This is a genomic window from Pseudomonas sp. S49, assembly GCF_009866785.1.
Classification (GTDB): domain Bacteria; phylum Pseudomonadota; class Gammaproteobacteria; order Pseudomonadales; family Pseudomonadaceae; genus Aquipseudomonas.
Genome location: NZ_CP019432.1, coordinates 2599228 through 2656415 on the forward strand (window position 1 = coordinate 2599228; position 57188 = coordinate 2656415).

50 protein-coding genes (2 of these 50 only partly in view) are annotated in these 57188 nt (G+C 59.3%); 21 read left to right on the forward strand and 29 right to left on the reverse strand.

Annotation, left to right across the window (positions count from 1 at the left end):
* Positions 1-908, forward strand: partial view of a methyl-accepting chemotaxis protein gene (locus tag PspS49_RS11545; protein ID WP_160042496.1) — the 3' portion only. The gene continues 706 nt to the left of window position 1, outside the view; 908 of the gene's 1614 nt are visible here — the last part of the coding sequence; its start codon lies off the left edge, out of view; the stop codon is at positions 906-908.
* A 141-nt stretch (positions 909-1049) separates the two neighbouring features.
* Here the strand turns inward: PspS49_RS11545 and PspS49_RS11550 are convergent, their stop codons facing one another.
* Entirely contained in the window at positions 1050-1481 is a 432-nt protein-coding gene (locus PspS49_RS11550) for a nuclear transport factor 2 family protein (RefSeq protein WP_160039351.1), read from the reverse strand.
* A gap of 522 nt (positions 1482-2003) precedes the next feature.
* On the opposite strand from PspS49_RS11550, the gene mqo reads away from it, so the two are divergent.
* On the forward strand, positions 2004-3650 hold the full coding sequence (gene mqo, locus PspS49_RS11555) for a malate dehydrogenase (quinone) (protein WP_127926730.1): 1647 nt from the start codon (positions 2004-2006) through the stop codon (positions 3648-3650).
* A 164-nt stretch (positions 3651-3814) separates the two neighbouring features.
* On the opposite strand, the gene PspS49_RS11560 is transcribed toward mqo, so the two are convergent.
* Positions 3815-4246 carry a nuclear transport factor 2 family protein gene (locus PspS49_RS11560; protein WP_150774514.1) on the reverse strand — a complete coding sequence of 144 codons (432 nt, stop codon included), beginning with the start codon at positions 4244-4246 and terminating at the stop codon, positions 3815-3817.
* A gap of 438 nt (positions 4247-4684) precedes the next feature.
* Between PspS49_RS11560 and PspS49_RS11570 the strand changes: the two genes are divergently transcribed.
* The gene (locus PspS49_RS11570; RefSeq protein ID WP_160039353.1) at positions 4685-5131 is read left to right on the forward strand and encodes an NUDIX hydrolase; all 447 of its coding nucleotides are present in this window, start codon (positions 4685-4687) and stop codon (positions 5129-5131) included.
* Between the two features lie 6 nt (positions 5132-5137).
* Here PspS49_RS11570 and PspS49_RS11575 read toward each other — a convergent pair whose 3' ends face one another.
* The 4 genes from PspS49_RS11575 to PspS49_RS11590 are packed head-to-tail and all read right to left on the reverse strand — an operon-like array spanning position 5138 to position 11103.
* The gene (locus PspS49_RS11575; RefSeq protein WP_160039355.1) at positions 5138-6253 is read right to left on the reverse strand and encodes a DUF3396 domain-containing protein; all 1116 of its coding nucleotides are present in this window, start codon (positions 6251-6253) and stop codon (positions 5138-5140) included.
* A gap of 43 nt (positions 6254-6296) precedes the next feature.
* Positions 6297-7238, reverse strand: a complete 942-nt coding sequence (locus PspS49_RS11580) for a PoNe immunity protein domain-containing protein (RefSeq protein WP_174245055.1) — start codon at positions 7236-7238, stop codon at positions 6297-6299.
* A gap of 5 nt (positions 7239-7243) precedes the next feature.
* The gene (locus PspS49_RS11585; RefSeq protein WP_127926734.1) at positions 7244-8815 is read right to left on the reverse strand and encodes a hypothetical protein; all 1572 of its coding nucleotides are present in this window, start codon (positions 8813-8815) and stop codon (positions 7244-7246) included.
* The gene (locus PspS49_RS11590) at positions 8812-11103 is read right to left on the reverse strand and encodes a type VI secretion system tip protein VgrG (protein WP_127926735.1); all 2292 of its coding nucleotides are present in this window, start codon (positions 11101-11103) and stop codon (positions 8812-8814) included. The genes PspS49_RS11585 and PspS49_RS11590 overlap by 4 nt, the downstream gene beginning before the upstream one ends.
* Positions 11104-11233: 130 nt before the next feature.
* Here PspS49_RS11590 and PspS49_RS11595 point away from each other — a divergent pair, with 130 nt between their 5' ends.
* Both PspS49_RS11595 and PspS49_RS11600 read left to right on the forward strand, forming a co-directional pair.
* Positions 11234-12445 (forward strand): helix-turn-helix domain-containing protein, encoded by a 1212-nt coding sequence (locus PspS49_RS11595; RefSeq protein WP_160039357.1) that lies wholly within the window; start codon positions 11234-11236, stop codon positions 12443-12445.
* A gap of 31 nt (positions 12446-12476) precedes the next feature.
* Positions 12477-13109, forward strand: a complete 633-nt coding sequence (locus PspS49_RS11600) for a PQQ-binding-like beta-propeller repeat protein (protein ID WP_160039359.1) — start codon at positions 12477-12479, stop codon at positions 13107-13109.
* Positions 13110-13206: 97 nt separating this feature from the next.
* Here PspS49_RS11600 and PspS49_RS11605 read toward each other — a convergent pair whose 3' ends face one another.
* On the reverse strand, positions 13207-13398 hold the full coding sequence (locus PspS49_RS11605) for a hypothetical protein (protein WP_038366183.1): 192 nt from the start codon (positions 13396-13398) through the stop codon (positions 13207-13209).
* Between the two features lie 198 nt (positions 13399-13596).
* On the opposite strand from PspS49_RS11605, the gene PspS49_RS11610 reads away from it, so the two are divergent.
* The 3 genes from PspS49_RS11610 to PspS49_RS11620 all read left to right on the forward strand — a co-directional run bounded on the left by PspS49_RS11610 (position 13597) and on the right by PspS49_RS11620 (position 17543).
* Positions 13597-15093: a helix-turn-helix transcriptional regulator gene (locus PspS49_RS11610; protein ID WP_160039361.1), complete on the forward strand. Its 1497-nt coding sequence runs from the start codon at positions 13597-13599 to the stop codon at positions 15091-15093.
* A gap of 137 nt (positions 15094-15230) precedes the next feature.
* Positions 15231-15488, forward strand: a complete 258-nt coding sequence (locus PspS49_RS11615; RefSeq protein WP_127926739.1) for a DUF1652 domain-containing protein — start codon at positions 15231-15233, stop codon at positions 15486-15488.
* Positions 15489-16949: 1461 nt separating this feature from the next.
* On the forward strand, positions 16950-17543 hold the full coding sequence (locus PspS49_RS11620; RefSeq protein WP_238786340.1) for a trimeric intracellular cation channel family protein: 594 nt from the start codon (positions 16950-16952) through the stop codon (positions 17541-17543).
* Positions 17544-17667: 124 nt separating this feature from the next.
* Here the strand turns inward: PspS49_RS11620 and PspS49_RS11625 are convergent, their stop codons facing one another.
* Positions 17668-18435 carry an SDR family oxidoreductase gene (locus PspS49_RS11625; protein WP_034152479.1) on the reverse strand — a complete coding sequence of 256 codons (768 nt, stop codon included), beginning with the start codon at positions 18433-18435 and terminating at the stop codon, positions 17668-17670.
* A gap of 22 nt (positions 18436-18457) precedes the next feature.
* Positions 18458-19525: a phosphotransferase family protein gene (locus tag PspS49_RS11630; protein ID WP_150751799.1), complete on the reverse strand. Its 1068-nt coding sequence runs from the start codon at positions 19523-19525 to the stop codon at positions 18458-18460.
* A 190-nt stretch (positions 19526-19715) separates the two neighbouring features.
* Here PspS49_RS11630 and PspS49_RS11635 point away from each other — a divergent pair, with 190 nt between their 5' ends.
* Positions 19716-20111, forward strand: coding sequence for a DUF4280 domain-containing protein (locus PspS49_RS11635; protein ID WP_007911072.1), 396 nt, complete (start codon positions 19716-19718; stop codon positions 20109-20111).
* A 227-nt stretch (positions 20112-20338) separates the two neighbouring features.
* On the opposite strand, the gene PspS49_RS11640 is transcribed toward PspS49_RS11635, so the two are convergent.
* From PspS49_RS11640 to tssB, 11 genes are all read right to left on the reverse strand, one after another.
* Positions 20339-20881 carry a toxin-antitoxin system YwqK family antitoxin gene (locus PspS49_RS11640; protein WP_150751800.1) on the reverse strand — a complete coding sequence of 181 codons (543 nt, stop codon included), beginning with the start codon at positions 20879-20881 and terminating at the stop codon, positions 20339-20341.
* Between the two features lie 12 nt (positions 20882-20893).
* Positions 20894-22903: a type VI secretion system tip protein VgrG gene (tssI, locus tag PspS49_RS11645; RefSeq protein ID WP_160039363.1), complete on the reverse strand. Its 2010-nt coding sequence runs from the start codon at positions 22901-22903 to the stop codon at positions 20894-20896.
* Positions 22904-22967: 64 nt separating this feature from the next.
* Positions 22968-24038, reverse strand: coding sequence for an OTU domain-containing protein (locus tag PspS49_RS11650; protein ID WP_150751802.1), 1071 nt, complete (start codon positions 24036-24038; stop codon positions 22968-22970).
* Between the two features lie 68 nt (positions 24039-24106).
* A complete protein-coding gene (locus PspS49_RS11655; protein WP_174245056.1) occupies positions 24107-24790 on the reverse strand; it encodes a hypothetical protein in 684 nt (227 codons plus the stop codon).
* Positions 24791-24901: 111 nt separating this feature from the next.
* Entirely contained in the window at positions 24902-27442 is a 2541-nt protein-coding gene (tssH, locus tag PspS49_RS11660) for a type VI secretion system ATPase TssH (protein ID WP_127926745.1), read from the reverse strand.
* Positions 27443-27444: 2 nt separating this feature from the next.
* A complete protein-coding gene (tssG, locus tag PspS49_RS11665; RefSeq protein WP_150751804.1) occupies positions 27445-28470 on the reverse strand; it encodes a type VI secretion system baseplate subunit TssG in 1026 nt (341 codons plus the stop codon).
* Entirely contained in the window at positions 28434-30227 is a 1794-nt protein-coding gene (tssF, locus tag PspS49_RS11670; RefSeq protein ID WP_160039365.1) for a type VI secretion system baseplate subunit TssF, read from the reverse strand. The genes tssG and tssF overlap by 37 nt, the downstream gene beginning before the upstream one ends.
* On the reverse strand, positions 30211-30654 hold the full coding sequence (tssE, locus tag PspS49_RS11675) for a type VI secretion system baseplate subunit TssE (RefSeq protein ID WP_150751806.1): 444 nt from the start codon (positions 30652-30654) through the stop codon (positions 30211-30213). The genes tssF and tssE overlap by 17 nt, the downstream gene beginning before the upstream one ends.
* A gap of 15 nt (positions 30655-30669) precedes the next feature.
* The gene (locus PspS49_RS11680; protein ID WP_150650720.1) at positions 30670-31167 is read right to left on the reverse strand and encodes an Hcp family type VI secretion system effector; all 498 of its coding nucleotides are present in this window, start codon (positions 31165-31167) and stop codon (positions 30670-30672) included.
* 102 nt (positions 31168-31269) lie between these two features.
* Positions 31270-32751, reverse strand: coding sequence for a type VI secretion system contractile sheath large subunit (tssC, locus tag PspS49_RS11685; RefSeq protein WP_007911038.1), 1482 nt, complete (start codon positions 32749-32751; stop codon positions 31270-31272).
* Between the two features lie 30 nt (positions 32752-32781).
* Positions 32782-33324 (reverse strand): type VI secretion system contractile sheath small subunit, encoded by a 543-nt coding sequence (tssB, locus tag PspS49_RS11690; RefSeq protein ID WP_127926750.1) that lies wholly within the window; start codon positions 33322-33324, stop codon positions 32782-32784.
* Positions 33325-33551: 227 nt separating this feature from the next.
* Between tssB and PspS49_RS11695 the strand changes: the two genes are divergently transcribed.
* The 5 genes from PspS49_RS11695 to tssA are packed head-to-tail and all read left to right on the forward strand — an operon-like array spanning position 33552 to position 41059.
* Positions 33552-33998, forward strand: coding sequence for a type VI secretion protein (locus PspS49_RS11695; protein WP_127926751.1), 447 nt, complete (start codon positions 33552-33554; stop codon positions 33996-33998).
* Positions 33999-34044: 46 nt separating this feature from the next.
* On the forward strand, positions 34045-35376 hold the full coding sequence (tssK, locus tag PspS49_RS11700) for a type VI secretion system baseplate subunit TssK (RefSeq protein ID WP_160039367.1): 1332 nt from the start codon (positions 34045-34047) through the stop codon (positions 35374-35376).
* Positions 35377-35394: 18 nt separating this feature from the next.
* Entirely contained in the window at positions 35395-36159 is a 765-nt protein-coding gene (locus tag PspS49_RS11705) for a DotU/TssL family secretion system protein (protein ID WP_160039369.1), read from the forward strand.
* On the forward strand, positions 36156-39980 hold the full coding sequence (locus PspS49_RS11710; protein WP_160039371.1) for a type VI secretion protein IcmF/TssM N-terminal domain-containing protein: 3825 nt from the start codon (positions 36156-36158) through the stop codon (positions 39978-39980). The genes PspS49_RS11705 and PspS49_RS11710 overlap by 4 nt, the downstream gene beginning before the upstream one ends.
* Positions 39977-41059 (forward strand): type VI secretion system protein TssA, encoded by a 1083-nt coding sequence (gene tssA, locus PspS49_RS11715; protein ID WP_127926755.1) that lies wholly within the window; start codon positions 39977-39979, stop codon positions 41057-41059. The genes PspS49_RS11710 and tssA overlap by 4 nt, the downstream gene beginning before the upstream one ends.
* Here the strand turns inward: tssA and PspS49_RS11720 are convergent.
* From PspS49_RS11720 to PspS49_RS11740, 5 genes are all read right to left on the reverse strand, one after another.
* Positions 41056-42024 carry a 2-hydroxyacid dehydrogenase gene (locus PspS49_RS11720; protein ID WP_160039373.1) on the reverse strand — a complete coding sequence of 323 codons (969 nt, stop codon included), beginning with the start codon at positions 42022-42024 and terminating at the stop codon, positions 41056-41058. The two genes, tssA and PspS49_RS11720, sit on opposite strands and share 4 nt — an antisense overlap.
* A 170-nt stretch (positions 42025-42194) precedes the next feature.
* Complete coding sequence (locus PspS49_RS11725; RefSeq protein ID WP_127926757.1) at positions 42195-42623, reverse strand: hypothetical protein; 429 nt, start codon at positions 42621-42623, stop codon at positions 42195-42197.
* A 15-nt stretch (positions 42624-42638) separates the two neighbouring features.
* Positions 42639-43121, reverse strand: coding sequence for a DUF4822 domain-containing protein (locus PspS49_RS11730; RefSeq protein WP_160039375.1), 483 nt, complete (start codon positions 43119-43121; stop codon positions 42639-42641).
* Between the two features lie 345 nt (positions 43122-43466).
* Positions 43467-43991, reverse strand: a complete 525-nt coding sequence (locus PspS49_RS11735; protein ID WP_160039377.1) for a cysteine hydrolase family protein — start codon at positions 43989-43991, stop codon at positions 43467-43469.
* Between the two features lie 218 nt (positions 43992-44209).
* Positions 44210-44593, reverse strand: coding sequence for a tautomerase family protein (locus tag PspS49_RS11740; RefSeq protein ID WP_127926760.1), 384 nt, complete (start codon positions 44591-44593; stop codon positions 44210-44212).
* 250 nt (positions 44594-44843) lie between these two features.
* Between PspS49_RS11740 and PspS49_RS11745 the strand changes: the two genes are divergently transcribed.
* The 3 genes from PspS49_RS11745 to PspS49_RS11755 all read left to right on the forward strand — a co-directional run bounded on the left by PspS49_RS11745 (position 44844) and on the right by PspS49_RS11755 (position 46804).
* Positions 44844-45038 carry a hypothetical protein gene (locus tag PspS49_RS11745; protein WP_034152472.1) on the forward strand — a complete coding sequence of 65 codons (195 nt, stop codon included), beginning with the start codon at positions 44844-44846 and terminating at the stop codon, positions 45036-45038.
* A gap of 69 nt (positions 45039-45107) precedes the next feature.
* Positions 45108-45290: a hypothetical protein gene (locus tag PspS49_RS11750; RefSeq protein ID WP_150751816.1), complete on the forward strand. Its 183-nt coding sequence runs from the start codon at positions 45108-45110 to the stop codon at positions 45288-45290.
* 233 nt (positions 45291-45523) lie between these two features.
* Positions 45524-46804, forward strand: coding sequence for an HAAAP family serine/threonine permease (locus tag PspS49_RS11755; protein WP_127926762.1), 1281 nt, complete (start codon positions 45524-45526; stop codon positions 46802-46804).
* 214 nt (positions 46805-47018) lie between these two features.
* Here PspS49_RS11755 and acnB read toward each other — a convergent pair whose 3' ends face one another.
* The gene (gene acnB, locus PspS49_RS11760; RefSeq protein ID WP_042704862.1) at positions 47019-49628 is read right to left on the reverse strand and encodes a bifunctional aconitate hydratase 2/2-methylisocitrate dehydratase; all 2610 of its coding nucleotides are present in this window, start codon (positions 49626-49628) and stop codon (positions 47019-47021) included.
* Between the two features lie 469 nt (positions 49629-50097).
* On the opposite strand from acnB, the gene PspS49_RS11765 reads away from it, so the two are divergent.
* Positions 50098-50568, forward strand: a complete 471-nt coding sequence (locus PspS49_RS11765) for a DUF1289 domain-containing protein (protein ID WP_127926763.1) — start codon at positions 50098-50100, stop codon at positions 50566-50568.
* 161 nt (positions 50569-50729) lie between these two features.
* Here the strand turns inward: PspS49_RS11765 and PspS49_RS11770 are convergent, their stop codons facing one another.
* Positions 50730-51593, reverse strand: coding sequence for a universal stress protein (locus PspS49_RS11770; RefSeq protein WP_160039379.1), 864 nt, complete (start codon positions 51591-51593; stop codon positions 50730-50732).
* A gap of 159 nt (positions 51594-51752) precedes the next feature.
* Between PspS49_RS11770 and miaE the strand changes: the two genes are divergently transcribed.
* The 3 genes from miaE (at position 51753) to PspS49_RS11785 (ending at position 54491) form a co-directional block, all read left to right on the forward strand.
* Positions 51753-52355: a tRNA isopentenyl-2-thiomethyl-A-37 hydroxylase MiaE gene (gene miaE, locus PspS49_RS11775; protein ID WP_160039381.1), complete on the forward strand. Its 603-nt coding sequence runs from the start codon at positions 51753-51755 to the stop codon at positions 52353-52355.
* 141 nt (positions 52356-52496) lie between these two features.
* Positions 52497-53204 (forward strand): response regulator, encoded by a 708-nt coding sequence (locus PspS49_RS11780; RefSeq protein ID WP_160039383.1) that lies wholly within the window; start codon positions 52497-52499, stop codon positions 53202-53204.
* Entirely contained in the window at positions 53205-54491 is a 1287-nt protein-coding gene (locus PspS49_RS11785; RefSeq protein WP_160039385.1) for an ATP-binding protein, read from the forward strand. It abuts the gene before it with no gap.
* A 134-nt stretch (positions 54492-54625) separates the two neighbouring features.
* On the opposite strand, the gene PspS49_RS11790 is transcribed toward PspS49_RS11785, so the two are convergent.
* Both PspS49_RS11790 and PspS49_RS11795 read right to left on the reverse strand, forming a co-directional pair.
* On the reverse strand, positions 54626-56824 hold the full coding sequence (locus PspS49_RS11790) for a TonB-dependent siderophore receptor (protein WP_160039387.1): 2199 nt from the start codon (positions 56822-56824) through the stop codon (positions 54626-54628).
* Between the two features lie 228 nt (positions 56825-57052).
* Positions 57053-57188, reverse strand: the 3' portion of a protein-coding gene (locus tag PspS49_RS11795) for a GFA family protein (protein ID WP_160039389.1). It continues 353 nt past the right edge of the window; 136 of the gene's 489 nt are visible here — the last part of the coding sequence; the start codon falls outside the window, past its right edge — the gene reads right to left on this strand; it ends in the stop codon at positions 57053-57055.

The window sequence follows — 57188 nt, forward strand, 5'->3', positions numbered from 1 at the left end:
CCGGCAAGGATGAGGCCAGTGTCCTGATCCGCACATTGGCGACCATGCAGCGCGACTTGCGCAACATGATTGACGTGGTGCGGCGCAATGCTCATGGCGTCAGTGGCATGAGCGAACAACTCAGCCAGGGCTGCCATCAGGTCGCCGACAGCAGCCAGCAACAAAGCGTCGCCGCCGGCACCATGGCCGCCGCCGCGAGCCAGATGACCGCGAGCATCGAGGAAATCACCCGCCATGCCGAACGTGCCCTGAGCATGGCCAATCAAGCCGAAACGCTGGCGAAAGAGGGGGGTGGTGTGATTCATCAAGTGGTCAGCGACATGGACGATATCGCGCGCTCGGCGCAACAGTCGGCACAGGTGATCCGCACGCTGGATCAGGAATCCGAAGCCATTTTCAACATCATTCAGGTGATCAAGAGCATTGCCGACCAGACCAACCTGCTGGCGCTCAATGCCGCGATTGAAGCGGCCCGCGCCGGCGAGCAGGGCCGGGGCTTTGCCGTGGTGGCTGACGAAGTGCGCAGTCTGGCGGCACGCACCAGTGCCTCAACCCAGGAAATCGCCGCGATGGTCGCGCGCATTCAGCACAGTACCCGCGAGGCGGTCAGCAGCATGGAGGCGGGGGTAGCGCAGGTCGACAAGGGCATGGCGGTGACGGCGGACGTCGAGCGCGCTATTCGCGAAATCCTTGAGGCGACGTTGAGCACGACACAACTGGTCAACGACATCACCCGCACGATTGGCGAGCAGAGTCAGGCCAGTAACGAGATTGCCCATCAGGTGGAAATGATTGCCGGGATGTCCGAGGGCAACAGCCGGGTGATCGGGCAAACGGCGAATACTACCGATGAGCTGTCGAGCCTGGCGGGGCAGTTGGCGCAATCGGTGGATCGGTTTCGGTTGTAACCAGGAAGATTTGTACTGCCTGGGCTGCCGTCTTCGCGAGCAGGCTCGCTCCCACCTTTGGAATGCGTTCCCTTGTGGGAGCTAGCCTGCTCGCGAAGACGGCAGCCCAGTCAACATCTATTCAGAGTCGGTTAACCCCGATCAGAACTTGAACGCCTGCCGCCCCACCAGCAACCACTTGCCGTCCTGCTTCTGCCAGATCTGAAAGTTCTCGATCTCGGTCGGTATCACTTCAGTGCCCTTCAACGCCTGCGCGGAAAAGTGGTGGCGCACCAGCGCGGTATCGCCGGACAGGGTGATGGTCTGGTTCTGCATTTCCAGGGTCTTGAACGCGCTTTTGCCGGTTTCGATATCGGCGATGAATTCTTTCTTGTCCTGAATCTTGCCGCTGGAGTGGCCGTAGGTCAGGTTGGGCGCGGTGAGGGCGTTCAGTTCGGCGATGTCCTTGTGCAGCATCGCCTGGGTCAGATGATCGACCGCTTGGGCGACATCTTTTTCTGCCGGGGCCGAGGCGGCCATGGCGTAACCGTTTAAGGCACAGAGAAAACCGATCAGTAGTCGAGTCTTGGTCATTGCGGTTGTTTCCTTGTTGTTATGGGGTTGACGACTTATTTGTCAGTCGTCGTACAACTTAGCAGATAATTTCTGAGTAAGGCACTGCGCAAAAGCACTCAATCGCTGGGCAACTACACTTGAATGCTGGAGGGTTTGAGTCGCTGCACTGATCGGAGGGTCATGTTCAGCGTCTGGCGGCCGATAAGTCCCTGAGCGGAAAAAGACTCTCAAGTCGGGAACAGACGCGCGGGTTTGCCCTGACGTGATATTCTTCGCGCCAACTTGGTTTGACCTTATTCAGTTTGCTTGCCTCTGGGCGGGCCGACGGAATCCCTGTCGCTCAAGTAGCTGAGCCAATAATGATAAGAAGTCAGTTCAGAAGGGACATTAACTGAGGTCGATGCAGCATGTCGGCCTTGTGTGCCCACCCGTCAAAATTGAAGTGTGCCGGAATCTGCGACGCTAGCCTGAGCGTCATCAAAGCGGATCGCATGCAGATAACAGCGGCGGGCGGAAGGCGTTTTATCATAGGTGCAACAGATGTTTAAAAAAGTGAACACAGCCCTGCTGGGTCTGGCTTTGGCGATGGGGATGACATCCGCCAATGCTGACGAAGCAAAGAAAGTCGACGTTCTGCTGATCGGCGGCGGCATCATGAGCACCACCCTTGGTGTGTGGATCAATGAGCTGGAGCCAAGCTGGTCGATGGAAATGGTCGAGCGCCTCGACGGCGTCGCCCTGGAAAGCTCCAACGGCTGGAACAACGCCGGTACCGGTCACTCGGCGCTCGCCGAGCTGAACTACACCCCGGAAGACGACAAAGGCAACGTGACGATCCCGAAAGCCGTCGAGATCAACGAAGCGTTCCAGGTCTCCCGTCAGTTCTGGGCCTGGCAGGTTCAGCAAGGCGTTCTGAAGAACCCTCGCTCGTTCATCAACACCACTCCGCACATGAGCTTCGTGTGGGGCGATGACAACATCAAGTTCCTGAAAAAGCGTTACGAAGCCCTGCAAGCGAGCCCGCTGTTCGCCGGCATGCAGTACTCCGAAGACCCGGCTGTGATCAAGAAGTGGGTCCCGCTGATGATGGAAGGGCGTGACCCGAACCAGAAAATCGCGGCCACCTGGAGCCCGCTGGGTACCGACATGAACTTCGGCGAAATCACCCGCCAGTTCGCTGCCCACCTGCAGACCAAGCCTAACTTCGATCTGAAACTGTCGAGCGAAGTGCAGGACATCACCAAGAATGCCGATGGCACTTGGCGCGTCAGCTACAAAAACCTGAAAGACGGCACTAAAACCGAAACCGACGCCAAGTTCGTGTTCATCGGCGCTGGCGGCGGCGCACTGCACCTGCTGCAGAAGTCGGGCATTCCTGAAGCCAAGGAATACGCTGGCTTCCCGGTAGGCGGCTCGTTCCTGGTGACCGATAACCCGGCCATCGCTGAACAGCACCTGGCCAAGGCCTACGGTAAAGCGTCGGTTGGCGCGCCACCGATGTCCGTTCCGCACCTGGACACCCGTGTTCTGGACGGCAAGCGCGTCATCCTGTTTGGCCCATTCGCGACCTTCAGCACCAAGTTCCTGAAAGAAGGCTCGTACCTGGACCTGCTGACCAGCACCACCACCCACAACATCTGGCCTATGACCAAGGTCGGCATCAAGGAATACCCGCTGGTCGAGTACCTTGCTGGCCAACTGATGCTGTCGGATGAAGACCGTCTGAACGCGCTGAAGGAATACTTCCCGAACGCCAAAGCCGAAGACTGGCGCCTGTGGCAAGCCGGCCAACGCGTGCAAATCATCAAGCGTGATGAAGCCGCTGGCGGCGTGCTGAAACTGGGCACCGAAATCGTTGCTGCACAAGACGGCTCCATCGCCGGCCTGCTGGGCGCATCGCCAGGCGCGTCGACCGCTGCACCGATCATGCTGAGCGTGCTGCAGAAAGTCTTCAAAGACAAAGTCGCAACGCCAGAGTGGCAAACCAAGCTGCACCAGATCGTTCCAAGCTACGGTACTCAGCTGAACAGCGATCCAGCCAAAGTGGCTGCAGAGTGGGCTTACACCGCCAAAATCCTCGAACTGCCGACGCCTCCAGTGATCGGTCAGGTGGCTGCTCCGGCCGCACCTGCAGCTGAAAAAGCTGAAGCTCCGAAGGAAAACGCTGCACGTGACATGGCGCTGTAACTAGCCGCCAGTTGCACAAAGCCCACTGAACCGGCGACGGTCAGTGGGCTTTTTTATGGCAAATAGTTTTGTAGGAGCTGTCGAGTGAAACGAGGCTGCGATCTTTTGATCTTGATCTTGCTTTTGAAAGATCAAGATCAAAAGATCGCGGCCTGCGGCAGCTCCTACAGGGCTTTTGCGGACGCCAGATAAGCGCCGAGGCGCCGACCCATCTCTTCGCCCAACGCCTGCAGTCCACTCAACGGGCGAACCATCACCTCGAACTCGACAATCTTGCCGTGCTCATCAAAGCGAATCATGTCGATGCCTTTCAGCTCTTTCGCCCCGACCCTGGCGCTGAACTCCAGAATCACATTCAAGCCATCGGCAGTCGCCAGTTCGCGGTGGTATTTGAAGTCTTCAAACACCTCAAACACGGTATTAAGGATCATCGACACTACCGGCGCGCCCGGGTATGGCGTGTGCGCCATCGGCGAGCGGAACACGGCTTGCGGGTCGAGCAGACCGGGCAGGGCACTTAGGTTGCCGGTGTGGATCATTTCGTGCCATTTGCCTAGCGATGCAGCGACGTTGGGTTGCAGGTTCAGATCGGTCATGTTCACTCCAGGATTTTTCTTGTTGTTGTCGCGACGGCAATGACTCTAGATCAACCACGCCGAAATTGAACCCTTGTGCCGCGATCTGAATATCGGCCCATGGCCCATGCGGATCAGATGCGCATCTGATCCGTATTTTTTCACTGGATCTGCCTCTGTTACCAGCTCAGTCATCCGCTCAAAATAGCCCCACGGTTCGGCACTCGCGGCAGTCCTTCATCCCGAAGCGCCCAGTGCACCGCAAGCTCAGCATTGAGGAGAGCAACATGAACAAGATGGCGATTTTTCTGGGTGGCTTTCTGACACTGACCATTCTGATCGGCCTGCTCGCAACGATTTCTCCGGTCTGAGGCGAGCCTTTTCCAGTGACGTCCACGGGTGTGTCGCGCAAAGCATGTTTAAATGCCGCGCCCCCACACCTGTAAATGGACTTCAGTCATGGCCGAACACCGCATTCGCGCGCTCGCACTTTGCGTTTTTCATCACAACGGCAAAATTCTGGTTAACGAATTTCGCGACCCGGTCAGCCAGCAAACCTGCTTTCGGCCCATCGGCGGCGGTATCGAGTTCGGCGAGACGAGCGCCGAAACCATCGTGCGTGAAGTGCAGGAGGAGTTGGGGCTGACCATGACGGACATGCGTCTGCTCGGCACACTCGAAAGTCTTTTCGTTTACAACGGCAAACCGGGACACGAAATTGTCCAGGTATACGACGCGACGTTTGTCGATCAGGGCGTCTACGACCACGCACAGATCGATGGCCATGAAAGCGACGGCGCGCCCTTCACCGCGCGCTGGCATGACAGCTCAAGCTTCAGCGAGCAGGTGCCCTTGGTGCCAAAAGGCTTGCAGGAGCTGCTGAGGAGCACCGGATTGCTCGGCTGAATCCACTCACGCTTCCCCCGACCAATACCAAAGCGTATCGCCCCAATTCGAGCCACTGAACCGAGGCATTATTTCCCCCAAGTCGAAGTAACGTCGGGAGTTTGCCTGTGCGGGGCTGAACCAATAACCCGCGGCGCTACAAGGCTGACCGGCCTCTATTCGTGCTGGAGTTTTCGAATGCGCATCGTCTTGGTCGAATCGCGCGTACCAGCGCTCGGTACTGTCTTGTTCGAAGCAGTTACCGTAGGGTGAATAAGTGTGCAGTTGATCGGGTTTTGGATTACGAAGCTGTTTCAAAACGCGGTTCACCGCTACATAGGTTACGGGCAGAGGTTCATGGATAGCGCCCAGTTCGGGTAAAGCGCCGGCGCGAATGATCAGTCCGCCCTGATAATCCAGCATCTCGACGTCGCCACGTCCGCTTAAGGCGTGGCGTAATCCGTCTTTACCTCCCAGTTGCTCGGTAAATCGAGTGCCTACAATGGTGTACCAGTTGACACCTTTGATGTGATCAAGCAATTCTCGTTTGAAGTTGTGCACCATTGAGTCAACTTCCAGACCGACATATTGCTGCGCCAGTTGAAATTCCATGGGCATGTAACGATCGAAGTCGTAGGGCAGTATGCTCGAGAGTCCGCCGTAGCCATGTTCGGCTTCAACCTGATCGCACAAGTAAACCAGCCATTCTTCAAAGCGCGCGACGCCATCGGGCTCTTTCAGGAAACTCCAGGGCAATGTCATCTTCAGGTATGAGCGTTTTTGATCGCCATGCACCTCGAACGAGTTCAGTGCGGACAGGCTGTACGCAGCAGCTTCGTTCGCCGTTGCGGCGCTGCTGATGTGCCATTCGTATTGTTCGTTTGGCCCTGACTCGCGGATTTTTTCCTGGGTTTTGCTGAATCCGGAATCTGTCAGCTTCTTGTAGCGGTCGTCGAACTGTCCCTTCAGATGCTGGCCGAACTCTTCCTTGAATCGGGTGAAGCATTGCATGACATTGCGCTTGCTTTGCAGCGAGTAGCCTTCCTTGAAGTAGAGGGTTGCGATCAGCCCGAGTCGTACAACGGGGGTGTTATCGGGTAGCTCAAACGTCAGGTTCGCAGATTGTTCACTCAGGTTGTTCAAGCTCTCCCTGATCGAACCTTCGTCCTGAAGGACTGACTTCAACTCAAACTTCCCCCGACCAATACCAAAGCGTATCGCCCCAACGGGAGTCGTTGATCTTCGGCATGAGTTCACCCTGTTGGAAATGACGGCGGGAGTTCGCCTGAGCAGGAGTGAACCAATAGCCGGTCCGGCTGCATGCATCGCCGGCAACGATTCGGCCAACTTGTGTCATTCGTGGGCTTTGGTGATTTCTCGCATAGTCGACCAGATCTTTTGGATAAACCATATGGTCGACTTTGCTGTCGTCGATGCCATACAAAAACGCGATGGCGGCGGCCTCGATTGCCCAATAGCCAACGTAATTGCCGTCTTCTCCTTGTAAATGAGTGTCGTGCCACGGTGCTTGTTTAAAAGCGGGGTACCAGCCCTGGCAATACTTTTTCAGCAGGGCGGACGCCTCTTCGCGCGTGTCGGCGTAGATTGCTTGTATTAGCGGGGTGTATACGTCGTGATACCACTGGTCAACGTCATGACGGTTGGGCAGTACCTTCTTCAACAGATCTTCGAATAGCGTGTCGTCCCCGGCATAACCTGCGTTGTCCAGCATTTTGACAAAGCGTACGAGCAAGTCGTTACGGTGCAGCAGAATACACAGACCGATTACTTGCACAGCTTCTTCGTACTGATCTGGCCAGTCATCGATAGCCAACGGAGAAATCTGTGGCGCTCCTTCGAAGTCGGCGAGGGTTTGCTGGCGCACTTCATATTTTTCGATCAGGTCCTCAAGTAACGGAACCAGAGACTCAATGTCCATTCCTGCGGTGTAAGTTGCCAACAATTTGTCCAAAGCCAGACTTTGGAAGTATCGGGCACGCTGGGATGCTTCCTCTTCATCGGAGTCGGATTTGAAACGATTGGTCTTGAAGAACTCGATGACTTCGTCATGTTCTTTCAGGAAGTGGTTGTACTGATGATCAGAGAAGAATTTCTGGCGTTTGCTCATTGATGTCATGCCTCAAGCTTGAGGGAGTCCCTCGCGCCATATTTTTTTGCCAAGGACTTTTTGCGCTTGTTTACAGCCGCTTTCACCTCGGTTTCGTTGTAATGAAACGCCTTGTGTGTGCGATGGGTGCTTTCTGCAAGATTCTGAAACCGCGCTTCGGCATGGTCTTTCGGGCTTGCGCTGGAATGATAAAGCGGGGAATAAAACAGATGGCGACTGTAAGAGGCCAGGACCTGTGCGGCAAGTGCGCGACCAGCCACAGCCTTGTTCAGGTTTTGGGTGATCCACTGACTGCTCATTTGAACCAGTATTTCTTTGATCTTGGCAGAGGGGGCCGGTGAGCGGCTGGATGCCTGTGGTTTGTTTTTTCCGGTTCTCATCGACGTTGAGGGCTTGCTGGCACCGGCCTCAGGGGTATCTTCGATCGGTTCAAGCAGTTGGCTTGCGTCGGCGATGCGCGTTACGCCCGATATGCCCGATTCTCCCAGTTTGGAGGCGATGCCGGGTTTTCGAGTGTTATTGGCTCTACGCATGAATTTTGGTGCATCTTCTTCGCGGCTCGCCTTCGCTTCGACAATCGCGAATTTTTCGCCGCCATTGTTCGCTGGCTTCGCGCGCCAGACCGCGTCGATACCGGTTCCATTGGCGCCGTCAGACAGTTTGTAAAGGACATGCCTGGCTTTAGGGCTGCCTCCCGAAGAAAGTTTTCCGGTTTTCGTGGCACCCGGCAGCCCCTCCAGCCATTTGCCATCCGCCCCCTTGTCATGTCCATCCCAATCTTTGCCCCAACCGAATTCGACTGCGCAGATGTAATCGGCGATATGTTCGCCGCTGACGCCCAAGCCTTCATTCAAAATGCTCGAAGGCGCCTGAACGCCGACCTTGGAGGATTCGACACGGTTGGAGTGGGTGCCGCTGGCGCCGTCCTTGCCTTGAGTGCCGACGGAGGAATCGCGGTTGGCGGGTTTTTCCGCGCGCCGTGGGTGACTGGTGCCAGACGACGCGGCGGAGCTGTTGCGCTGCATGCCTTTCCATTTGATCAGGCGTTTTTCAACAATGCCAAGCATCGCCGGCATGTTGTCTCGGGCGGTAGCGAGGACGGTCACCACGGCGGTTTGAACCCAACCCGGCGAGCCCTTGTAAACAGAGGAACTTCTGATCGCGGAAATGATGTCGTCCATTTCCGCACGCAGTTTGCCGGCGTTGAAAATACGTGACAGGAGTTCTTCCGGACTGGTCTTGATGCCGCATTCCTGCAGAACGAACCGCAGCAGATCGAACAAAACCGGGGCGAATCGTTGAGGGTTGCGGTTGACGATACGCATGCTTTTTTTCAAGCCGTCACCCGCGCCGGGTATCCAGCCGATCACTGCCAGGAGCAAGTCGAACTGGGCATCTTCCTTGGCTCCGGGCGTGTCCGATTTGTACAGCAGAACGGCGGATTCAATGGTGTCGTACACGTCAATGGCCTGGCCCAGAAATGGCACCGCACCCATCGCAATGCCTTTGCCCAGTTCGATAGCCGCTTCCTGATAAGCCCCGGTGCGGTCGTCGTTGCTGCTTGTTTGTTCGCTCATGCCAGCCTCCCTGCGGCTTTTTCGACCAATGCCTGTAGATCAACGGTGGCGGGGTCAAGACCCAGTTTTCGCAGATCTTCGTCGATTTTATCGTCAGAAGCGTCAACCACGGCCACTGCCGGACGATCATAGGGACGAGGGTCTTCACCGTAATAGACTTTCGCGGGGCCTTTTGGCACGTCTTCCAGCCGGGCGAATCCGTCGCTGTCGAGCACACCTTCGCGAGTCGAACCATCGGCGAATTCAACGCGATAAGACGCGCCGGGTACGGGTTCGAGATTGTCGTAGTGCAGGTTCAGTTCAAGCCAGGTGGGATTGGTTTTGGCCCGTTCCATCAAGTTGCCGGCCGTGTCAGTCGCCGCCAGTCCGGGAATCAGCGGAGCAAGAATGGCGATCCCGGTCCCCACGCCAGGCGCGCCGCCGGTATTCACCTTCACCTCAGCCCCGCTAATGGTCACACCACCGGCATCCACCTTCACAAAACTCCCGCCAGCCTTGGCCGTGAGTTCCATGGCGCCTTCGACCACAACCTTCTGGCCGGCGTAGTAATGGATTTCTGACCCGGCCTCAACAAACTGCGCAGTCCCCACCTTCAGATGCTGCGTCACACCGACGGTCAGGTGATCATCCGCACGCATTTCGCTAATCCGGTCCAGATGCGTAATCCGGTGCTCTTCAACCTTGAACTCGCTCAGCGTATTGGCTTCGACGGTGTCGTGCCGTTCGTTACCGACGCGAATCTTCTGGTCGTGCTCGATGTTTTCGTCCCAGTCGCGCTGGGCGTGGATGTAGATCTGCTCGGCGCCTTTCTTGTCTTCGATGCGGAATTCGTTGTAGCCCTTGCCGCCCGGTGAACTCAGGGTCTTGAAGGTGCTGCGGGTCTTGTTGGCCGGCAGGTCGTAGGGGACGACGTTTTCTTTGTGGTACAGGCAACCGGTGACCAGTGGCTGGTCGGGATCGCCTTCGAGGAAGGTGACGAGGACTTCCATGCCGATGCGCGGGATGGCGATGCCGCCGTACGCGGCGCCGGCCCAGCCGCTGGCGACGCGCATCCAGCAGGTGGTTTTGTCGTTGGACTGGCCGTCGCGGTCCCAGTGGAATTGCACTTTGATCCGGCCGTATGGGTCGCAGTGGATTTCTTCGCCTGCGGGGCCGGTGACGACGGCGGTCTGGCTGCCGAGGACTTGCGGTTTCGGGTGTTCAAGGGCAGGGCGGTAGTGCGCGTCCCACGGGGTGGCGAGGAAGCTGTTGCGGTAGCCCTGGTGGAAATCGCTTTTGTTGTCGGTGACGTCGCTGGTGACGTTTTCGCCGAGCACTTGCGGCTGTTTGCCTTCGTGGAAGACTTCCAGCAGCAGCCACAGGTCGTTCCACTCGGCGTGCGGGTGTTCGGCGAGGGTGAGGAAATGGCCGCTGGTGAGGGTTGGTTCGTCACCTTTGCCTTCGGCGAGTTTGTAGTCGCTGCGATGGCGTTCGAGGGCGCGGGTGGAGAGGAACTTGCCGCGCTCGCGGGTGGTGAAGCGGCCGGGGTAGTCGTAGTCCTCGAGGTCCGGGGCGAACTCGGTTTTGACCGCGCCTTCGGGGAGGATCTTCGGTTTTTCGAAGTCGTAGTCGCGGCGGCTGACGCGGGTGGTGCGGGTTTCCAGGCGCAGGTTGAAGCGCTTGATCACCGGTTTGTCGGCGGCCATGCCGGAGTCTTGCTGGTAGCTCACCGGTTTCAGCTTGCGGAACACGGTCTGGTCGTCGCCAAACACCAGTTTGTGGCCGCTGCTGCTGTGCTGGAAGTGGAAGTGAATGCCTTCTTCTTCGCACAGGCGCTGGATGAAATGCAGATCGGATTCGTCGTACTGCACGCAGTATTCGCGTTCCGGGTACTCGGCGCCGAGCTGGAAGCTGTAGGCGTCGGCGAGGATGCCGCGATCCTCCAGCACCTGGGCGATGATCTTCGGTACGGTCAGTTGCTGGAAAATCTGCTGATCGTGGTTGTGCCGCAGGTAGGCCAGTTGTGGCACCAGGCTGAGGCTGTAACGGGTCAGGGTCTTGCCGGAGTCGCCTTGCTCGATGCGATAGACCAGACCGTGGATCTTGCCTTCGCCGGTGGCGCCGAAGGTCAGGACGCCGGGCTTGTGCAACAGCTCTTCGAGTTTGAGGTCGGGGCGGGCGCTGACGAGTTCGAGGTCGAAACGGAACGGTTGGTTGAGGGCTTCGCGACCGGTGAAGCTGAGGACTTGCAGGTCGGCGTTGGCGCCTTCGACAGTGAAGGTAATGTGGCTAGCGTTTGCATCCAGCATGCTCGACTCCATCCATTGGAAAAGCTGTGCCGATGTTGCAACAACTGAAACAGCCGATCAAGCGTCCAAACGCGCCATAATCAGCGATCAGACTCAGCTCACGATTCAGCCATCGAGGGACGGACGAGCCATGGATTCGCTGATCAACGCCGCCGGCCGCGCGCTGTCTGCTGGTGACCCGCTAGGCGCGTTGAACTACGTCGCTCTGCGTGATGACCCGCCGGCGCTGGCCCTGCGCGCAATTGCCATGGCTCAGCTCGGTGATCTGCCCCGCGCCAAGGCGTTGTTGCAACGGGCGATAAAGGCGTTCGGCAGCAATGAACCGTTGTCGCGGGCGCGTTGTGTGGTCGCCGAGGCCGAGGTGGCGCTGGCAGCGCGGGATCTGGGCTGGCCGGTGAAGGCGCTGGAGGCGGCGCGGCGGGTCTTGCAGGCGCACGGTGACGGCGTGAACGCGGCGCACGCGCGCTATTTGCAGATTCGCCGGTTGCTGTTGATTGGCGAGCTGCAAGAGGCCGAAACGTTGCTGGGTGAAACTGACCCGGCGCCGTTGCCGCCGGCGCTGCGTACTGCTCATGAGTTGATTGCCGCCGGGATCGCCGTGCGTCGGGTCCAGGCACACAAGGCCCGCGCGGCGCTGGCGCGGGCGCAGGCTGCGGCGCAACAGGCCGGGATCGCCGCACTGCGCGCCGAGGTCGATCAGGCCAGTCACATGCTCGCTGCGCCGGCAGCGCGGCTGAGCGTTGCCGGTCAGGCGCAACGGGTGAATCTGGCGCAGGTTGAAGCGTTGTTCAACTCGTCGACACTGATCGTCGATGCCTGTCGCTACAGCGTGCGCGGTGCCGGCATGACGGTGCCGCTGGCCACGCGGCCGGTGCTGTTCAATCTCGCACGATTGCTTGCGCAAGCCTGGCCGGACGATGTGGCGCGCGAAACGCTGTTCGCCACAGCCTTTGGTTTTGCCCTCACGGATGAGTCGCACCGTGCCCGCTTGCGGGTCGAAATCGGCCGGTTGCGTGCGGCGTTGGCACCGCTGGCGAGCATTACCGCAACGCCAAGAGGCTTTGCGCTGGTGGCCGCGGATGTGGCGTTGCTGACCCTGCCGGTCGAGGACAAATACGCGGCGTTGCTGGCCTTGCTTGCCGACGGCGAGAGTTGGTCGAGTTCGGCGTTGGCACTGGCCTTGGGCAACAGTCAGCGCCAGGTGCAGCGGGCGTTGGAGGCATTGGCGCTGGTGGGCAAGGTGCAGGCCTTCGGTGTCGGCCGGGCGCGGCGCTGGATGACGCCGCCAATGCCGGGTTTCGCGACGATCTTGTTACTCCCGGTGTCGCTGGGCAATGGCTAGGCTGGACCCACACATCCACGAGGAAGCCCCCATGAAACACGCAAACGCAGAAATCCTTCGCGAGTACGGCCCGTTTGATGACATCAAAGGCATTCACGGCGTGACCTTCGATGGCCAACAGGTCTGGTTCGCCAGCGACGGACAGCTCAACGCACTGGATCCGGCCAGTGGCGAAACCGTGCGCACGCTCAAGGTCGGCGCCGACGGTGGCACCGCCTTCGACGGCCAGCACCTGTACCAGATTGCCGACCGCCACATCCACAAAATCGACCCGGCCACCGGACGCGTACTGCACACCATTCCGGCACCGGGCAATGGTGGTGACTCAGGCATGGCCTGGGCGGACGGCTCGTTATGGGTGGGGCAGTATCGCGAGCGCAAGATTCATCAGATCGATCCGCAGACCGGCGAGATCCAGCGCACGCTGGAGTCGAACCGTTTTGTCACTGGGGTGACCTGGGTGGATGGTGCCTTGTGGCATGGCACTTGGGAGGGAGATGAAAGTGAGTTGCGACATATCGATGTGCAGGACGGGGAGGTGCTCGAGTCGCTGAAGATGCCGGCGGGGCAAGGTGTCTCCGGGCTGGAGGCGGACGGTGCCGATCGTTTCTATTGCGGTGGCGGTGACAGTGGGCGGGTGAGGGCGGTGCGTCGGCCTCAATGATCAAGGTGTCTGCACCGGCCTCTTCGCGAGCAGGCTCGCTCCCACAGTGAGCTACCCAAAACCCTGTGGGAACGAGCCTGCTCGCGACAGCGGAGTGTCAGTCACCGCTGTTTCGACGGCGTTCGATACCGTCCGGATTACCGATGTCCAGCAACCTTCTTTCCACCAGGACATTCTCAAGGGCCTGACGCTCGACCGGCGCCATTTGGTGTTCGCGCTTTTTCAGCTCCAGCAGAATCGGGCTGGACCAGGTGCGGTAGGTCTGTTCGATGTTGCGACGCGACGTCATCAGTCTCTCCTTGATCAAGAGCCCGGTGTTGCGGGCAGGGGCTCAATCCGATGAGGTATTAACGTTAGACGACAAAGCCGGAAGTCGCGAATGCACCGCGATCCCCTGTAGGCGTTGTTGCGCAAATTAATGGCTCGGCACGATCACGGGTGGCTGCGGTCGTACTCTTCACATGGGCGTATCACTTGTGGAGATCCAATGAGCCAGGAAGTCCTGACCACCGAAACCAACCGCCGCCAGTTGCAGCAGATCATCGCCGGGCTGTCCGACGGGGTGATTCTGCTGGAGCTGGATCAGAGCATTCTCTGGGCCAACGAAGCCGCGCTGGCCATGCACGGTGTCAGCCGGATCACCGATCTTGGCCACAATGCCGACGAATACGCCAAAAAATTCAACCTGCGCTATCGCAACAATCACTCGATCACCGCGGAAAACTACCCGATCAGCCGGGTGGCGCGCTGTGAGAGTTTCAATGACGTGCTGATCGAAGTATCGCCGACCGATGATCCGGAACGTATCTGGGTGCACAGCGTGCGCAGCATGATTCTCACTGATCGCGAAGGGCAGCCCGAGTCGCTGGTGCTGATCATGAGCGACGTCACCGACTGGGCCAACGCCGAGCAGCGCTTCGAAAAGACTTTCAATGCCAACCCCGCGCCGGCGGTGATCTGCCGCCTCAGCGACCTGCGTTACATCAAGGTCAATCCCGGTTTTCTCGAGATGACCGGCTATACCCGCGAGCAAGTGATCGGCACCTCGGCCTATGAAATCGACATCTTCGAGCAGGCCGAGAAAAAGGATCTGGCGATTCAACGTCTGCGTGACGTCGCGACCATTCCGCAGATGCAGGCCGAACTGCGTCTGCCCGATGGCGGCAGCAAGCAAGTGATCGTCGCCGGCCAACCGCTGACGCTCAACGATGAGGATTGCATGCTGTTTTCCTTCGTCGACATGGAGCCGAGGCATAGGGCCGAGGTGGCGTTGCGTCAAAGCGAGGAGCGTTTTGCCAAGGCGTTTCGCTTGACGCCGGTGCCGATCCTGATTTGCAGTGCCGACGAGCAGCAAGTGATCGACGTCAATCAGGCGTTCCTCGAAACCTTGGCCTACGACAGTGAGGACATGCTCGGCAAAACCGTGACGCAGCTGGATTTCATCGATGACAGCGGTGCGCGCACGCGGTTGCTGGCCGCGCTTGAGAAAAACGGTCGAGTGGATCGGGTGGATGTGCGGGTGCGCAAGAAGGATGCGGAACTGCTCGAGTGTGCGCTGTCGGCCGACACCGTGAATATTCAGGACATGCCATGCTATTTGCTGGTGTTGATGGACATCACCGAGCGCAAGCGCACCGAGCTTGAGCTGGTGGCGGCGATTGAAGAGGTGATGAAAGATGCTTCGTGGTTCAGTCGGACGCTGATCGAAAAACTGGCCAATGTGAAGAAGGTCAACTCGCCGCAATTGCCTAGCGTTTCGTTCACTGATCTGACGGCGCGTGAGCGTGATGTGCTGGGGTTGATCTGTGAAGGGCTGGCGGACAAGGAGATCGCGGCGCGGCTGAAACTGGCGCCGAACACCGTGCGTAATCATGTCGCGACGGTTTATTCCAAGCTGGATGTGCACAGTCGCAGCGAGGCAATTGTCTGGGCGCGCGAGCGTGGATTGTTTGCCGGGGAGTTGGGTGGCAAAGGGCAGCGATAGGGTGCAAATGCACTAGTGGGTCTGGTGCAATTTGAGGTGTTGATGTCGGGCGGCTGTTCTTAGTCTGTTGGGGTGCGGTGCGAGCCTTTTGAGGTTTGTGGTCGCGTCCCTTCGAAGTTGCTAAAGGAACAGCCGCAATGATGAATCTTGTGCAGTTGCGCGCACAGCTTGAGCGTAGTTTTTCGCCGCTGGCGTGTGAGTGTCTGGTCGATGGTGATCATTCGCTGACGGTGAAGCTGTATCACCCGGTGTCGGGGCAGGTGGATCTGGTGATCAGCGGGTTGAAGCTTGATGCGTTGCGTACGCCTGAGGCTGTTGAGGCGTTGATTGAAGAGTTGCGGTATGAGCTTGAGAGCAATTCTTTGCGTTTGTTTCGGGATCCGGATTTGGCTTAGGGCTTTTAGGCTTGGCGGCCTTTGGGCCGACCATGCTCTTGGGGTTTTGGGTGTATATCCGTTTCTTCGGGTGCTGCGGCTGGCGGTTCCGCTCTTACAGCGGGTCACTTTTTCAAACGCCAAAAAGTAACCAAAAGGCTGGGCCCCGGCGTTCGGCCCACTCGCTAAAGCTCGGGGTTCCTTCGTTCCGGGATCGATCCGGGGGCAGCGCCTACGGTTTGCTTCGCTGCACCTCCTCTCGCTGTGTTTGGCTTCGCCAAACGGTCGCTGCGCTCCCACCCCCGGATCAATCCCTCCACTCAGCCTGCCGAAGGGGCCAGCACGGCAAGATCAAGAGCTGCAGCCGAGCTAACGCTCATCCTGTTGAGTGGTGAGGAGCCGAGGCGATGCGAGGTGGGAGGTGCCTTGCTTTTGCTTTTCTGTGGGAGCGAGCCTGCTCGCGAAGGCGGCCTGACAGCCGACCTGTTTTTTGCAGATGTACTCGGTTCCACTGTGGGAGCGAGCTTGCTCGCGAAGGCGGCCTGACAGCCGACCTGTTTTTTGCAGATGTACTCGGTTCCACTGTGGGAGCGAGCCTGCTCGCGAAGGCGGCCTGACAGCCGACCTGTTTTTTGCAGATGTACTCGGTTCCACTGTGGGAGCGAGCTTGCTCGCGAAGGCGGCCTGACAGCCGACCTGTTTTTTGCAGATGTACTCGGTTCCACTGTGGGAGCGAGCCTGCTCGCGAAGGCGGCCTGACAGCCGACCTGTTTCTTGCAGATGTACTCGGTTCCACTGTGGGAGCGAGCCTGCTCGCGAAGGCGGCCTGACAGCCGACCTGTTTCTTGCTGATGTACTCGGTTCCACTGTGGGAGCGAGCTTGCTCGCGAAGGCGGCCTGACAGCCGACCTGTTTTTTGCAGATGTACTCGGTTCCACTGTGGGAGCGAGCTTGCTCGCGAAGGCGGCCTGACAGCCGAGCTGTTTTTTGCAGATGTACTCGGTTCCACTGTGGGAGCGAGCTTGCTCGCGAAGGCGGCCTGTCTGGCAAAGCGAATCCCAGCCTGCCAACCCTCGCTGATTCCAACGCAAAATCGACAGCCATACCCCTCCGATCCGGCCGATTCACTGGCGCTTGCGGGGGCCTCGGCTATAAAGAATGAGTGGTCAGGTCTTCCGTGGTCGGTTCGGTCGCGGGAGTTGCTCTTCCATTCATCGCGGATCGTCCTATGAACCTTCTTGGGAAACGCGTGTTGCCGTTGGCTTTTTTTGCTGTGTTGCTGGCGGGTTGTGCCAGTCCACCGCCACCTCCACCGGTAGCGCCACCTCCGCCACCGGAACGTACTTGCCAGGTCCTCGAGAACACCGAGGTCGCCGGTGACGTGTACGCCGACGGGCAGGTTACTCGACACATCACTACAACCCGTTGCGTCACGCAGTAGCGCCGGCGGGGCGTAAGTCCCGGGTTGAGCGGATTGTGCTGGTGGCCGACCTGGCCGGCACGGCGGTGTTTGCTGTCGAGGGTGCGATTGCGGCAATGCGCAGTCAGCTCGATTTGCTCGGGGTGATGGTGATTGCGTTTATCGTCGCCCTTGGCGGCGGGGTCACCCGTGATCTTTTGATTGGTGCGACGCCACCCAATGCCGTGGCCGATTGGCGTTACCCGGCGCTGGCGTTTTTCATGGGCGGGTTGGCGTTTGTCTTTCATGAGCAGGTGCTGGGTTGGTCTGGATCGACGCTGATTGTGCTCGACGCTGCGGGGTTGGCGTTGTTCGCCGTGGCGGGTGCGCAGAAGGCGTTGAATTTCGGCATTACGCCGTTTGTGGCGATGCTGATGGGCACGATCACGGGGGTTGGCGGCGGGGTGATTCGCGACATTGTGCTGGCGCGGATACCGGTGGTGTTGCAGGCGGATTTGTATGCGAGCTCGGCGTTTGTCGGTGCTGCGGTGTTGATCATCGCCCGCAGGCTGGGTGTTTCCCCGGTAGCGGCGGCGTTGCTGGCGGGGGTGGGGTGTTTGACGTTGCGTTTGCTGTCGGTGCATTTCGGCTGGCAATTGCCGAAAGTCATCGCCTGATACAAAACCCTTGTAGGAGTGAGCCTGCTCGCGATAGCGGTGTGTCAGATCATAAATGTTGACTGACACACCGCTATCGCGAGCAGGCTCACTCCTACAGGGGGTTATGTATTTGCTTTGGGGATCAGGACAGGAACCCACCGTCGACGTTGAGCGCAACCCCGGTGGTGTAGCTCGACGCATCACTGGCCAGGTACAACACCGCACCGGCCATTTCACTCGGATCCGCCACACGCTTGAGCGGAATCTGCGTCAGTGCTTGCTTGAGGATCGCATCGTTTTTCACCAGTGCCGAGGCGAACTTGGTGTCGGTCAGGCCCGGCAACAGGGCGTTGCAGCGGATGCCGAACTGCGCGCATTCCTTGGCGAAGACCTTTGTCATGTTGATCACCGCCGCTTTGGTCACCGAGTAGATGCCCTGGAAGATCCCCGGCGAAATGCCGTTGATCGACGCGACGTTGATGATGCTGCCGCCACCGTTTTCACGCATCAGCTTGCCGGCCTCAACCGACATGAAGAAGTAACCGCGAATGTTCACGTCGACGGTCTTCTGGAACGCGCTCAGGTCAGTGTCCAGCACGTTGCAGAATTGCGGGTTGGTCGCAGCATTGTTGACCAGAATGTCGAGGCGGCCGAACTGTTCCTTGATCCCGGCGAAGACTTGGCTGATCTGCTCCATTTCACCGATGTGGCAAGCCACGGCTGTTGCCTTGCCGCCAGCGGCGATAATCGCGTCGGCAACGTGTTGGCAGCCGTCGAGTTTGCGGCTCGAGACGATCACGTGGGCACCTTGCTGGGCCAACAGTTTGGCGATGGCTTCACCGATGCCACGGCTGGCGCCGGAAACGAAAGCGATCTTGCCGTCGAGGTCGAACAACTGAGTCTTGGACATAAGGGTTCCTTGGTGTGGGCCGTCAGAGGCTCGATTTCGCAATGACTTGCAGGCTCATCTGCTCCAGCAGTTTGTTCATGTGAATGAACTGCGCGAAGCGTTTGTCCTGGGTCTGGCCATGGTAGAAGCGGTAGTAGATCTGCTGCACGATGCCGGCCAGGCGGAACAGGCCGTAGGTGTAGTAGAAGTCGAAATTGTCGATCTGGAGGCCCGAGCGTTCGGCGTAGTAATCGACGAATTCGCGGCGCGTGAGCATGCCCGGCGCGTGGCTCGGCTGGCGGCGCATCAGTTGCACCGGCGCCGGGTCGTCCGCCTCTATCCAATAGGCGAGGGTGTTGCCCAGGTCCATCAGCGGGTCGCCGAGGGTGGTCAGTTCCCAGTCGAGCACGCCGATGATCTGCATCGGGTTGTGCGGGTCGAGAATGACGTTGTCGAAGCGGTAGTCGTTGTGGACGATGCTTGAGGTCGGGTGGTCGGCCGGCATCTTGTCGTTGAGCCAGGCTTTGACCTTTTCCCAATGCGGCGCATCCGGGGTCAGGGCTTTCTCATAGCGCTCGCTCCAGCCTTTGATCTGGCGGGCAACGTAGCCTTCCGGCTTGCCCAGGTCGCCGAGGCCGCAGGCGTTGTAGTCGACGCGGTGCAGTTCAACAAAACGGTCGATGAAGCTTTTGCACAGCGCTTCGGTTTTTGCCGAATCGAGGCCCAGTTCCGGCGGCAGTTCCGAGCGCAGGATGATCCCTTTGACCCGTTCCATCACATAGAACTCGGCGCCGATCACCGATTCGTCGATGCAGTGCACGTAGGCTTTCGGGCAATACGGGAAACCGTCGCGCAATTGATTGAGGATGCGGAATTCGCGGCCCATGTCGTGGGCCGATTTGGCCTTGTGGCCGAACGGCGGACGGCGCAGGACGAATTCCTGTTCCGGGTATTCCAGCAGGTAGGTCAGGTTCGACGCACCGCCGGGGAACTGGCTGATCGCAGGCTGGCCGCTGAGGCCCGGAATATGTGCCTTGAGGTACGGATCGATCAGGCTGGCATCGAGTTCTTCGCCAGAGCGGATACGGGTGGACTGGTCAGTAAGCGCCATGCTTATCCCTTCTGCTTATTTTGGAGGCCAGACATCATTGGCTAATCTAATGGGGCGCTCGGGCGGTCACAAGCGCGGGTCGGTCTTATAGGTTAGCGTGTTGCCGGATAATCACCTTTGGGAATGTGCGCGACGGGCTGCGGCAGACTAAGGTTTAGCGGGTATGCCATGGTCGAAAAGGAGCTTTGAAATGGGCTGTCCGCAAGTCTGTGCCACGGCCACGTTGCAGTGCAGCTTCGGCGCCGCGCCGTCGATGCTCAATGTGTTGCCGGTCAACCGCACGCTGACCGGCGGGATGCCAGCGGCGAACATCATGGATCACATTCCGCTGGTCAACATCCTGCCGTTCGGTGTGTGCATGAGCATGGCCAATCCGATGGTGGCCGCTGCGACCGCGGCCGCGTTGGGGGTGTTGACGCCAATGCCGTGTATTCCGGCGACGGCCACGCCGTGGATTCCCGGCGGGGCGCCGACGTTGTTGCTGGGCGGGATGCCGGCGATCGATGCCAACTCAACGTTGATGTGCAACTGGGCGGGGGTGATCAAGATTGTGGTGCCGGGGCAGATGCAGATGTTGATTCCCTGAACCGCTACCCTCACCCCAGCCCTCTCCCGGAGGGAGAGGGAGCCGACCGAGGTGTCTTTCGTTGTACGTCGACCTGAACGACCGAGTCGATTATTAGCACTGCCTCGGCCTATCCAAGGAACGGGTCGATTATGGATTCACTGCATATCCTTCACGTCGGTGAACCTCTTCAATATCCCCCAGTCGGTCCCCTCTCCCTCAGGGAGAGGGCTAGGGTGAGGGGCTCTTCAGGCCTGCTGCGGATCCGCCCACTGCCGATACCACCAGCGCACCCGCGAAATCGGCTTGCCATCCGCACCCAATGGCCGCCCGTCCTCGGCAAAACCTTGCTCCGGCTCCAGCAGTTGGCCATTCACATAGCGCGCTTCCACCGCCGGTTTGCCATTCGGATGAAAGCGCTGATAACGCCCCTCACGTACGCCATCGCGATAGAATTCCGCCTCCGCCACTTGCCCATCCGGGAAGTAATTGAACGCTTCGCCATGCAACAACCCGCGCCGATACGTCGCCTTGCGCTGCAGAAAACCTTCTGGCGCATAAAAGCTGGCCACCCCCTGCAGCTTGTCGCGCACAAACGGCATCTGCGCGCAGACCTTGCCGTTGGGGTGATAGAGCAACGACGTGCCTTGCAGCTCGCCCTGGCTGTAATGCAGATCGGCTTGTTTGCGCCCGTCATCCTTGATGTTCAACGGGCCATCGAGTTGACCGTCCTGCAAGCGCCCCTTGAGCTGTTTGTCATTCTGCTGAAGATCCAGCGGTGTGATCGCCATGGCTGCTCCTTGTCAGTTGACCTGCACCAGACCGCCCTTGATGGTCAGCATGCCGCCGCCATCCACGGTCTGCGAGGCTGCGCCCTTGTTGGTCAGGCTGATGCCGGCGTCGTTGGTCAGCGTGGTTCCAGCCTTGTTGTCCAGTGAAGTACCGGCCTGATTGGTCAAGGCCGTTCCAGCCTTGTGGGTGATCGAGGTGCTGGCGGACGTCGCCAGATCGGCGCCGCTCTTGATCGTGAAGCTGCCGCCACTTTGCAGGGTCAGGGTGCCGCTGACCTTGATCGTCAGGTTGCCGTCGACCGTCAGGCTGTAATCACCGGTGACCTTGTCGGTGTAATTGCCGCCGGTGCTGTGATTCTGGTCGGCGCCGACTTTCACCGTGCGGCTGTCCTTTACATCGAGGCTGTCGCTGCCGGTCTGAATCGTGACGCTGCGTTTGCCTTTTTCCAGCGTCACCGTCTCGTCGCCGTCCTTCACTGTGCGGGTGCGCGCGTTCTGCACGGTGAGGGTTTCGTCGTGGCCGACGGTGGCGGTAGTGTCGTTGAGCACGTTGATGTTGAAATCCTTCTGCGCCTGCAAGAACACTTCTTCAGCGTCCTTTTTGTCTTCGAAGCGCAGCTCGTTGAAACCGCCGCCACCCTTGGATGACTGGGTTTTGATTCCCGATTGCGTCTGGTTGGCCGGGAGGGCATAGGGCAGGGCGTTGTCGCCGTTATAAACGCAACCGGTGACCAGTGGCCGGTCCGGATCACCGTCGATAAACGTGACGATGACTTCCTGGCCGATGCGCGGGATGAACTGCATGCCGAAGCCTTTGCCGCTCCAAGGCAACACCACGCGCACCCAGCAGGAGCTGGTTTCATCGTTCTTGCCGTCGCGATCCCACGGGAACTGCAACTTGATCCGGCCGTATTCGTCGGTCCAGATTTCCTCACCGGATTTACCGACGACGATTGCAGTCTGCGGATGCATGCGCGGCTTTGGCGTCACACGTTGCGGGCGAAACGGCGTGGCTTTGGGGATGGCTTCGAAGCGGTTGCGATAACTGTCGTGGCTGGCGTCATGGGTGACTCGCGTCACCACCCAATCGATGTTCAGACTGGCATCGTCGTGCCCTTCGAGGGTGAACCAGTGCCCCGGCACCAGCCATCGACAATCGCTTTCACCGACAAAGCGTTTCTCTTCGCTGCGCAAGCCGTCAACCCGTTGCTTGGTCAGCGCATCACCGCGCGCCTTGGCGTTGTAGCCGCCCGGATGCTCGTAGATCGAAAGCGGCCCGGCCACAGCTTCGGCCTGGTCGTACAGTGAGGTTGTCGGCGTGGTGAACTCATAATCCGTCGCCCGATACACCCCGGCCACAGCTTGCAGGCACACCTGCCCGGAGCGAATGCCGTGCAACTCACGCTCACCCAGACCTTGCCCCAAATACTTGACCGTCGGCCCGTTGGGTATCTGTACGAAGGCATCGTTGCTGTCGCCGAGCACCAGCGTGTGCTTGCCTTCATCGTGGGTGAAGAACCAGAAGATGCCTTCTTCTTCCATTAACCGCGAGACGAAGGCGAAATCGGTTTCGCCGTACTGCACGCAGTATTCGCGAGGGGTGTAACTGCCGGTCAGCGAGAGTTTGAAATCGGTGAAGCCGTGAGCCTTGAAAATCGTCGTGACGATGTCCGACGTGGCGAGGTTCTGGAATACCCGGTTGTTGCTCGCGAGGGTCAGCCACCACAGCCACGGTCTGAGCAGGATCTTATAGCGCTCGGCTGTGGCATCGGCGGGCAGTTGGCGGATCTCGGCTACCAGTGCGTCGAACTCGCGCATCTGCGCATCGTTGTGCAGAGTGGTGGTGACGTGGGTAGCGATAGCGCTGGTCAGCGTAAGAGAAGTGCCGTCGTTGAGACCGTTGAGGGTTTGTGAACCCAATATGTTCAGGGCTTCGTCGCCTGAAAACGACTCAGGGAACAGCGCCGACAGCGAAGTGGCGGTGAGTGAAATCGTAGTGCTGCTGTCGGTGGCGCGAGGCATGAATTGGCCTTTGGTGAGCTTTCAGTTCATGGAGGACGGTGACGATTTTTTCCGCTGGCAGCACTCACGGCGTGGTGTAGTGATTGCCGTTTCTGTATTCAATTTGAATGGGCGCTGTTTCAGTCGTTGCATTGAACGCAATCATTGAAGTAAATCCCTGATTGGGGATCATGACGTTGATCTTTACATTATATATTTGCGCAATGATCGCTATTTCTATACCTCCACCCCAAGTTCCGGATAGTCGCATGTTTGTAATGTACGCCACCGTGATGCCCCAGGTTTCACAGAAGGCCGGGTTGTTATCCATGTACAAGCAAACGTAGTTTCTGAGGTCCTCGTGTGATATTCCATGCATACCCCTTTGCTGAAGACATCTTGAGAGCGTATGGAACAAACAGTTGCCATCTGTGGGTATTCCATTTTCATCACGAGATTCACTGATTGGTAGTCGCGGAAGATCTGATGAAAAACCGTTGCTTTTCTTGAGTAACTCGATGTCCTTGGGTGAAATCAGGTCAGTGTCTATCGTGCTGAATATGCCGAACCATGGTGCGTCGGAAGGCGCGTTAAGGGCTTCATTTTTCTTGGTTTTGGCTTTGATGATGAGATTGACGACTTTGAATGTACGACGAGTGGTCTGAAATATGCTTAGAGGGGAGCGGGCGAGGTTTTTGTTGGAAGCCTTGATTGTTCCCTTGTTGGTCCAACCATTGGATTGAGTCTGGCCAATACCCCAAGACATGTCGCCGCTTTCCGCCTTTCCGGTTGACCACCCGTGGGTGTAAAGCTCCTTGATCCATTGGGGAGCATAAACTTCGACGAGTACCGCATAGTTACTACGCCCGAACATTTTGTTGAGGTAGGCTTTGCTGTAGTTGCGGAATGATGCGAATCCCTGATGGCCAGCGGCGGATAACACGGTGCCGAACCGGAACGCCTCGAACTCTTCGGCGGTCATCGCCCGATAGAAACAGGTTTGGTTCTCAGCGGAATTCAGCGGAGTGGAATCATCGAAACGAGCAGGTGCAGAGTAAATGGTGTACTCCAGCGGTTTGCTTTGATGGGGGTCGATGGTTAGCCGAAACTCATCAATAATGCTTTCGATCGTAATTATCTTTTTGAAGTTGCACATGATGCACCGCTTCTCGGTTGGGGATGGGAGGGACTGTTTGTTTATTTATGGGTAGACGTTGTCAGCGCTTACCCGATGTCCATCATGTCGGGAGTCCAGTCAATATCCATTGCTTCGCTGACTTCGGCGTCAATCTCCATTTCGTTATAGGAAAATTTCACCTGCTGGTTTTTGCTGCTATCCCAGTAGTAAGTAACTTTTGCGAATGACTGTTGATGAAGATGTTTGCCCCCTGGCGTGCGGGTTGTTTTTCGACCTGTATGGGCGCCTGCATTTTTAACGACACTATTGTTCATTGTTCTGCCGTGCATGGTGGTGTACAGGTTGTACTTGTTTCCAAGCAGCTTATGTAGCCTGCCGACGAAGCTGTCATAAGAGGGCTGAAAAACTTTTTCGGTGGTGGATTGATCTGTGCCGAGTGCCAATTTGCACGAAGTCACCGAAATGACGTCTGGCAAGTTGGTGCCGAGCCCACACTCACTGAGATACCAGGCAACCTGATCAACGGAGAATGATCCCAGCGTTTGCTTGGAATGACTGCCATGACCACGCACGTAGAGACGCCATGGCCCCATCGTTCCGGACGCTGTCTGTGCGACGGTTTGAGGGGATGTTGTATTGGCAATGAACGAGTGCGAAGTGACCCCGGTTGTATTTCCTTTGGCGATTATGGAGTTCGTCCCGTTATTGATGGTGTCGTCACCGTGTCCTGAAAGGAAAGACAGGAGGACTTGCGATAGGTATTTGGACATTTTTTATCTGCCGCTGGATGGTTGAAAGGCCCGTCTGGACGGGAGCATCGCTGAGAATGAACCGCTGTTAGCACGCAACTACTGAGATTGGTTTCTCCCTATCACGTCAAGCTATTCCAACACCCACTCTGCCAACTTCCCCGTCACCTGCGTCATCAACACATTCTCGACATCCCGCGCACCCGCCGCGCTGCACTTGGCGAGCACCGCTTTGACAATTCCCGAATCAAACTCGAACTGTTTGCCGGTCGCTGCCTTGTAGCGGCCACGCAACTTCTCAAGTTTGGCGAGCACAATCCCTTCCAGCGTCGCCTCATCCAGCGGCCGATAGGCAACCACGGTCATGCGCGCCAGAAACGCCGGGCGGAAGGCTTGCAGCAGGACCTTGTGCAGGGCTTCGTTGAAGGCTTCGGAGCCGAGTTGTGCAACCGGCGTATCAAGTAGAAGCTCAGCGCCGACGTTGCTGGTGGCGAGCATCACGGTGTTCTTGAAATCGACCACCAACCCGGTGCCGTCCTCCATCAAGCCCTTATCGAACACGTTGTAAAACGCCTCGAGCACATCCGGGTGTGCCTTCTCGATCTCATCCAGCAATACCACCGAATAGGGTTTGCGCCGCACCGCTTCGGTCAGCACACCGCCGCTGCCATAACCGACATAACCCGGTGGTGCGCCTTTGAGTTGGCTGACGGTGTGGGCTTCCTGATATTCCGAAAGATTGATGCTGATCAGGTTGCGTTCACCGCCGTACAACGCATCGGCCAGGGCATAAGCGGTTTCGGTTTTGCCCACGCCCGTGGGGCCGACCAACAGGAACACACCGACTGGTTTTTGCGGGTCGGTGAGTCCGGCGCGATAGGCTTGCAAGCGTTGTGCGATGGTATTGAGCGCGGTGCTTTGGCCCATCACTCGTTGGCCCATGCGCTGGCCGAGGGTGCGCACAGCGTGGGCTTCGTCGGCAAGCATTTTGCCGACGGGGATGCCGGTCCAGCCGGCAATCACGGCGGCGACGGTTTTGGTGTCGACCTGTTCCGGCACCAGTGGATCGTCCTGACGAATCGCGTCGAGTCCGGCCTCAAGGCGCAACAGCTCGGCGGCGAGATGATCGATGCGGCTGTCGGTGGCTTCATCGGGTTTGTCGCTGTCGGCACGTTCGCTCAAGGTCAGCAGTTCACGACGCGTGTCGAGCAGTTCGCGTACGGCTACACGCTCTTCGCCCCAGCGGGTTTCCAGTTCGCGGATGGCTTGCACATTGGTCTTCGATTCACTTTCCAGCAGCGTGATGCGTTCGCGGTGGTCCAGCCCGGTGGCCTGTTCGCGGCGCAGACGGTCGACTTCTTCTTTCAGACTTTGCTGGCGGTGGCGCAGGCTCTCCAGCGGCGGCGGCACATCATGCTGGCCGAGGGCGACGCGGGCGCACGCGGTGTCGAGCACGCTGATGGCTTTGTCCGGTAACTGGCGGCCGGAAATGTAGCGGTGCGAGAGCTTCACCGCTTCATGAATAGCGGCATCAAGCACCTGTACGCCGTGGTGCTGTTCAAGTTTGGCGGCCACGCCGCGAAGCATTTCCACGGCAGTGATTTCGTCCGGTTCTTCAACCTGCACCAGTTGAAAGCGGCGGGCGAGGGCAGGGTCTTTCTCGAAATATTTTTTGTATTCCATCCACGTCGTGGCAGCGAGGGTGCGCAACTCACCCCGAGCCAGCGCCGGTTTCAGCAGGTTGGCGGCATCGCTGCCACCCTCGGCACCGCCAGCACCGATCAGGGTATGGGCTTCGTCGATGAACAGGATGATCGGTTTGTCGGCACTGCGCACCGCGTCAATCACGCCCTTCAAGCGCTGTTCGAATTCACCTTTGACCCCGGCACCGGCCTGCAACAGACCGAGGTCGAGCACGCGCAGGCTGACTTCCTGCAACGACGGCGGCACATCCCCGGCAGCGATGCGCAGGGCCAGGCCTTCGACCACGGCGGTTTTACCCACACCCGGTGCGCCGACCAGAATCGGATTGTTTTGCCGACGGCGCAGCAGAATGTCGATGCACTGGCGAATCTCACCGTCGCGACCCACGATCGGATCAATGCGCCCGGCATGCGCGTCGGCCGTCAGGTCCTGGGTGTATTGATCGAGCACCGAGTCCCGGCGTGGGGCTGAATTGGCCGATGAACCCGGACGCGCACCGACATGTTCACGAGAGTTTTCCGTCCATTCCAGCAGATTCGCCCTGAGTGCTTCCTTGGGAATCCGCAGCAACGACGAGGCGCTGTTGAGCAACAAGCTGCGGCGCTCATCGCGATCGATCAACGCCAACAACAGCAACCCGGAACGAATGCTGTCGAGCCCCAGCACACTGGCCTGCACCACTGCATCTTCGAGCAAACCGAGGGTGTGCGACGACAGCGCCGGTGTGCGCGTACTGCCCGCCTTGAACAGGTCCAGCGCCTTGTTGATCTCCGCTGTGAGCGCATCACGTTCCAGGCCGAAACGCGGCAGCAGAAAAGCCAAATCACCGCCCTCGATGTCGAGCAGTTCCAGCAACAGATGTTCGATCTCGACAAAGTGATGGCCGCGTTGCAAACAGCGCTGCGCGGCGCGTTCGAGGGCACGACGGTTGTCCGGGTTGAGGCGTCCGATCAGGCTGGCCAGTTCCATGTTCAGGTGATCTCCAGCTGACGAAGGCGGGTTTCGATGGTTTGCACGCCGAGGCTGGCCTGACGCTGCAAACCGCCGTTCCAGCTCAGCAGAACCGGGGTCTGGCGAGCGAGTTTCAGCGGCCCGGCCCCGCGCACCCGCAGCACCAGTCTGACGTCCAGATCCGGGCCGAAATACAACCCGGCGAGGCTGGCCAGTGCCGGGTGTGATTCGCCATCCGGTAGAAAGCGCGCCGCCTGTATCGATGGCAACGGCCCGAGGGTCAGGCGAATGCCGGCGTGTTCATCCCAGACCCGCGTGCCAGCCACGGCGCTGCGGCCCAGTTGCAAGTTGCGTCCACCCGGTTTGATCACGCTGCGGCTGGCCGGCGGGATCTGTCGCCAGGCACCTTCGTAAGCGCTCAATTCGACCGGCACGCCAAACTGCTCCCGGACAATCGCGGCGAACCCCGCCAGTGAGCGACGGCCATCGGCAAACAACGCCGTGCACGCGAGCACGGCGCAGTCGGGAACAGCCTGGCGCTCCTGCAAAGCCTTGGGCAGCAAACCGGTCAGTGCGCGCAATTGCGCCTGCACCGGCGAAGCCCCCGGCGTGACAAAACCCAACGCGACCCGGTGTTTGCGCATCACTTTGTAGAGCAGGCTGAGCAAGCGATGCTGGAACAGATCGAGAAACGCGGCCGGTGCATGATCCTTGGCCCGCGCCCGTTGTTGCAGCCAATCCTGATAGGCGTAGGGGAGAGGGCCGTCCGGGCCGCCGAGACCGAATATCGGTGTGTCGAGTGTCAGCGGTTCGCCAGGCTCTTCGTGCAGGGCTTCGATCTGGCTGGCGGCAAACGCCGGTGTCAGTGGCCCGCGCAGTTTCAGCGCTTCGGTCTGCGGCGAGGTGCCGCTGCCGAGTGGATCGGCCTGCGGCTGCTCGCGTTCGAGCAACAGCAACGCCTGCAGCCATTCGAAGGCCTGCGGCTCACGGCGCAGGCGTTGGCTCAGGGTCAGAGCGACAGGGGCATGCCGGCTTGGGGTTGCCATGCCTTGACCTCCTTGTCGGACTGCATCAGGACGGTGCGCACAAAGCGATTGGCCGTGGCGTACAGGGAAAAGAATTGCGCCAGCACCGCCGAAAACAGCACCGCGCTGCTGCCGACAAAGTGCTGCGGATCGAGCTGCAACTGCACTTCCAGACCATTGCGCCAGCCGCGCCAGGCATCGGCGCCGACATGGCCGATCACCCGTTCGCAGCTGAGTTGCAGCAGACCTTCGATCTGTCTCAAGGCGCTGGCCTCATCGCGCAGATTGTGCAGATGCAGAATCTCTTTCAAGGCATCCAGCGCCTGCGGCCCTTCGACCAGCGATAGATGATTGAGGGTCAGTTGCGACACCAGACGCCAGCGCGAATCACCGTCCAGCCGCGGCAGACTCTGCGCACTCGGCGAATTGCGCAGGCGTGCCCAGGCGACCGGGCCGGGGCGCTCGAAGCCCAGCGGCGTACCGGCCGGCAGACTTTGCGCCAGATACCGGTTGGTGCAGAGCAACTCGGCGGTAAGGCTGTAGTCGGGCAGGTCGGTTTGCGGTTCAAAACGGGTGTCGACCACGCTCACCAATAAATCGCTGCCGAGGCGGTTTGGCGTCATGCCGTTGACCCGCCGCGCATGCCAGTAACGCTGTTGATCGCCAGCGCTGTGCTGGCTGCCGTAATACGCCGGCAGGCGCTGCACGCCGGTGCGGGTACTGGCGCGCATGCCGCGAATGCTGTGGATCTCGACGCTGTTCTCGCGGTGGCTGTCGGCGATCAGTCGATACTCGCTGCGCGTACCATCGGGACGCAGCGGTTCGGAAGTCCGTGGGAACAGGTTGATCACCGGCGCGCAGCCCAAGGTGATGTCGCTGGCCTGCAAGTGCAGGCGGCTAGCGGGGGCACGGTCGAAAACGATGTACAGATAGAGGGTCTGACTGTCGCTGGAAACTCCGCGCAACGGCAGATCGAAAAAGTGGAATTTGTCCGGGAAAGCAAAATACTCGGCCAGCAAGCGCATGCCTGGATGGACACCGTCTTCATCCGGCAACAGTGCTTCGTCATCGCTGAAACCGACGATGTTCGGCAAGCCTTTCAGCGCCGTCGGAACACTGCCCGGCGACCCCGCCAGCACCTGCACCGCATGCGCGCCGAGCAGGTCATACAGGCATGCATTGACCACCGGTGACGCGGCCAGATGGATGCGCAATTGCTCAATGCCCAGATCTGTCCATTGGCTCTCGCCCAGGCAACGCAGGCTCAAACGCAACGCCGAGCGCGACTGCGCGACGCCGGTTAACGCCTGGGCTTCATCGCTGCCCAGCAGCAGTGCCTCGCTGACTTCGATCGGCCATAAACGAACGGCGGCCGAGGTGCGAAAGTGAATGCTCTCGCCTTTGCTGGTGGTGACGAATAACGGCGTATCACGGGGCAGGGTATAGCCGTCGTCGAGGTTGCCTTTGCTCGGGTCCGGCTCGAACTGCACGATGGCGCAGGACGGCAACGGCCGCATCGCCAACGGATAGAGTTGTTCGAGCAACGCATCGCTGAACTCGGCGTAGTCGTCATCCAGGCGCCGTTGCAGGCGTGCGGCGAGCAGTGCAAAACCTTCCAGCAAACGCTCAACGTGGGGATCGGGGCATTCGCCCGGGGACAGTTCCAGGCGCCGCGCGACTTTTGGATAGCGTTCGGCAAACTGGCTGCCAGCGTGACGCAGCCAGGTCAGTTCGCGTTGGTAGTAGTCGAGCAGTTGCGGGTCAATCGAGTCGCTCATGGCGCACCTCCAGCCCCTCGCCGCCGGGCTCGATGACAAACGCCACCGGCCAGTGCTGCTGGCCGCTGCGCAACTCGCCGAGCAAGCGAATGCTCATTCGCTGCGGATGTTCGGGTAACGGATTGACCTGAACTTCGCCCAACAGCAGGCGCGGTTCAAAATGACTGATGGCTTCGCGGATGTCTCGCGCCAGCTTGCGCCGATCATCGCTGCGCTGCTGTTGCAAGGCGCTCCAGTCGGCGATGCCGTAGTCGATCACACTCGCTGGCGTGGTCCGTGTGAGTGGGCCACGGCGGGTGTTGAACAGGCGCCCGAGCTCGGCGTGCACCGAGTCGAGCAAGTCCTGCCGATCGAATGCGCGCGGGTTCTCGGCCTCGCTGGACGCGAGGCGTTCGAACAGCGGTGCGCGCATGCCGGTGCCTGCCATGGCCAGGACGCCGGGTTAGCTGACAAGCTTGTTGGCGGCCATGTCCCAGGTCGACGCAGCGGTGCCTTCCTTGGTGCCGTCGTCTTTCTGCGCGGTGAGTTCCCATTTGATCTTGGTGAAGTTCAGCGACACGGTTTCCACCGGTTTGCCACCGGTGCCGCCGCTGACGCTGACGTTGGACAGCACCACGTTGGTGAGGGTGTAGACGATGAAGGGCATCAACTGCCCGCTGCCCTCGGCGGCGTTGCGGCCGATGGTGATGACCGCTTCGGGGATCGGTTTGCCGGCGCAGCAGTACTCGTTGAGCGAGGGTGTCGAGCTGTCGACGAACTTGGTAACCGTGAATTCACCGATATGCGGTTTGCCGGAGGTGCGCTCCGAGTTGCTGACGTCGTTGGTGACTTGCATTGCCACATTGTGGCTGTAGGACATGACTTCGATCTTGTCCGCAAAACCTTCGAGCAGGCTGTCGCCTTTGATGTCGCCGCCGAGGTCGAGAATGATTGCATCCATCGCTTGAAACTCCTGAAGAAATTCACATTAGGCAAATGGGCTGAACACGGAACCCGTGGCGAGGGGATAAATCCTCTCGCCATCAGGGTTTTCTCTGGAGCTTTAAGCGGCAACCGGCGGCGGCAACGTCGCCACCAGACGGATCGACGCGGTCAACTCTTCCAGCTGGAAGTGCGGCCGCAGGAACACCGTCGCCCGGTAGGCGCCAGGCTTGCCGGCGACTTCGGTGACGTCCACCCGCGCTTCACGCAACGGGTACTGCGCCTTGATTTCCTGTGGCGCGTTGTCGTTGATCAGCACGTAGTCGGCGATCCAGTTGTTGAGGTAGGTCTGCACGTTGTCGCGGGTCATGAAACTGCCGACCTTGTCGCGCATGATCACCTTCAGGTAATGGGCGAAACGTGACGCAGCGAGCACGTAGGGCAGCATCGCCGAGATCCGCGCGTTGGCATTGGCCTCGTTGGTGTTGTAGACCTTGGATTTGTTGGTGGTCTGGCCACCGAAGAACACCGCCACATCGCTGTTTTTCTTGTGGCACAGGGCGATGAAACCGAGGTCGTTAAGCTCTTTCTCGCGACGATCGGTGATCGCCACTTCGGTCGGGCATTTCAGCGACAGATCGCCGGAGCTGGTGCGGAACGTATGCGCTGGCAGACCTTCCACCGCGCCGCCGCCTTCAGCGCCACGAATCGCCGCGCACCAGCCGTACTTGGCGAACGCTTCGGTGATGCGTTGCGACAGCGCCCACGCGGCATTGCCCCACAGGTATTTGCTGTGGTCGGTGCCGTTGACGTCTTCGACGTAGTTGATGCCTTCCACTGGCGAGGTGTCCGGGCCGTAGGGCAGGCGCAGGAGGAAATGCGGCAGCACCAGAGACACGTAACGCGAATCCTCGCTCTCGCGGAACGAGCGCCACTTGATCAGTTCCTGGCTCTCGAACACCTTTGACAGATCACGCGGCACGGCCAGTTCGGTGAAGCTGTTCATGTCGAACAGGCGCGGGCTGGCGGCGGCAATGAACGGTGCATGCGCAGCGGCGGCAACGTTCGACAGCTTCTCCAGCAGGCCAATGTCCTGCGGGTGGCGGCCGAAGGTGTAATCACCGACCAGCAAGCTGAAGGGATGGCCACCGAAGGTGCCGTATTCCTCTTCGTAGATCTTCTTGAACAGCGCGCTCTGGTCGAATTCGACGGCTTTTTCCAGGTCGTTCTGCAACTCTTTCTGCGTGACGTTGAGCAGGCGCAATTTCAGCCGGGTGCTGGTTTCGGTGTTCTGCACCAGCAGGTGCAGACCACGCCACGAGGCTTCGAGTTTTTGCAGATCGGGGTGGTGCAGCACCTCGTTGAGCTGGGCGCTGATCAACTCGTCGATCTGGCTGATACGGTCGTTGATCATCGCCACGGTGTCCTTGTCGATGGCCATGCCTTCGTCAAGCACCTGGGTGGCGAATTCCGCGAGCATGTCGCGGGCGTAATCCTGCTGACTGTCATCGTGGGCCATGCGGCCGTCGAGAATGATCTGGTCGAGCAGGGAAAGTGTCTCGGTCGTACTGTCGCTGGCTTGTTTCTGAGCTGAAGCGGGCATGGCGAATTCTCCCCTCGATTAAGTGGACGATCAGGCTTGCGGTTCGGCCGGGGCCTCGGCATCAGCTGCCGGGGTAGCGGTGTCTGGGCGGGCCGATTTGATTTCCTGCAGGCCTTCGGTGTTGGCGATGACGTCGCGCAACAGCTTGTCCAGGTCATCGTTGCCGTCGAGTTTGGTCAGCAGATCGCGCAGGCGCTGGCGGGCCTCGAAAAGGCGCCGCAGCGGCGTGACTTGCTCCACCACCTTGACCGGGTCGAAGTCGTCGATGTGTCTGAAATTGAGTTCGATGTTGAGCTTGCTGTCGTCGCCGCTGAGGGTGTTGTTGACCTGCAACGTAGCGCGCGGACCGATCGAGGCGAGTACGTCGTTGAAATTGTCGCGGTCGATTTCGGTAAAGCGCCGCTCAGTCAGTTTTGCCAAAGGTTCAAGTGGCTTGCCCGACAGATCGGCGAGAATCCCGACCACCAGTGGCAGTTCCTTTTTCTCGATGGCATTGCCGATTTCGACGTCGTAGGTGATTTGCACTCGGGGCGGGCGCACCCGGTCGAGCTTGTGCTGAGTACTTTCTGCCATGTCGGCGGACTCCGATGCGATGAGCGGGCGCAATGCATCGGGGAGGCCCGTTCATCGCTTTCCCTTGCTGGACCGTAGGTTAGAAAGGGAGGCAGATGACCTGTCGTTCCTTTGACAAACCTTCTTGATTCGGCTGTAGGAACCGAACTACCCAAGACGCTAGAACAGGTCTATAAAAATGCAAGCAAAAACATTTTTGGACAGGTTCGAGAAAAGGAAAATTCATTTTGCGTAGACGACTTTTTCTAACACTGCTGTTGGCGTCCCTGGCCGGTTGCTCACTCTTCGGGCCGAAGGTCGACCTCGACAGCCTGACCCTCGACGTCGCGCCCAAAGCCAACGACGACACGCCGATTGCCGTGGACTTCATTGCGGTCGCCGACCCCGACCTGCTCAAGCAATTGTCGGGCATCAGTGCCAGCCAGTGGTTCGCCGGGCGCGAACAGTACCAGCGCGACTATCGTCAGTTGATGAGCGTGTGGGGACTGGAGCTGGTGCCGGGGCAATTCATCGACCGCCAACCCTTCCCGTTGGGGGGCAAGAAGGCCGCTGGACTTTTGGTCTTCGCCAGCTATACCACACCCGGAGCACACCGCTTGCGCCTCGACGATCAGAGTGAGGCGTGGCTGAAATTCGACAGCCGCGAGATGAGCCTGGTCAACGCCGAACACTGACACACCACCGCTGCCGCCGGATTGCGGCCTTGTCGAAGGGAGTCGTATGAGTCTGCTACCTGACGCGGTTTGCTGGCACGAAGGCATGCAATTGCTGCCGCAGCATTTTCAGTTGCAAGGGCTGCGGGCCGAAGCGCTCGGTGCGCATCTGGCGCAAGCCTGCAACCCGTGGTTCTGGGGTGTCAGCCACATGGAGTTCGATCCCTCGGCGCTGAGCGCTGGCGTGGTGCGCGTATTGTCGCTGCAAGGGACGATGCCCGACGGCCTGCCGGTGGATTTGCAGGCCGGGATCGGGCCGGCACTGGAACTGGATGTGAGTGCGGCGATCGATGCCACCGACGATGCCACTGTCACCGTGTACCTGGCGATCAGCCCGATGTGGCGTGCCGGGCAGTTGCTGCCGCTCAAGGGCCGCTTGCAATCGGTGGTGGGTGACGCATTGCCGGATCTCACCAGTGGTGAATTTCCTGAGTCGATCACCGTGTGGCGACCTAATCCACGCCTGTGCACGCAACTGAACAAAGCCGATTCGATCTGCCTGCCGTTGCTGAAAATCCGCAAGGAGGGCGGCGGCTTCTTGCCGCTGACTTACACCGCGCCAACACCGCTGCTGCTGCCGGAGTCTGCGCTGGGGCGACGCATCGCCGGCCTCTGCGCGCGGGCGCGGGAGAAGTTCCTGTTTCTCGGCGGCCGTTTGCGCCAGGCGCAACAGGCTGGCAATCAGGACGACGCGCTGGAAATCCGCCGGCAGTTGACCGCGTTGTGGGCACGCCTGCCGGAAGTCGAAGGCGCGCTGAGCAGTCGCGTTGCTCATCCGCAGTCTCTGTATGTGCACCTGCTCGGCCTGGCTGGCGCCTGGGCGGCGCTCGATCCGCTGGCCGGTGTACCAGCGTTTGCACCGCTGGATTTTCTCGAGTTGCAGCGCGGTTATGACGTGGTGCTGCAATGGCTGGAAACCACCCTCGAACTGATCCGCGCCGGCTACCGCAGCCTGCCGTTCGAGCGCGGTGAGCACAGCTTTTCCATCCAACTGCCGGACGAGCAGCCGAGTCAGCGGCTGGTGATCGGTCTGCGCATGCCCAACGGTGCCAGCGAACAAGCGGCAATTGACTGGTTACGTGGCGCGATCATCGCCTCGGCGCCGCACATTGCGCTGCTCAGTCGTCAACGCATGAGCGGTTTGCCGCACCAGGTCATGAGCCGCAGCGAACAGGTGGCCTACAGCGTCGGCGAGGACACGCGGTTGTTTGTGATCACGGCCGAAGGCACGTGGTTCGACGCGCAACTGCCGCTGGTCATTGCGGCACCGGCGGCGAAGCTGACCAGCAGTCCGTGGCAAGTGGTGCTGTTTGTCGCCCAGAACAGTGAAAGTGCCTGATCACACAAGGAACGCCGTATGTCGCAAGGAAGTGCCGCAAGCCTTGGGTTGCAGGACGCACCGTTGAGCAGCGCGTTCCGCCAGACGTGGCAGCAATGGCAACAGGACTGGGTGCAATTGCCCAAGGATAGCGAGGACGAAGCAGCGCTGGTGGACACCGTGGTCGAATTGTCCACGCAAGCGTCGCAGCGGTTGTGGCGCACCGCTTATTCGCGGGTCGGTGATTCGGCGACCGATCAGGTCAAGGCGCTGGTCTATGCGTTCGTCGCGCTGGTCGACGAAACCCTGCTGTTCACGCCATGGCCCGGGCAGTCGGCGTGGCAGGACAAACCTTTGGAGTCGCGTCTGTATTCCAGTCGTCAGGCCGGCGAACAAGTGCCGTCGGCGATTCAGACATTGCTCGACGAACAGCAACCGACCAGCCGCGATCTGGCCAACGTGTATCTGCAGTGCCTGATCCTTGGTTTCCATGGGCGTTTGCGGGGCGAACACAGTCAGGCGCAACTGGAGAAATGGCGGCTGGCGCTGTACACCTTTGCCTGGCAGGACGAGGCCAGCTATGCCGATGTCAGTCAGCGTCTGGCGCAGCCGTCGCTGACCACGCCATTGCAACTGCCGGTGCGCACGGCGCTGCCGGACGGCTTTCGCCTGGCACTGGGGATTCTGGCGATGGTTTTGTTACTGACCGGGCTTGGCCAGTTCCTCTGGCGGGACATTCGTTCGGAGCTGGACCCGGTGCTGCAGATCATCGACTCGGTGGCGCCAGCGGAGCAAGACTCATGAGTACCCTGACGATAGTCGCGTGGGTGGTCGCTCTGCTGGTGGTTGTGGTGATCATCGCCGTGGCGGTGTGGTGGCTGCGCACCCAGAGTGGCGCAGCGATCCGCAGTTTCTACGCAGCCGTGCGGCAAATGGAGCAGGAGCAGGGCAGTCACGATCGCTATCAGATGCCCTGGCTGCTGATGCTCGGCGACGAAACCCAGGGCACGCAACTGGTCAGTGAATGGCGTCTGCAACCGACCGACAAACCGGCGTGGTTCGGCCGCTGGTGGTCGGACCCGGAAGGCGCTGTGCTGGTGGTGCCGCAGGCATTGTTTCTGCCCGACGACGGTATGCATTTGCAGCGTGGCGGCTGGTGGCGTTTGCTCGGTTTGATCTTGCGGATGCGCAGCAAGCGGCCGCTGGACGGGGTGGTCTGGCTGGTGCCGGTCAGTCGCCTGAGTAATCTCGAACAGGCTGCGAGCCTCGGTCTGGCCGCGCGCCGGCGCTTCATCGATCTGCTGCAACGTTTTGGCTTGAGTGTGCCGGTGTACGTGGTCGTCACTGGACTTGAAGAACTGCCGGGGTTCCAGGAGTTGATCAGCGCGCTGCCCGACGAGGCCCGCGAACGAACCCTTGGCTGGTCGTCGCCTTATTCGCGCGATGCGGTTTGGCAAGGGCAATGGAGCGATCAGGCGCTTGATCGCATCCATCGCGCTGTGGCGGAAGCCATCATCGAAATCGGCACCTTGTCCGGCCAGTTGAGCGCCGATCTGTACGCCTTGCCGGAGCGTCTGGAAACCTTGCGACGCGGTTTGCAGAGTGTTCTGGAACCGGTGTTTCAAGGCAACGCTCAGGGTGAGGCGCCGTGTTTTCGCGGTGTCTATTTCAGCGCCAGTCAGGCCTCGGAGGATGCCAAGGACGGATTCTCCGCCGACGACAGCGGCTTGCAGCAAAGCGTGTTCGTGCGCCAGTTGTGGCGCCAGCGCCTGGTCGGCGAGCGCGGGCTGGCGCAAGGCGTGCCGCGTCTGCTGCGTTTGCGTCAGCGCTGGCAGCGGCTGACGGCCGGCGTAGCGCTGGTGATCGGGGTTATCTGGGCCGTGGCGATGCTTTGGGTCTGGCACGTGTCGGTCAAGGATGCCCACGAACTGGCGCGGCAGATGCAAGGCGCGCAAAAGGGCTACGTGGCGATCAGCGATGAGGCGCAACGAGTCGACTCGACCCGGCGTAACGTGCAGACATTCTGGCGCGTGCTGGAGCGTGCGCCGCACTGGAACTATGTTTCTCTGGTGTTTCCGACGTCGTGGTTTTCCTCGCTCGACAATCAGCTTGAGCAGCAAGTCTTGCAATCCACCCAGCGCCACATCATGGTGCCGCTGCATGATCTGTTGAGCGCGCAACTGGCGCAGATCAAAGCGATCCGCAGCACCGATCGGCGCAGCAGCGTCGAAAGCGACGACCCGGCGCAGTGGCAGAACTATCTGAAGGCGAACGATCTGGTGGATCGGGCCTTGCGTCTGGAACAGCAGAACCAGTTGTTCAATCAAGTGCAGAACAACCCGCGCGCGCCGCTGGACGACCTGGTGCAACTGAGCAACAACGCGCTGTCGCTGAACCTCAACACGGGCACCTTGCCCTACGCGGCGTTCTACAATCGGCTGCTCGTGGCCGGGGAAGACGGCAGCTTGCAGGCGCTTGATCTGAGCGTCGACCGGCCGCAGATCGTCAGCAATTTTTCCGGACTGATGCAGCGCTGGCTGGATCAGTATTTTCTCGCCGACAACTTTGTCAGCAAGGCTGGCTACCTCAAATTGCATCTGGATCAATTGCAAGCCGGCAGCGGCAACAGCCTGCGGGAGCTGGAAGACCTGACCGCGCTGGTCGACGATCTGCAAGCAGCGATCGCCCTGACCAATTCGACGTGGAGTCGCGGCAAAGGCCAGGAATTGGTGCCGGGTTATGGTGACTTCCTCGCCAAAGTGGGCAAGAGCACATTGTTGGGCGCGCAAGTCCAACAAGACCTCGACACGCAAGCGTCACGCTTGCAGCAGAGTTTCCGCGATCAATGGATCGCCCAGATCGGTTCGCGGGACAACCTGCTGGTGCAGCAAGTCAGCGGGCAGCTGGCCTTGCAGGAACAAGTGATCAAGCTGGATAACGCGATACAGGCGCTGTTCAAGCGTGACTTCGTTTCGGTCGCCCTGCGTGCCAGCGAAGACAACGTCAATATGCAAGGCCAGACCGTGGACGGCGATGACCTCAATGAGTCGCTGAAGTATTTCGCCGACTACAACAGCTACATCGCCGAAGAACTGCCACGCATTCCACCGGACTATCGCGTTGCAGTGCTCAAAGCCGCCGAGCGTGCCGCCGCCCAGGCAATGTGGTTGAGCCTCAAGGATCACAACGATCAGGCGCACCCTTACGCTGTGTTCAATGTGCAGGCCGAGCAAGCCATGGCCCTGCAGAAAGCCTTTGTCGAGGTGCACCGCGCGGATCTCTCCACGCGCCTGCAAGCGGCGCTCAATCGCCGCGCGATGGCGCAGATTACCGGGGGGATCGAGGAAATCACCGCGCAACCGCTGTTCGGTGGCCGTGCCGAAATCAGCCAGTGGGACGGTTCGAAAAACCTCGGCTTGCAATTGTTCGGCGCCAGCGATGTGCAGGATCTGAAGCTGAGCCTCAAGCAGCAGTTCAACACCATGCTCGGCATCACTGAGCGGCGCACGTCTTCGTTACAGTGGTTGACGACGCAGCAAGCCAACCTCTCGGCACTGGATTACGAACGCGTGACGCAGTTCAGCGCACTGAACGATGAACTGCGTAAATACAAGGAAGCCAATCCGGCCAGTTCGCCGGCGCAGATCGAGCAACTGGTCAGCCGTGATTTCATCGAAATGGACGTCAACTCCTGCCTGCAAATGTTGCAGACCGCCAACGTCGCCGGCGGACGCGGCACGTTGGCGATGCGCGCGGTGGAGCTGCAACAGGAAGCCATGCAGCGTTGCCAGCAGTTGCAAGTGCAACAGGCGGCAGCCGCGTGGAATGAGCTGGCCAACTACTTCAATCAATACCTCGCTGACCGGTTTCCATTCGCCAACGGCGTGCAGATGCCGGATGCCGAGCCGGCGCGGGTTCAGTATTTGCTGGAATTGATCGACAAGCGCTTACCGGTCGCCCAGGCCGGACTGGCCACGAATCAGACGCCGGAGCGCGTGGCCGCCGCAGACTTTCTCAATCGTTTGAAGCAGGCCAGCACCTGGCTGACGCCGCTGTTCGTACGCGACAAGAGCGGCATCCTCGGCGTCGAGCTCGACGTGCGCTGGCGCACCGATCGCGATAATGAGCAGGGTGCCGATCAAGTGATTGCCTGGGGTTTGCTCGCCGGCAATCAGCAGATCAACTACCCGGTCGCGGCCGAGCAGCCGAGTCTGCGCTGGATGGTCGGTCAACCCATCCGCCTGACCCTGCGCTGGGCGCGCAACGGCAAGGAACGCCCGGTCAACGACCCGCTGCAACCGAATCTGGTGGTGCGCGATCTGGAGGCCGGTTGGGAGTATGGCGGGCCATGGTCGCTGCTGCGGATGATGCGTGCGCACTTTTCGGTGCAGCGTCAGCCGAGCATGGATTACACCGACTTCCCGCTGACACTGCGCCTGCCAGTGACCGCCTCGACCGACAGCGTCACCAGCGAATTCACCCGCATGTTTGTGCGCTTGTCATTGATGAGCCAAGGATCGAAATTGCCGCTGTCGATTGCACCGTTGCCCACCCGTGCACCGCGCTCACCGTTTCAGGTGACCGGCAGCACCGCCGCCCTTGAATCGCAGAAGGAAGACCTGTGAGCCTGCCATCGACCGCTGTGCCAGACCTGATTGACCAACTGCTCGCGCCGATCAGCGCGGATGCGCCGTGCGGCGTCGATTTGCGTTATGAGCGTGAATTCGATCAGTTGCGCGACTTGCGCCGCGAGGATGATGCCAGCCTGCCGACCGGGGTCTGGCAGTCGACACTGAAGCGGGCGAACTGGCCGGAGGTCGAGAAGCTCACCACTGCTTTATTGCTCGAACGCAGCAAGGACTTGATGCTCAGCGCCTGGCTCGGCGAAGCGTGGCTGCACCTGCAAGCACTGGACGGTTTGCCCGGCAGCCTGGCGCTGATCGCCGGTTTGTGTGAGCGCTTCCCCGAGCATTTGCATCCGCAAGCCGAGGAGGGCGATCAGTCGTGGCGCGTGATTCCGCTGGAATGGCTGGTGCGTCGCTACAGTGAAGTGTTGCTCACTCGCGTGCCGCTGTTCGGCACGCGCAACAGCGATTTTGAAGCCTATACCCTGGAAGTCTGGCGACGTTTGCAGATTCAACAAGTGCAGGTCAACGACAGCAAGAATGCCAAAAGCTCGGCAGAAACTGCACGCAATGAACAGAAAAAACTCAGCGACCAGATTCGCGCCACACCGCTGGCGTTCTGGTTGCGCACCCAAGGCAACCTGCTGCTGAGCCTGCAACACCTGCAACGGCTCGACAGCTGGAGCGATGCTTATCTGGGTGAGCAAGGCCCTGGATTGCGCCCCTTGCAGGACATCATTCAAGCGCTGCTGAAGCTGGTTCAGGAGTTTATCGCCATGCACCCACAACAACCGGCGCCGCCGGCACCCGTGGTCGAAGCCCCCGTCGCCATGCCACAGCCTGAAGAGCCAGCGCCGGTTGCCCAGGTATTTCGCGAACCGGCCAACCGCGAGGAAGCGTATCGGCAATTGTTGCTGATCGCTGAATACCTGGCCCGCACGGAACCTCACAGTCCCGTGCCCTATCTGATCCGTCGCGGCGTCGAGTGGGGTAATAAACCGCTGAGCGAGTTGCTGGGTGAGTTGATCAGCGCCGATGCTGAATCACGGCGCCTGTGGACGTTGCTCGGCGTGCTCTAGTGCACGCGCTGGTTGCTGAGTTTCGGTGGCAGCGCAATGGGCGTCAGTACCGGCTCGCCGGAGAAGAACGCCACGAGGTTTTTGCCTACCAATTCGACCGTGCCTTGCGTCGCTTCCGGTGACAGGCCGGCGACGTGTGGCGTCAGCAGCACGTTGCTCAGGGTTTTCAGCGCATCCGGCACTTGCGGTTCGTGGTCGAACACATCGAGTGCGGCGCCGGCGATTTTGCGCTGTTCGAGGGCAGTGATCAGATCCGCCGTAGCGATGACGCTGGCGCGGGCAATGTTGACGATGAAGCCTTTCGGCCCGAGTGCATCGAGCACCGCGCGGGTGACCAGATGTTGGGTGCCAATGCCGCCGGGCGTGGCGACAATCAGAAAGTCCGAAGCCCGGGCCAGTTCGGTCGGTGTCGAGCAGAACGCATAAGGCACATCGCTGCGCACCTGGCGGCTGTGATAGCTGATTTCCATGTCGAAGCCGAGGTTCGCGCGTTTGGCGATCGCCAACCCGACGGCGCCCAGCCCGAGGATCCCCATGCGTTTGCCAGCCAGCGACGGGCGCATGATCTTTGGCCATTCACCCCGGCGTACTGCGGCATCACAACGCGGGATATCCCGGACCAGTGCCAACAACATCGCCATTGCATGGTCAGCCACCGACGAGGCGTTGACCCCGGCGCCGTTGGTGACGGTAATGCCACGGTTGCTGGCGGCCTGCAGATCGACCTGTTCGTAGCCGGCGCCGATGACGGTAATGATCTTCAACGCGGGCAGGGCGGCGATCTCTTCGGCCGTCAGGCCCAGCGGACCCCGGGTCAGCACCGCATCGATGCGGCTGCCTTGGGAGGCAATGGCGTGCGCACGTTCGGCGGGCGTGGGGGCGAGAATCAGGTGAAAGCCCTGATGTTCGAGAATCGGCAAGTAGTCATTGATGGTTTCAACCAGTACCAGAACGGTTGCGGGCATTGCGCGGCTCCTGTGAACGTCGGCGGGTTGGTCGCGAAAGTCGTTTCAGAGTGCTGAATCCGCAGCGACTTGGCAATCGTTGTCATTCGCGCAGTGGTGCTTTGATTCTGGACGGCTTCGGACAAGAAGCAAGGCTGGCAGCACACCGGTGATCCGGTGTGCTGCCGGCATCATTGAGCCGCTTGGGCTTTGGCTTGCTCAGCCATCGCGATCGGCTTGATATCGTAGGTCGGATAGAACTCGGTGCGGTAACTGCCCCATGCGGTGTTTTCCAGCGCAAGGTTCACTTCCGCCAGACGCGAGACAGGAAAGCGCACGGTCACGACCTGGCCGATACCCATCATGATGTTCCAGCTCACCACCTCGACCCCGGCCGGAGGAAAGGTTTTATGGAACCCCTGTTGTGCGAGCTGGGCCTTGAGTTCACTTAACGGTCGGGTTTGATCATGTTTCAGAAACACGGTCAGCATCATCGCGTTGTCGGCCGTGGCGACGGCATCTTTTGCGGGTTGGGTAGCGGCTTGCGCGCTGACCCCGGCGCAATAGACGGAAGAAATCAGTAACGACGACATCAGCAGGGTTTTAAGTGACTTTTGCATATCGTACTCCTGGTTTTATTGTTTGATGGCGGACTTGGTTTCTATCGTTCCGGTATAGGGCGCGTGAACGACATGAATGCGTACGAGAGGGTTGTTGTCGACCATGTCGCGGGGTACTTCCCGAGAATACGTGAATTCAAGTTTGTTCAATGTTTCCAGACGCCTGACAACTGTTTTGGTCGGGCCGATATCGGGTACAAGAATGTGCTGTTGCTGATCTCCGGTGACAAAGAAATAACCGCCACCACCGTTGTTGTATTTTGACTCGCCTGTCTCGGTGTAAAAGAACTCATATCGATTGCGCTCGGGATCCCACGTCGATATGCCAACGACACCAGGGTACTTCGCTTTGACGTCGGTTTCAGGGGCGCCGTCGACATAGACCTTGGTCGTCAGCCATCGCGGCGAGGAGGCCAGCTCGCGGACGTCGGCATTGGCGCTGGTGAGCGGGACGAGCAACGCGGCCAACAACAGGCCGGTCATCATGTACTTTTGCATGTTGTGTCCTCTTGATTGCACTTTAAATGTCAGTCGTTGAATTCAGGGCGATAAAAATATAGACCTGCTGCGGAATATTGTTCAATGGCTGGGTAGTTGCTTGTAACAAATGGCTGGTATTCGATTTTAAGTAATGTTTTGTTGCGAGTTTTTTGGCTGCTTAAGTTGTAGGAACATTCTGAAGGGTTGGTGGCTGATTGACTTGTTTGTTGGCGTTTCCGGTAGTTAATGTCGCTGGCCCCCTTAATTGATTACACAACGCTGTAGGACAAGGAATGGCGTAACAAATGTCTGGTTGACGCAACCGTAGCAAGTCAAGTTGCGTCAATTTCAGCGAGGACTTCCTCAGAACGTCACTTCATCGCTGTCGACTAATCGTGCGAAGGCGGCACCGAGGGTGGCGTTGTGATGTTTGATGATCGCTTCGGCGGATAGCGCGGCAGTGTCCATGCAAGTGTGGGCGTCAGCGACCAGCAATGGTCTGAAGCCAAGATCGGCAGCGCTGCGACAGGTGCTGTCGATGCAGAACTGGCTTTTCATGCCGACCACATAGAGCTCTTCTACCTGTGCGGCCTGGAGTTGCCGCGCAAGGTCAGTGCCATGGAAAGCATTGGGTCGGGATTTATCGAAGAGGGTGTCGATTTCAGCGTCCAGCTCAAGCGCTGGCAGTAATTGCCAGAAAGGACTGCCAGCGGCAATCGGGGAGCCGTCCGGGCCAGTGTGGCGCGCGGCGAAGATCGGTACTTGATTCCTGCGGGCCTGAGCGACCAGGCGCTGGATGTTGGCCAGAACCCGTTCGCCTTGGTAGGGATTTTCCGGTCCGTGGAACAGACCGCCCTGCATATCGATGATCAACAGTGCTGCGGGCATGGTGTTTCTCCTTGGGGGCTGCAGATGCCGCACGGACGGGAGAAACAACAAGGCCCCGTCCATTGCTGGCGGGGCCTTGGGTTTGCTGCGCTGGATTTACCTCAGACAGAAACACCACGACCCGCCGGTGGCGGTCGTGGTGGTACGGGTGAGTTGCAGCGCGCGAATGTTCATGGGCCGATCATGCTGACGCTGATACCGGGCTGTCAATGAGCGGATCAAGTGACGTACTGCGCGACGCCATTGCCGAATGACCAGTTCTCTTTTTTTACCTCGACCAGATTGATGAAGACGTCTTCCAGGCGCACCGCCAGTTGGGTGTGCAGGCTTTCGGCGATGGTTTTGAACAGCAACTGTTTTTTCTCTATCGAGCGCCCTTCGCTGATGGTGATCTGAATGAACACCACGCCGTCGCTGCGCTGGATTCCCAGATACTGCGGGTCATAGACGAAATGCTGGCTGTCGTGCTCGGTGAGGATCTGAAAGTTGTCGTGCTCCGGCACATCGATACAACTGCGCAGGGCGGAATAAATCTGCTCGCCGATGCGTTTGGCGAACGTGGGGTCGGGGTTTTGTTTGATGTCGATGCGAACGAGGGGCATGGGCAGAGACTCTGGGGGAGGGGACTCATTCACGCTAGAACATATCAACCAAATTGAAAGTGTGGGGTGATGACCTCGTTGTTGTTTTTGTATGAGGCTACCTACGAAACTCGCGGATTTTACCTACGCATTTGGCAGAGCCATCTGCTATCGGGCAGACGGTTAACGCGAAATCATGGGGCAGCAATGGGAGGTGGTCCAGGATGGAAAAACTTCCCGAGCGTTAACTGTCAGCAGCCAAGGAAGGTTCATGCATCTGGATGACCACAAAAATGTGGAACTCGAAAGGCTACAAACGGAAACCCAAAAGCTCGGCGCGGAGAGGCGCAAGCTTTTGGCGGAGGAAGCAAAACTGAAACTTGAGACTTTCTTGTATCCCCTTGTGGTGGGGGCTGGGGCATTAACTGCAATTGCCACCGCCGTTGGGCTTTATTTGAAGCTGTAAGAGAGCGCAGCAGGTTGCAGTTGCGCATGCGTGTTGATTCAGAGCACCAAAAAAAGGGAAGGGGGCAGTATGAGCACAGAGGAAAGCAGAGCCAGGATAAACCGACTGTATCAAGAGGAGTTTGAGTTCAGAGAAGCCATGAAGCCCTTTCGCAAAGCCGAAAGGCGTGAAACGGTTTTGCTGTTTAGCCTTGGAATGTTGATGGGCGCGGTGGGGATCGCTTTCGTGATGGTGTTGGCTCGAACCATCTGAATACCCTTGCATGTGCCTGTTAACGACATCACGAATACCTGTTTGCGACAGATAATTTCCCGAAAACGACGCCAAACGGATCTGCTCCGCACAGCCATTCCTCAGCTAAGTCTTTGCTTCTGCTCATTTATCGCGGAGAATCGCGCCCCTGTTTCGGCCGGAGCATGTCTGTCGGTTTTTTCCGACGCGTCCTGACCGAGTGGCAAGTGACCGGAATGCGGAGATCCGACCGGATGAATGATCAGGCCAATAGCGTCGAAGAGCGCTTTGATGCAGCAGCACCCGCTGAACTTTCGAGCTGGAATCGCCAGGACACCACCTGGATGTTGGGACTGTTTGGGACGGCCATCGGTGCCGGCACCCTGTTTTTGCCGATCAACGCAGGTCTGGGTGGCTTCTGGCCGCTGGTGATCCTTGCGCTGCTGGCCTTCCCGATGACGTTCTACGCGCACCGTGGCCTGACCCGCTTCGTGCTGTCCGGTCGCGAAGGCGCCGACATCACGGAAGTGGTGGAGCAGCATTTCGGCATCAAGGCCGGCGCGCTGATCACCTTGCTGTACTTCTTCGCGATCTTCCCGATCCTGCTGATCTACAGTGTCGGCCTGACCAATACAGTCGCCAGTTTCCTCGAACATCAACTGCACATCACGCCACCGCCGCGCGCGCTGCTGTCGTTCGTGCTGATTCTCGGCTTGCTGGCGGTGGTGCGGTGCGGTGAGCAGGCGATCGTCAAGGCGATGAGCCTGATGGTTTACCCGTTTATCGTCGCGTTGCTGTTTCTTGGGGTGTACCTGATTCCGCACTGGAACGGCGGCATCCTCGCCACCGCTTCGCACGTGCCGGCACCGTCGGCGCTGCTGCACACGCTGTGGCTGGCGATTCCGGTAATGGTGTTCTCGTTCAATCACTCGCCGATCATTTCCGCGTTTGCAGTGGATCAGAAGCGTCAGTACGGCGTGCATGCCGATGAGCGCAGCTCGCAGATCCTGTTCCGCGCCCATGCGTTGATGGTGCTGATGGTGCTGTTCTTCGTCTTCAGTTGCGTACTGACGTTGTCGCCGGAGCAATTGGCGGAAGCCAAAGAGCAGAATCTGTCGATCCTGTCGTACCTGGCCAACCACTTCAACAATCCGACCATTGAATTTGCGGCGCCGCTGATTGCGTTCGTAGCGATCTCCAAATCGTTCCTCGGTCACTACATCGGCGCCAGTGAAGGCCTGAAAGGCTTGATCGTGAAGAGCGGCAAGCGTCCGGGCGCCAAGGCGCTGGATCGCATTGTGGCGGCGTTCATGCTGGTGATCTGCTGGATCATCGCGACCCTTAACCCGAGCATTCTGGGCATGATCGAGACCATTGGTGGTCCTGTGATCGCGGCCATTCTGTTCCTGATGCCAATGTACGCCATCCGCAAAGTGCCAGCGATGGCGCGTTATCGTGGTCAGGCGTCCAACGTGTTTGTCACGGCTGTAGGTCTGGTAGCGATTTCGGCACTGGTGTACAAGTTGACGATGTAAACCTGGTTCCATCAATAAAACCGCTGTGCCTGCCCAGGCACAGCGGTTTTTTTTGCCCGGGAGCCGAGCTTGCACGCGAAAGCGCTGAGTCATTGGCAATGACGCCATCGCTGGCTTGCCAGCGATGAGGCCCGAACAGGCAACCGTCATTCTGCAGGCATAAAAAAACGCCGCTCATCTCACGATGGGCGGCGTTTTTCATTGCGTTGTTACGTTAGGCTTGAACGACCGGGATGTTGGCGTTCGCAGCAGCTTCACGGAACTCGGCGATCTGGTCGAAGGACAGGTAGCGGTAGATATCGGCCGCCATGCTGTCGATCTTGCCAGCGTATTCCATGTACTCCTCGACGGTCGGCAGGCGACCCAGGATCGAAGCAACGGACGCCAGCTCAGCCGAAGCCAGGTAGACGTTCGCGCCGTCGCCCAGACGGTTCGGGAAGTTACGGGTCGACGTCGACACCACGGTGCTGTTCGGCTCAACGCGTGCCTGGTTACCCATGCACAGCGAGCAGCCTGGCATTTCCATGCGTGCGCCTGCCTTGCCGTAGATGCCGTAGTAGCCTTCTTCGGTCAGTTGGTGAGCGTCCATCTTGGTCGGCGGCGACAGCCACAGACGGGTTGGCAGCTGACCCTTGACCTGATCCAGCAGTTTACCGGCAGCGCGGAAGTGACCGATGTTGGTCATGCACGAACCGATGAACACTTCGTCGATCTTCTCGCCAGCAACGCTGGACAGCAGACGGGCGTCGTCCGGATCGTTCGGCGCGCACAGTACCGGCTCGCTGATGTCGGCCAGATCGATTTCGATGACTTCGGCGTATTCGGCGTCGGCATCGGCTTCCATCAGTTCCGGGTTGGCCACCCAGGCTTCCATCGCTTGAGCACGACGTTCCAGGGTACGCGCATCGCCGTAGCCTTCGCCGATCATCCAGCGCAGCAGGGTGATGTTGGAGTTCAGGTACTCGGTGATCGACTCTTTCGACAGCTTGATGGTGCAACCGGCAGCCGAACGTTCGGCCGAGGCGTCGGACAGTTCGAACGCCTGCTCCAAGGTCAGACCTTCCAGACCTTCGATTTCCAGGATGCGGCCGGAGAAGGCGTTTTTCTTGCCTTTCTTCTCGACGGTCAGCAGACCGTTCTGGATAGCGAAGTAAGGAATGGCATGAACCAGGTCACGCAGGGTGATGCCAGGTTTCATTTTGCCTTTGAAGCGCACCAGGATCGATTCCGGCATGTCCAGCGGCATAACGCCGGTGGCCGCAGCAAACGCAACCAGACCGGAACCGGCCGGGAACGAGATGCCCATCGGGAAACGGGTGTGCGAGTCACCACCGGTACCGACGGTGTCTGGCAGCAGCATGCGGTTCAGCCACGAGTGGATGATGCCGTCGCCCGGACGCAGGGAAACGCCGCCGCGGGTCATGATGAAGTCAGGCAGGGTGTGGTGGGTGGTCACGTCGATCGGCTTTGGATACGCCGCGGTGTGGCAGAAGGACTGCATCACCAGATCAGCCGAGAAGCCCAGGCACGCCAGGTCTTTCAGTTCGTCACGGGTCATTGGACCGGTGGTGTCCTGAGAACCTACTGTAGTCATCTTCGGTTCGCAGTAGGTGCCAGGACGAACGCCTTGGCCTTCTGCCAGACCGCAAGCCTTGCCGACCATTTTCTGCGCCAGGGTGAAACCCTTGGTGCTTTCAGCTGGGGCTTCTGGCTTCTTGAACAGGTCGAATGGTGGCAGACCCAGTTCGGCGCGAGCCTTCTCGGTCAGGCCACGGCCGATAATCAGCGGGATACGGCCGCCGGCACGTACTTCGTCCAACAGCACCGGGGTCTTCATTTCGAAGGTGGTCAGGACTTCGTCGGTGCCGTGTTTGCAGACTTTGCCAGCATGCGGGTACAGGTCGATCACGTCGCCCATGTTCATGTTGGAAACGTCGAACTCGATTGGCAGTGCGCCGGCATCTTCCATGGTGTTGTAGAAGATCGGAGCGATTTTGCTGCCGAAGCAGAAACCGCCAGCGCGCTTGTTCGGCACGTAAGGTACGTCGTCGCCGAAGAACCACAGTACCGAGTTGGTGGCCGATTTACGCGACGAACCGGTACCGACCACGTCACCGACGTAGGCGATCGGGAAGCCTTGACCGCGCATTTCTTCGATCTGCTTCATCGGGCCGATGGCGCCCTGCTGATCAGGAACGATGCCGTCACGGGCCATTTTCAACATGGCCAGGGCGTGCAGCGGGATGTCTGGACGCGACCAGGCATCTGGAGCAGGGGACAGGTCGTCGGTGTTGGTTTCGCCGGTTACCTTGAAGACGCGCAGGCTGATCTTGTCGGCCAGGGTCGGGCGGTTCTTGAACCACTCGCCGTCAGCCCAGGATTGCAGCACGGCTTTAGCGTGAGCGTTACCGTTCTTGGCTTTTTCCGCGACGTCGTGGAACGCATCGAACATCAGCAGGGTGTGCTTGAGTTGCGCGGCAGCGACTGGCGCCAGCTCGGCGTCGTCCAGCAGGTCAACCAGAGTCACGATGTTGTAGCCGCCCTGCATGGTGCCGAGCAGTTCTACAGCGCGCTTTTTGTCCAGCAGCGGGGAGGAAACTTCGCCCTTGGCCAGTGCAGACAGGAAGCCGGCTTTTACATAGGCCGCTTCGTCCACGCCTGGTGGAATGCGATTGGTGATCAGGTCAACGAGAAATTCTTCTTCGCCAGCCGGAGGGTTTTTCAGCAGCTCGACCAGGCCTGCTGTTTGTTCGGCGTTAAGCGGCTGGGGAACGATACCCAGGGCTGCACGCTCTTCGATATGTTTGCGGTAGGCTTCAAGCACAGTTATTACCCTCATCAGTGGTCCCAAATGGGTGTCCGGGACGCTCATCCCGAAATTGCCGTACTCATGCTCCTCACGACGTTGTGGGTCGTTCGGCCAGAATTACCGGCAATTCCTTACAGAAGCTGCTTTCAAAGTTTTACGCCTGCAGAACGGGGAGCTGATGAGGGTTGGCGCTGGATTTTTCCCCGCTGGAAAAATCCCTCGCCAACACCGCTCTGAAGGAACGACTGTGCTCGTGACGCTTTGAAAACAGCTTCTAACGGACATTGGCGCCTTAAAAGGCTGGCTGATTCTACGGCAAAAAAAATTTAAAGGTAAGTCGCGCTCTATTGGACTTTCGTGGCAATGCGCGTGGCCGGGCCAAACACTCAGTACGGCTGAGACCCTGATGTTTGAGGGGTGATCAATGCCCGACAAAGGGCTAAGATGCCGGTCTGTTCCGCGTTTCAGTGCCTCTGCCTACTTTATGCCCAATCAGACCATCAAGACCCCCTGCGTCGGCCTCTGCTCCACTGTTTACGGTGATCTGGTGTGCCGTGGCTGCAAGCGTTTCCACCACGAAGTGATCCATTGGAATGGTTACAACGAGGAAGAAAAACGCGCGGTGTGGTTGCGTCTGGAGCAATTGCTGTCACAAGTGATGGCAGGCAAGGTCGAGATTTTCGATTCTGCGCGCCTGCGCGAGCAGCTCGAACAACGCAAGATCCGCTTCGTGCCGCATCAGTCGGAATATTGCTGGGCGTATCAGCTGATTGCCCGTGGTGCGCGGGTGATCATTAATCTGGAAGCCTACGGGATGGTGTTGCTGCCGGAGTTTCGCGACTGGAGCCTGCCGGAGTTGCGTGATGCCATTGATCGGGAATTCTTCCTGCTGTCGGAAGCGCACTACCAGCGCTACATCGCCCCGGGCTTTCTGAAAGACGCCTTCGGCGCCTAGAAGCTTCGCGAGCAAGCTCGCTCCCACATTTGGAATGCATTCCAACTGTGGGAGTGAGCCTGCTCGCGATAGCGGTAGTGCATTCAAAGAAGGTGGTGACTGACAGGACGCCATCGCGAGCAGGCTCACTCCTACAGGGATCGCATTTCAAATGTGGCTGTTCAGTGCTTCACCGCCAGCTCCACCAGATGATCCTCAACCTCCTGCGGTTTCAGCACCAGCACATCGCTCTCCAGCGCATCCAGAATCACTTCCGCGGTATTGCCGATCAACGCCCCTGACAACCCGGTGCGCGCCACCGTGCCAATCACGGTCACTGCCGCCTGCAGCTTGTGCGCCATGAACGGAATCAACACATCCGCCGGGCCTTCCTCGATGTGCAGGTGCTCATCATCGACATCGAATTCCGCCTGAAACGCCCGACACTGCTCGCGATAGCGCGCTTCGATGGTTTCGCTCAGTTGCAGCGTCGGGTCGGCCGCCGACAGCATCGGCGACGGATGTGCAGCGATGACGTGCAGATGCGCCTTGGCCAGACTGGCAATGTCGTAGCCATGATCAATGATCGTCGTGTGCAAATGCCGGTGCTCGCCATCGGCATTGCCTACGTCAACGGCTGCCAGAATCACCTTGTCCTTCCAGGAACCCGCGGTTTTCACCAACAGCACCGGGGTAGGGCAGTGGCGCAGCAGTTTCCAGTCCGCCGGGGTCAGCAGGGCTTTTTTCAATGAGCTGTCGGGGAAGTGCTGTTTGATCACCAGCCCGCAACCCTCGGCCTGCTGCACCTCGATGATGGTTTCGTGCAGGCTCTCGTTCCACGCCTGCTCGGTGGTCACGCTGTAGCCGTCGGCCACCAGCGCAGCTTTAAGTACGCCAAGCATGCCGGCGTGATCGTGTTTCTTGTCGCACACCAGCAGGTGCAGATGGGCCTGGGTCACGCCGGCGATCAACTTGGCGCGCTTGAGCGCCAGGCTTTCCGAATGTTCGGGTTCGATGACCACCAGAATGCTGCGAATGGCTTGCATGAGCGGAGTCTCCAGCAAAGAAAAGGCACGGCGTTGCACAACTATAGTTGCTGCTCGATCGTGCGCGACTTGATGCATATCAACGCGCGCGGCTGGTGGTCTGCAGACAGGCCGGTATAATCGGCGCCCTCCGCTCGAACACCTTTTACCGTGAGCCCCATGATCCTTCCCGAAATCCACGAATTCCTTGGCTGCCGCACCCCCGACGCTTGGGTTCAGGCCGCACTGGCCAATCAGGAAACCCTGCTGATCGACCACAAGAACTGCGAGTTCAAGGCTGCCAGCACCGCCCTGAGCCTGATTGCCAAGTACCATTCCCACGTCGACCTGATCAACATGATGTCGCGTCTGGCCCGGGAAGAACTGGTGCACCACGAGCAGGTCATGCGCATCATGAAACGGCGCAAGATCGAGCTGCGCCAGCTCCACGCCGGCCGTTATGCCTCGGGCTTGCGCAAGGTGGTGCGCAGCCATGAACCGGTGAAACTGGTCGATACGCTGGTGGTTGGCGCATTTATCGAAGCGCGCAGTTGCGAGCGTTTCGAAGCACTGGTACCGCATCTGGACGAAGAACTTGGCAAGTTCTACTTTGGTCTGCTCAAAAGCGAGGCGCGGCATTTTCAGGGTTATCTGAAACTCGCCTACCAGTATGGGGACGCGAAGGATATTGCTCAGGTCATCGACAAGGTCCGTGCCGCCGAGCAAGAATTGATCGAGTCGCCGGACGACGAGTTCCGCTTCCACAGCGGCGTCCCTGCATAAGATTGTTAAAAACTCTTAAGAGTATGAAACATCACCCAAAGCCGGCCCCAGTGGCCGGTTTTTGCTGCTTGAAACAAACGCCTGTGCCACGAAAGCCGCCATAATGCCGACCACTTCACACATGGGCGGCAGACGGACGTTATGGATAACCTGGGTTTTGGCAAAGTCCTGCTGGTGGAAGACGATGAGCGTCTGGCAGCGCTGATCGCACACTTTCTCGAACAGCACGGTTATGAAGTACGCACCGTGCTGCGCGGCGATCTGGCCGTGGCGGCCTTTCTCGAGTTCAAGCCGAACGTCGTGGTGCTCGACTTGATGTTGCCAGGGCAGAGCGGTTTGCACGTGTGCCGCGAGATTCGCAGTGTATCGGACACGCCGATTGTGATTCTGACTGCCAAGGAGGACGATCTCGACCACATTCTCGGCCTGGAATCCGGCGCGGATGACTATGTGATCAAGCCGATCAAGCCACCCGTATTGCTGGCCCGGTTGCGAGCATTGCAACGGCGACAGGTGCCGGACAGCAATGTGGTCAGTTTTCTGGAGTTCGGCCAGTTGAGCGTCGACCGCAGTTGTCGTGAAGTGCGGCTGGCGGGCGAGGTCATCGAAATGACCACCATGGAATTCGAGCTGCTGTGGTTGCTGGCCAGCGCGGCGGGCAAAGTGCTGTCGCGCGACGATATTCTCAATCGCATGCGCGGGATTGCCTTCGACGGACTCAACCGCAGCGTCGACGTGTACATCAGCAAGTTGCGCAACAAGCTCAAGGACAACCCCCGCGAGCCGATGTGTATCAAGACCGTGTGGGGCAAGGGTTATCTGTTCAATCCGTTCGCGTGGGAGCTGTAGATGCTGCGGTTATTTCTCGGGTTGTTTCTGGTCATGACGATTGGTCTGGTGCTGGCGTTGCAGACGGTCGAACGCACCTTTGATGCCTTGCTCGATTATCAGATGCAGGACTACAACCGCGAGGCTGTGCGAGGGCAAGCGTGGACATTGGCTCAGCAGTTGCGTGACCTCGATGGCCCGGCCCGGGAAAACCAGTTGGAAACGATTCGCCCGCATTATGGCTTGGGGCTGACGCTGGTCGATACCTCTGAAATGGCCCTCAGCGACGAGGAAAAAGCCGAGCTGGCCAAAGGGCTGCTGGTGATCCGCGACAAGTACAGCCAGTACATTTCCGCCATTGACGATGGCCCGCAACTGCTCAGCATCCGTTTGCCGGCCGAGCCGAGCCTGATGCCGTTCTACATCGCCGCTGCCTACCTGATGATTGCTGTGCTGATCGGCTTCGTGCTGTTTTTCTGGGTGCGTCCGCACTGGCGTGATCTGGAGAAACTACGCCTGGCCGCCGAGCGTTTTGGCGACAACGATCTGTCGGTGCGCATCCAATTGTCCAAGCGCTCAAACATCCGCGATCTGGCCGAGCACTTCAACCTGATGGCGGCGCGCATCGAAGGCCTGATCGCCAATCAGCGTGAGCTGACCAATGCCGTGTCCCACGAGCTGCGCACGCCGATCGCGCGGTTGTCGTTTGAGCTTGATCAGCTCAAGCAGCAGTCGGACCCCAGCCAGAACCGCGAGCTGATTGCCGATATGTATGCCGACCTCGGCGAGCTGGAGGAAATGGTTTCGGAACTGTTGACCTACGCCAGCCTTGAGCGCGGCGCGACGGTGATCAAGCGCGAAAACATCCAGGCTGCCAATTGGCTCGACAGTGTGGTCGGCAGCGTGGCGCTGGAGGCCGAAGCGGCGGGGGTGCAGTTGTTGATTGGTGATTGCCGGCTCGACACCGTGCGCATCGAGCCCCGATTCATGGCGCGGGCGGTGATCAATCTGCTGCGCAATGCGATTCGTTATGCCGAGCAACGGGTTGAAGTGACGCTGGTGCGCAGCGGTGATTATTACGAAGTGCGGGTCAACGACGATGGGCCGGGCGTGCCGCTAGACGGGCGGGAGAAGATCTTTGAGCCGTTTTCGCGACTGGATGCCAGTCGGGATCGGCGTACGGGTGGGTTTGGTTTGGGCCTGGCGTTGGTGCGACGAGTGTCGCAGTCTCATGGCGGGCAGGTTGAAGTGGGCGATTCGGCGTGGGGTGGGGCGTCGTTCCGGATGACCTGGGAGCATCTGGATTAATGATGTGATCTGTGCCGGCCTCTTCGCGAGCAGGCTCGCTCCCACAGGTTTCGGCGGCGCGCACAAATCCAATGTGGGGAGCCTGCTCGCGATGGGGCCATCCATGGCGCCGTCGATTCAAGGTTTGTTAACGATCAGAAATCCCACTTGGTCGTCAGCATCAAATTGCGCGGCTCACCGTAGAACGTAGTATCGAAGTTGCCCAGTCCCGTCAGATAACGCTTGTCGAAGACGTTGTTGGCGTTGACCGTGAAGCTCAGGTGCTCGTTGTACTGATAGCGGCTCATCAGGTCGACGAGGGTGTAGCCGCCTTGTTTGATCCGCGTGTAGTCGCCGGCCGGGGCGCTGTAGATCTTGCCGTAGAACGCGCTCTGCCAGCTCACGCCACCACCGACAGTGACCTTGTCCAGCACGCCGGGCAAACGGTAGGTGGTGAAAGTGCGCACCGTATGTTCAGGCTTGGTGGTCGACAACGGATAACCGTACATGCGCTGTTCATCGGCATCACGGGTACGCGCGTAGGTGTAGCCGGCGGAGACGTTCCAGCCTTCGGCCAGTTCGCCGGCCAGTTCCAGCTCCACGCCTTTGGTGGTGGCGCCGTCGATGGCTTTGTAGATGCCTTCGTTGGTCACCGCGTTGGTGCCGATCGATTCGGCAACGCCGTCCTGCTCGATGCGGAAAAGCGCCAGGCTGGCGTTGAGGCGACCGTCAAAATACGCCGCTTTCAAACCGGTTTCGTAGCTGTCGCCCTCGACCGGGGCAAGCGTCGAGCCATTGGCGTCCTTGTAGGTCTGTGGCTGATAAATACTGGTGTAGCTGGCATACAGCGAGTAGGTGTCGTCGAGGTCATAAATCACCCCGGCGTAAGGCGTGACCACGCCGTGTTCCTTGTAACTGGTGTGGGTGTCGTCGAGGCCGGCGCCGGGGTTGTAGCGGTAGTCTTCGTTGTATTTGAAGGTGCTCAAGCGGCTGCCGATAATCACCGAGAGATCGTCGGTCGGGCGCAGGCGCGTGGCCAGGTAAATACCGTTCTGGCTTTGGGTGCGCTCGTACTTGCCGTTTTTCGGGAAGTCCTGTTTCGGCAGATTGCCGTCCCAGTCGTAAATGCTCCCCGGTACTTCGGAAAACGCACTGGTGTCGTAGGTCGAACCGGTCTGGCGCGAGTGCGAGGTCATCACGCCAGCGATCAGCTCATGCTCGCGCCCACCCAGGGTGAAGGGGCCGGAGACGTTGACGTCAGCGGTGTTCTGCACGCGATGACCCTCCCAGCGACCCCAATACATGAACATGCCTTCACCCGTGGCGCGGTTCGGATTACCACCGCTGGCCGAAGCGAGGCGGGTGTCGTGATCGGTGGTTTTCTGGTCGAGGCTGACCTTGAATTTCCAGTCGTTGGCCAGCGCCTGTTCCAGCGAGGCGAAATAGGTGATGTTGTCGAAATCGCGGCGGCTCCAGTCAGCGGCGGAGTTGAAGTGGCGGCCAAAGTCGGTTCGCCCGCCATCGGCGAAATACACCGGGTTGCCGGTCCACGACGAACCCCGTGGTGTGGTGCTGGATTTGTCTACGCCGAAGGTCAGCAGGGTGTCGTCGCTGAGGTCGGCTTCGAGGATGCCGTAGAACAGGTCTTTGCGCTGGCTGTAGTGATCCAGGTAAGAGTTCTGATCTGAATAAGCGCCGACGAAACGTCCGCGCACGTTGCCCGATTCAGTCAGCGAACCGGAAATATCACCCACGGTACGGTAGGCATCCCACGAACCAACGGTGCCGCTGATTGAAGCTTTGAACTCTTTGGTCGGCTTCTTGCGGATCAGGTTGACCGTGGCCGACGGGTCGCCGGAGCCGGTCATCAGGCCGGTCGCGCCTTTGATGATTTCAATGCGGTCGATGCTGGCGGCGTCGTCGCCATTGTTCGGGTTCTCGCCGTAGACGCCATCGTAGGGGATGTTGACGCCGTCGTACTGGAAGTTGGTGATCGCCAGGCCGCGCGCGGAAAACTCGGTACGGTCGCTGTCGTACTTCTGCATGGAAATGCCGGGGGTGTTGCGCAGCGCATCACCAATGCTTTGTACACCGCGATCGTCCATTTGCTGACGGGTGATCACCGTCACCGACTGCGGGGTTTCGCGAATCGACAGCGGCAGGCCGGTGGCCGAAGACATGGCGCCGGTGGTGTAGGAGCGGGTGTCTTCGGTGGTGGCGCCGAGGCCTTGCGCGGAAATATTGGTGGCGCCCAGTTGCAAGGTCTGCTCGGTTTTTTCAGCGGCGTTGGCAGAAATGCTCAGCAGGGCCAGTGCCAACGGGCACAGGGCGAAACGGAAACGGACGTGCGACATGGAGATCCCTTTGCATCGAATCGATCGGTAGTTGAAGTGCTTCTGAGGGGTTAACCGAACGAACAACGCAAAGGGGAACTGCTGGAACAAAAAATAGTGAAGCAGTGGAGTTCCCCTGTAGGAGTGAGCCTGCTCGCGATAGCGGTCTATCAGCAACATTGTTGTTGTCTGGCACACCGCTATCGCGAGCAGGCTCACTCCTACAGGGGGTAGGCTGGAGTTGCGAGGTCAGCAGGCCAAACCGAGGCGTTCATGCCATTGGGCGATGGATTCTTCGGGGTAGACGTCGAACTGTTTGTCTTTCGCTTTGGCCTCGACTTCCACCCATGGCGCTTTCGAGCCGAGCATCAAATGCGTGTGCTCC

Excerpts from the sequence above, each read along its gene's own strand:
- PspS49_RS11550 (WP_160039351.1), bottom strand. The coding sequence starts at position 1,481 with ATGACCAAGACTCGACTACTGATCGGTTTTCTCTGTGCCTTAAACGGT.
- mqo (WP_127926730.1), top strand. The coding sequence starts at position 2,004 with ATGTTTAAAAAAGTGAACACAGCCCTGCTGGGTCTGGCTTTGGCGATG.
- PspS49_RS11560 (WP_150774514.1), bottom strand. The coding sequence starts at position 4,246 with ATGACCGATCTGAACCTGCAACCCAACGTCGCTGCATCGCTAGGCAAA.
- PspS49_RS11570 (WP_160039353.1), top strand. The coding sequence starts at position 4,685 with ATGGCCGAACACCGCATTCGCGCGCTCGCACTTTGCGTTTTTCATCAC.
- PspS49_RS11580 (WP_174245055.1), bottom strand. The coding sequence starts at position 7,238 with ATGAGCAAACGCCAGAAATTCTTCTCTGATCATCAGTACAACCACTTC.
- PspS49_RS11585 (WP_127926734.1), bottom strand. The coding sequence starts at position 8,815 with ATGAGCGAACAAACAAGCAGCAACGACGACCGCACCGGGGCTTATCAG.
- PspS49_RS11590 (WP_127926735.1), bottom strand. The coding sequence starts at position 11,103 with ATGCTGGATGCAAACGCTAGCCACATTACCTTCACTGTCGAAGGCGCC.
- PspS49_RS11595 (WP_160039357.1), top strand. The coding sequence starts at position 11,234 with ATGGATTCGCTGATCAACGCCGCCGGCCGCGCGCTGTCTGCTGGTGAC.
- PspS49_RS11600 (WP_160039359.1), top strand. The coding sequence starts at position 12,477 with ATGAAACACGCAAACGCAGAAATCCTTCGCGAGTACGGCCCGTTTGAT.
- PspS49_RS11605 (WP_038366183.1), bottom strand. The coding sequence starts at position 13,398 with ATGACGTCGCGTCGCAACATCGAACAGACCTACCGCACCTGGTCCAGC.
- PspS49_RS11610 (WP_160039361.1), top strand. The coding sequence starts at position 13,597 with ATGAGCCAGGAAGTCCTGACCACCGAAACCAACCGCCGCCAGTTGCAG.
- PspS49_RS11615 (WP_127926739.1), top strand. The coding sequence starts at position 15,231 with ATGATGAATCTTGTGCAGTTGCGCGCACAGCTTGAGCGTAGTTTTTCG.
- PspS49_RS11625 (WP_034152479.1), bottom strand. The coding sequence starts at position 18,435 with ATGTCCAAGACTCAGTTGTTCGACCTCGACGGCAAGATCGCTTTCGTT.
- PspS49_RS11630 (WP_150751799.1), bottom strand. The coding sequence starts at position 19,525 with ATGGCGCTTACTGACCAGTCCACCCGTATCCGCTCTGGCGAAGAACTC.
- PspS49_RS11635 (WP_007911072.1), top strand. The coding sequence starts at position 19,716 with ATGGGCTGTCCGCAAGTCTGTGCCACGGCCACGTTGCAGTGCAGCTTC.
- PspS49_RS11640 (WP_150751800.1), bottom strand. The coding sequence starts at position 20,881 with ATGGCGATCACACCGCTGGATCTTCAGCAGAATGACAAACAGCTCAAG.
- tssI (WP_160039363.1), bottom strand. The coding sequence starts at position 22,903 with ATGCCTCGCGCCACCGACAGCAGCACTACGATTTCACTCACCGCCACT.
- PspS49_RS11650 (WP_150751802.1), bottom strand. The coding sequence starts at position 24,038 with ATGTGCAACTTCAAAAAGATAATTACGATCGAAAGCATTATTGATGAG.
- PspS49_RS11655 (WP_174245056.1), bottom strand. The coding sequence starts at position 24,790 with ATGTCCAAATACCTATCGCAAGTCCTCCTGTCTTTCCTTTCAGGACAC.
- tssH (WP_127926745.1), bottom strand. The coding sequence starts at position 27,442 with ATGGAACTGGCCAGCCTGATCGGACGCCTCAACCCGGACAACCGTCGT.
- tssG (WP_150751804.1), bottom strand. The coding sequence starts at position 28,470 with ATGGCAACCCCAAGCCGGCATGCCCCTGTCGCTCTGACCCTGAGCCAA.
- tssF (WP_160039365.1), bottom strand. The coding sequence starts at position 30,227 with ATGAGCGACTCGATTGACCCGCAACTGCTCGACTACTACCAACGCGAA.
- tssE (WP_150751806.1), bottom strand. The coding sequence starts at position 30,654 with ATGGCAGGCACCGGCATGCGCGCACCGCTGTTCGAACGCCTCGCGTCC.
- PspS49_RS11680 (WP_150650720.1), bottom strand. The coding sequence starts at position 31,167 with ATGGATGCAATCATTCTCGACCTCGGCGGCGACATCAAAGGCGACAGC.
- tssC (WP_007911038.1), bottom strand. The coding sequence starts at position 32,751 with ATGCCCGCTTCAGCTCAGAAACAAGCCAGCGACAGTACGACCGAGACA.
- tssB (WP_127926750.1), bottom strand. The coding sequence starts at position 33,324 with ATGGCAGAAAGTACTCAGCACAAGCTCGACCGGGTGCGCCCGCCCCGA.
- tssK (WP_160039367.1), top strand. The coding sequence starts at position 34,045 with ATGAGTCTGCTACCTGACGCGGTTTGCTGGCACGAAGGCATGCAATTG.
- PspS49_RS11705 (WP_160039369.1), top strand. The coding sequence starts at position 35,395 with ATGTCGCAAGGAAGTGCCGCAAGCCTTGGGTTGCAGGACGCACCGTTG.
- PspS49_RS11710 (WP_160039371.1), top strand. The coding sequence starts at position 36,156 with ATGAGTACCCTGACGATAGTCGCGTGGGTGGTCGCTCTGCTGGTGGTT.
- PspS49_RS11720 (WP_160039373.1), bottom strand. The coding sequence starts at position 42,024 with ATGCCCGCAACCGTTCTGGTACTGGTTGAAACCATCAATGACTACTTG.
- PspS49_RS11725 (WP_127926757.1), bottom strand. The coding sequence starts at position 42,623 with ATGCAAAAGTCACTTAAAACCCTGCTGATGTCGTCGTTACTGATTTCT.
- PspS49_RS11730 (WP_160039375.1), bottom strand. The coding sequence starts at position 43,121 with ATGCAAAAGTACATGATGACCGGCCTGTTGTTGGCCGCGTTGCTCGTC.
- PspS49_RS11735 (WP_160039377.1), bottom strand. The coding sequence starts at position 43,991 with ATGCCCGCAGCACTGTTGATCATCGATATGCAGGGCGGTCTGTTCCAC.
- PspS49_RS11740 (WP_127926760.1), bottom strand. The coding sequence starts at position 44,593 with ATGCCCCTCGTTCGCATCGACATCAAACAAAACCCCGACCCCACGTTC.
- PspS49_RS11745 (WP_034152472.1), top strand. The coding sequence starts at position 44,844 with ATGCATCTGGATGACCACAAAAATGTGGAACTCGAAAGGCTACAAACG.
- PspS49_RS11750 (WP_150751816.1), top strand. The coding sequence starts at position 45,108 with ATGAGCACAGAGGAAAGCAGAGCCAGGATAAACCGACTGTATCAAGAG.
- PspS49_RS11755 (WP_127926762.1), top strand. The coding sequence starts at position 45,524 with ATGAATGATCAGGCCAATAGCGTCGAAGAGCGCTTTGATGCAGCAGCA.
- PspS49_RS11765 (WP_127926763.1), top strand. The coding sequence starts at position 50,098 with ATGCCCAATCAGACCATCAAGACCCCCTGCGTCGGCCTCTGCTCCACT.
- PspS49_RS11770 (WP_160039379.1), bottom strand. The coding sequence starts at position 51,593 with ATGCAAGCCATTCGCAGCATTCTGGTGGTCATCGAACCCGAACATTCG.
- miaE (WP_160039381.1), top strand. The coding sequence starts at position 51,753 with ATGATCCTTCCCGAAATCCACGAATTCCTTGGCTGCCGCACCCCCGAC.
- PspS49_RS11780 (WP_160039383.1), top strand. The coding sequence starts at position 52,497 with ATGGATAACCTGGGTTTTGGCAAAGTCCTGCTGGTGGAAGACGATGAG.
- PspS49_RS11785 (WP_160039385.1), top strand. The coding sequence starts at position 53,205 with ATGCTGCGGTTATTTCTCGGGTTGTTTCTGGTCATGACGATTGGTCTG.
- PspS49_RS11790 (WP_160039387.1), bottom strand. The coding sequence starts at position 56,824 with ATGTCGCACGTCCGTTTCCGTTTCGCCCTGTGCCCGTTGGCACTGGCC.